This window comes from Aeromonas sp. s4 (genome assembly GCF_040907855.1).
GTDB classification, from domain to species: domain Bacteria; phylum Pseudomonadota; class Gammaproteobacteria; order Enterobacterales; family Aeromonadaceae; genus Aeromonas; species Aeromonas caviae.
The window spans coordinates 1-48385 of the sequence record NZ_JBFOCP010000043.1 but is presented as its reverse complement, the minus strand read 5'-3'; the positions used below and the strand labels follow the sequence as shown (position 1 = coordinate 48385).

Annotated in this window: 47 protein-coding genes; 12 read left to right on the top strand and 35 right to left on the bottom strand. The window is 61.5% G+C overall.

What is annotated here, in order from left to right:
• Both AB5Y89_RS14260 and AB5Y89_RS14255 read left to right on the top strand, forming a co-directional pair.
• Window positions 1-537 (top strand): methyl-accepting chemotaxis protein (locus AB5Y89_RS14260; RefSeq protein WP_368224012.1); only part of this gene is annotated, 537 nt, incomplete at its 5' end.
• Between the two features lie 143 nt (window positions 538-680).
• Window positions 681-863 (top strand): hypothetical protein, encoded by a 183-nt coding sequence (locus tag AB5Y89_RS14255; RefSeq protein ID WP_042015109.1) that lies wholly within the window; start codon window positions 681-683, stop codon window positions 861-863.
• A 73-nt stretch (window positions 864-936) separates the two neighbouring features.
• Here AB5Y89_RS14255 and lpdA read toward each other — a convergent pair whose 3' ends face one another.
• The 5 genes from lpdA to ampD form a co-directional block, all read right to left on the bottom strand.
• Window positions 937-2364, bottom strand: a complete 1428-nt coding sequence (lpdA, locus tag AB5Y89_RS14250) for a dihydrolipoyl dehydrogenase (protein ID WP_010675812.1) — start codon at window positions 2362-2364, stop codon at window positions 937-939.
• A 148-nt stretch (window positions 2365-2512) separates the two neighbouring features.
• Window positions 2513-4408, bottom strand: a complete 1896-nt coding sequence (aceF, locus tag AB5Y89_RS14245) for a pyruvate dehydrogenase complex dihydrolipoyllysine-residue acetyltransferase (protein WP_214005209.1) — start codon at window positions 4406-4408, stop codon at window positions 2513-2515.
• Between the two features lie 120 nt (window positions 4409-4528).
• Window positions 4529-7189, bottom strand: a complete 2661-nt coding sequence (gene aceE, locus AB5Y89_RS14240) for a pyruvate dehydrogenase (acetyl-transferring), homodimeric type (protein ID WP_039040509.1) — start codon at window positions 7187-7189, stop codon at window positions 4529-4531.
• An 83-nt stretch (window positions 7190-7272) separates the two neighbouring features.
• Window positions 7273-8037 carry a pyruvate dehydrogenase complex transcriptional repressor PdhR gene (pdhR, locus tag AB5Y89_RS14235; RefSeq protein WP_010675815.1) on the bottom strand — a complete coding sequence of 255 codons (765 nt, stop codon included), beginning with the start codon at window positions 8035-8037 and terminating at the stop codon, window positions 7273-7275.
• A gap of 276 nt (window positions 8038-8313) precedes the next feature.
• Window positions 8314-8886, bottom strand: coding sequence for a 1,6-anhydro-N-acetylmuramyl-L-alanine amidase AmpD (gene ampD, locus AB5Y89_RS14230; protein WP_202044642.1), 573 nt, complete (start codon window positions 8884-8886; stop codon window positions 8314-8316).
• A gap of 128 nt (window positions 8887-9014) precedes the next feature.
• Here ampD and AB5Y89_RS14225 point away from each other — a divergent pair, with 128 nt between their 5' ends.
• From AB5Y89_RS14225 to yacG, 9 genes are all read left to right on the top strand, one after another.
• A complete protein-coding gene (locus AB5Y89_RS14225; protein ID WP_010675818.1) occupies window positions 9015-9485 on the top strand; it encodes a TIGR02281 family clan AA aspartic protease in 471 nt (156 codons plus the stop codon).
• Window positions 9486-9488: 3 nt separating this feature from the next.
• Window positions 9489-10352, top strand: a complete 864-nt coding sequence (gene nadC, locus AB5Y89_RS14220; RefSeq protein ID WP_042864860.1) for a carboxylating nicotinate-nucleotide diphosphorylase — start codon at window positions 9489-9491, stop codon at window positions 10350-10352.
• A 310-nt stretch (window positions 10353-10662) separates the two neighbouring features.
• Window positions 10663-11097: a prepilin-type N-terminal cleavage/methylation domain-containing protein gene (locus tag AB5Y89_RS14215; protein ID WP_082180802.1), complete on the top strand. Its 435-nt coding sequence runs from the start codon at window positions 10663-10665 to the stop codon at window positions 11095-11097.
• Between the two features lie 3 nt (window positions 11098-11100).
• On the top strand, window positions 11101-12807 hold the full coding sequence (tapB, locus tag AB5Y89_RS14210) for a PilB family type IVa pilus assembly ATPase TapB (RefSeq protein ID WP_041213997.1): 1707 nt from the start codon (window positions 11101-11103) through the stop codon (window positions 12805-12807).
• 127 nt (window positions 12808-12934) lie between these two features.
• Complete coding sequence (locus tag AB5Y89_RS14205; protein ID WP_010675822.1) at window positions 12935-14176, top strand: type II secretion system F family protein; 1242 nt, start codon at window positions 12935-12937, stop codon at window positions 14174-14176.
• 77 nt (window positions 14177-14253) lie between these two features.
• Window positions 14254-15129 carry an A24 family peptidase gene (locus AB5Y89_RS14200; protein ID WP_043154107.1) on the top strand — a complete coding sequence of 292 codons (876 nt, stop codon included), beginning with the start codon at window positions 14254-14256 and terminating at the stop codon, window positions 15127-15129.
• A gap of 18 nt (window positions 15130-15147) precedes the next feature.
• Window positions 15148-15762, top strand: a complete 615-nt coding sequence (gene coaE / locus AB5Y89_RS14195; protein WP_180911330.1) for a dephospho-CoA kinase — start codon at window positions 15148-15150, stop codon at window positions 15760-15762.
• Between the two features lie 37 nt (window positions 15763-15799).
• Window positions 15800-16522, top strand: coding sequence for a cell division protein ZapD (gene zapD, locus AB5Y89_RS14190; protein ID WP_010675825.1), 723 nt, complete (start codon window positions 15800-15802; stop codon window positions 16520-16522).
• A gap of 10 nt (window positions 16523-16532) precedes the next feature.
• Window positions 16533-16727: a DNA gyrase inhibitor YacG gene (gene yacG, locus AB5Y89_RS14185; protein WP_039040499.1), complete on the top strand. Its 195-nt coding sequence runs from the start codon at window positions 16533-16535 to the stop codon at window positions 16725-16727.
• 57 nt (window positions 16728-16784) lie between these two features.
• On the opposite strand, the gene mutT is transcribed toward yacG, so the two are convergent.
• From mutT to AB5Y89_RS14085, 20 genes are all read right to left on the bottom strand, one after another.
• The gene (gene mutT / locus AB5Y89_RS14180) at window positions 16785-17189 is read right to left on the bottom strand and encodes an 8-oxo-dGTP diphosphatase MutT (protein WP_171864957.1); all 405 of its coding nucleotides are present in this window, start codon (window positions 17187-17189) and stop codon (window positions 16785-16787) included.
• An 8-nt stretch (window positions 17190-17197) separates the two neighbouring features.
• On the bottom strand, window positions 17198-18382 hold the full coding sequence (locus tag AB5Y89_RS14175; RefSeq protein ID WP_368224010.1) for a tetratricopeptide repeat protein: 1185 nt from the start codon (window positions 18380-18382) through the stop codon (window positions 17198-17200).
• Window positions 18383-18447: 65 nt separating this feature from the next.
• A complete protein-coding gene (gene secA / locus AB5Y89_RS14170) occupies window positions 18448-21168 on the bottom strand; it encodes a preprotein translocase subunit SecA (protein WP_201985188.1) in 2721 nt (906 codons plus the stop codon).
• 57 nt (window positions 21169-21225) lie between these two features.
• A complete protein-coding gene (locus AB5Y89_RS14165; RefSeq protein WP_039040495.1) occupies window positions 21226-22131 on the bottom strand; it encodes a M23 family metallopeptidase in 906 nt (301 codons plus the stop codon).
• Window positions 22132-22271: 140 nt separating this feature from the next.
• Window positions 22272-23195, bottom strand: coding sequence for a UDP-3-O-acyl-N-acetylglucosamine deacetylase (lpxC, locus tag AB5Y89_RS14160; protein ID WP_010675831.1), 924 nt, complete (start codon window positions 23193-23195; stop codon window positions 22272-22274).
• Window positions 23196-23297: 102 nt separating this feature from the next.
• Complete coding sequence (gene ftsZ / locus AB5Y89_RS14155) at window positions 23298-24449, bottom strand: cell division protein FtsZ (RefSeq protein WP_005305686.1); 1152 nt, start codon at window positions 24447-24449, stop codon at window positions 23298-23300.
• A 39-nt stretch (window positions 24450-24488) separates the two neighbouring features.
• Window positions 24489-25748 carry a cell division protein FtsA gene (gene ftsA, locus AB5Y89_RS14150; protein ID WP_010675832.1) on the bottom strand — a complete coding sequence of 420 codons (1260 nt, stop codon included), beginning with the start codon at window positions 25746-25748 and terminating at the stop codon, window positions 24489-24491.
• Window positions 25729-26481: a cell division protein FtsQ/DivIB gene (locus AB5Y89_RS14145; protein WP_029314839.1), complete on the bottom strand. Its 753-nt coding sequence runs from the start codon at window positions 26479-26481 to the stop codon at window positions 25729-25731. The genes ftsA and AB5Y89_RS14145 overlap by 20 nt, the downstream gene beginning before the upstream one ends.
• A 97-nt stretch (window positions 26482-26578) precedes the next feature.
• Window positions 26579-28033 (bottom strand): UDP-N-acetylmuramate--L-alanine ligase, encoded by a 1455-nt coding sequence (gene murC, locus AB5Y89_RS14140; RefSeq protein WP_045522161.1) that lies wholly within the window; start codon window positions 28031-28033, stop codon window positions 26579-26581.
• Between the two features lie 110 nt (window positions 28034-28143).
• Window positions 28144-29211, bottom strand: a complete 1068-nt coding sequence (gene murG, locus AB5Y89_RS14135) for an undecaprenyldiphospho-muramoylpentapeptide beta-N-acetylglucosaminyltransferase (protein ID WP_109111847.1) — start codon at window positions 29209-29211, stop codon at window positions 28144-28146.
• Complete coding sequence (ftsW, locus tag AB5Y89_RS14130; protein ID WP_043154095.1) at window positions 29208-30392, bottom strand: cell division protein FtsW; 1185 nt, start codon at window positions 30390-30392, stop codon at window positions 29208-29210. Before ftsW ends, murG begins: the two co-directional genes overlap by 4 nt.
• Window positions 30389-31672, bottom strand: a complete 1284-nt coding sequence (murD, locus tag AB5Y89_RS14125; RefSeq protein WP_043154094.1) for a UDP-N-acetylmuramoyl-L-alanine--D-glutamate ligase — start codon at window positions 31670-31672, stop codon at window positions 30389-30391. The genes ftsW and murD overlap by 4 nt, the downstream gene beginning before the upstream one ends.
• A 3-nt stretch (window positions 31673-31675) precedes the next feature.
• Window positions 31676-32758 (bottom strand): phospho-N-acetylmuramoyl-pentapeptide-transferase, encoded by a 1083-nt coding sequence (gene mraY / locus AB5Y89_RS14120; protein ID WP_041214002.1) that lies wholly within the window; start codon window positions 32756-32758, stop codon window positions 31676-31678.
• Window positions 32752-34107 carry a UDP-N-acetylmuramoyl-tripeptide--D-alanyl-D-alanine ligase gene (murF, locus tag AB5Y89_RS14115; RefSeq protein ID WP_041214003.1) on the bottom strand — a complete coding sequence of 452 codons (1356 nt, stop codon included), beginning with the start codon at window positions 34105-34107 and terminating at the stop codon, window positions 32752-32754. The genes mraY and murF overlap by 7 nt, the downstream gene beginning before the upstream one ends.
• Window positions 34104-35588, bottom strand: coding sequence for a UDP-N-acetylmuramoyl-L-alanyl-D-glutamate--2,6-diaminopimelate ligase (gene murE, locus AB5Y89_RS14110; protein ID WP_052814459.1), 1485 nt, complete (start codon window positions 35586-35588; stop codon window positions 34104-34106). Before murE ends, murF begins: the two co-directional genes overlap by 4 nt.
• A 95-nt stretch (window positions 35589-35683) precedes the next feature.
• The gene (locus AB5Y89_RS14105; protein ID WP_010675841.1) at window positions 35684-37450 is read right to left on the bottom strand and encodes a peptidoglycan glycosyltransferase FtsI; all 1767 of its coding nucleotides are present in this window, start codon (window positions 37448-37450) and stop codon (window positions 35684-35686) included.
• Window positions 37447-37761 (bottom strand): cell division protein FtsL, encoded by a 315-nt coding sequence (gene ftsL / locus AB5Y89_RS14100; RefSeq protein ID WP_010675842.1) that lies wholly within the window; start codon window positions 37759-37761, stop codon window positions 37447-37449. Before ftsL ends, AB5Y89_RS14105 begins: the two co-directional genes overlap by 4 nt.
• Window positions 37762-37764: 3 nt before the next feature.
• Window positions 37765-38703: a 16S rRNA (cytosine(1402)-N(4))-methyltransferase RsmH gene (gene rsmH / locus AB5Y89_RS14095; RefSeq protein ID WP_042015088.1), complete on the bottom strand. Its 939-nt coding sequence runs from the start codon at window positions 38701-38703 to the stop codon at window positions 37765-37767.
• A complete protein-coding gene (gene mraZ / locus AB5Y89_RS14090) occupies window positions 38704-39162 on the bottom strand; it encodes a division/cell wall cluster transcriptional repressor MraZ (protein ID WP_039040489.1) in 459 nt (152 codons plus the stop codon).
• A 238-nt stretch (window positions 39163-39400) separates the two neighbouring features.
• Window positions 39401-39697, bottom strand: a complete 297-nt coding sequence (locus AB5Y89_RS14085) for a hypothetical protein (protein WP_202044635.1) — start codon at window positions 39695-39697, stop codon at window positions 39401-39403.
• A gap of 255 nt (window positions 39698-39952) precedes the next feature.
• Between AB5Y89_RS14085 and AB5Y89_RS14080 the strand changes: the two genes are divergently transcribed.
• Window positions 39953-40810 carry a lytic transglycosylase domain-containing protein gene (locus AB5Y89_RS14080; protein ID WP_045522257.1) on the top strand — a complete coding sequence of 286 codons (858 nt, stop codon included), beginning with the start codon at window positions 39953-39955 and terminating at the stop codon, window positions 40808-40810.
• Here AB5Y89_RS14080 and AB5Y89_RS14075 read toward each other — a convergent pair.
• From AB5Y89_RS14075 to lafA, 10 genes are all read right to left on the bottom strand, one after another.
• On the bottom strand, window positions 40746-41204 hold the full coding sequence (locus tag AB5Y89_RS14075; RefSeq protein ID WP_042015087.1) for a PilZ domain-containing protein: 459 nt from the start codon (window positions 41202-41204) through the stop codon (window positions 40746-40748). The two genes, AB5Y89_RS14080 and AB5Y89_RS14075, sit on opposite strands and share 65 nt — an antisense overlap.
• Window positions 41191-42138 carry a lateral flagellar motor protein LafU gene (gene lafU / locus AB5Y89_RS14070; RefSeq protein WP_045522169.1) on the bottom strand — a complete coding sequence of 316 codons (948 nt, stop codon included), beginning with the start codon at window positions 42136-42138 and terminating at the stop codon, window positions 41191-41193. Before lafU ends, AB5Y89_RS14075 begins: the two co-directional genes overlap by 14 nt.
• Entirely contained in the window at window positions 42138-42995 is an 858-nt protein-coding gene (gene lafT / locus AB5Y89_RS14065; protein ID WP_041211799.1) for a lateral flagellar motor stator protein LafT, read from the bottom strand. Before lafT ends, lafU begins: the two co-directional genes overlap by 1 nt.
• 50 nt (window positions 42996-43045) lie before the next feature.
• Complete coding sequence (lafS, locus tag AB5Y89_RS14060; protein WP_368224008.1) at window positions 43046-43756, bottom strand: lateral flagellar system RNA polymerase sigma factor LafS; 711 nt, start codon at window positions 43754-43756, stop codon at window positions 43046-43048.
• Window positions 43757-43761: 5 nt separating this feature from the next.
• Complete coding sequence (gene lafF / locus AB5Y89_RS14055; RefSeq protein ID WP_041211801.1) at window positions 43762-44220, bottom strand: lateral flagellar basal body-associated protein LafF; 459 nt, start codon at window positions 44218-44220, stop codon at window positions 43762-43764.
• Between the two features lie 39 nt (window positions 44221-44259).
• Entirely contained in the window at window positions 44260-45309 is a 1050-nt protein-coding gene (locus AB5Y89_RS14050) for a flagellar hook-length control protein FliK (protein ID WP_368224007.1), read from the bottom strand.
• A complete protein-coding gene (locus tag AB5Y89_RS14045; RefSeq protein ID WP_239054142.1) occupies window positions 45300-45638 on the bottom strand; it encodes a LafX in 339 nt (112 codons plus the stop codon). Before AB5Y89_RS14045 ends, AB5Y89_RS14050 begins: the two co-directional genes overlap by 10 nt.
• A gap of 120 nt (window positions 45639-45758) precedes the next feature.
• Complete coding sequence (lafC, locus tag AB5Y89_RS14040; RefSeq protein WP_041211804.1) at window positions 45759-46151, bottom strand: lateral flagellar export chaperone LafC; 393 nt, start codon at window positions 46149-46151, stop codon at window positions 45759-45761.
• A 39-nt stretch (window positions 46152-46190) separates the two neighbouring features.
• Complete coding sequence (gene lafB / locus AB5Y89_RS14035; protein WP_368224005.1) at window positions 46191-47474, bottom strand: lateral flagellar capping protein LafB; 1284 nt, start codon at window positions 47472-47474, stop codon at window positions 46191-46193.
• A gap of 113 nt (window positions 47475-47587) precedes the next feature.
• Window positions 47588-48385 (bottom strand): lateral flagellin LafA (lafA, locus tag AB5Y89_RS14030; RefSeq protein ID WP_368224004.1); only part of this gene is annotated, 798 nt, incomplete at its 5' end.

Below are 48385 nucleotides of genomic sequence, written 5' to 3'. Positions count from 1 at the left end.
CTGGCGAGCCAGACCGACTCCATCGGCAGCATCCTCGACACCATCCGCAGCATCTCGGAGCAGACCAACCTGCTGGCCCTCAACGCCGCCATCGAGGCCGCCCGCGCCGGCGAGCAAGGCCGTGGCTTCGCCGTGGTGGCCGACGAGGTGCGCAACCTCGCCAGCCGCTCCGCCGCCTCCACCGCCGAGATCCAGGGCATGATCAACAGCCTCCAGGAGCAGAGCGCCCGCGCCGTCAGCGCCATGGCCCAGGGCCGCAACCAGAGCCTGCGGGTGGTGACCCAGGCCGACGAGGCCAACGGCGCCCTCGACCAGATCACCGGACACATCACCCAGATCAGCGACATGAACATCCAGGTCGCCACCGCCACCGAAGAGCAGTCGAGCGTGGTGGGGGAGCTCAACCGCAACGTGGAGGACATCAACCAGCTCACCATGGAGACCGCCGATATCGCCCATCACCTGACCGAGTCAAGCCGCAACCTGCAGCACCTCTCCGGTGAGCTCGACAAGCTGGTCGGCAACTTCCGCCTCTGAGCGTCCGGCACCTCTTCCTGACCCGCACCAGGGCGCTTCGGCGCCCTTCTTCATGACCACGGCAAGCCGTGACGCACGGGGGATACGTCGTCTCCCACCGCCCTGCCACATGCCTCATAATCAGGAAAACGCGAGGAGGTATGATGGGCAAGCTGGTCGTGATGATAGTGCTGGGGGGGCTGCTCAGTGCCTGCAGCAGCGGGCCCGTGCGGGTGCACGGGGCCGATGTGAGCGTGGACGATACCCGGATCCGGGTCAGTGATGGGGATCGCGGAGGCGACGGTACCTTCTGCCCACCGGGACAGGCCAAGAAGGGGCGCTGCTGACCGCAGGGTGCCGAAAGACAGACAACAAAAAGCCGCTCCATGGAGCGGCTTTTCTTATGAAACGGGCAGAAGATTATTTTTTCTTCTTGGCCTTGGCGTTCGGCAGGTCGGTGATGGAGCCTTCGAACACTTCGGCAGCCAGACCCACGGACTCGTGCAGAGTCGGGTGAGCATGGATGGTCAACGCGATGTCTTCGGCGTCGGCACCCATCTCGATGGCCAGACCGATTTCACCCAGCAGTTCACCGCCGTTGGTGCCCACGATGGCACCACCGATGACGCGGCCGCTCTCCTTGTCGAAGATCAGCTTGGTCATGCCGTCGGAGCAGTCGGACGCGATGGCGCGACCGGAAGCAGCCCACGGGAAGGTGGCGACTTCGAAGTTCAGACCCTGTTGCTTGGCTTCCTTCTCGGTCAGACCCACCCAGGCCATCTCAGGCTCGGTATAGGCGATGGACGGGATCACTTTCGGGTCGAAGTAGTGCTTCTTGCCGGCGATGACTTCGGCCGCCACGTGGCCTTCGTGTACACCCTTGTGGGCCAGCATGGGCTGACCGACGATGTCGCCGATGGCGTGGATGTGGGCCACGTTGGTACGCAGCTGCTTGTCCACCTCGATGAAACCGCGCTCGTTGACGGCAACACCGGCCTTCTCGGCATCCAGCATCTTGCCGTTCGGCACACGGCCTACGGCAACCAGCACGTTGTCATAACGAACCGGCTCGGCCGGGGCGTGCTTGCCTTCGTAGGAGACGTACAGGCCGTCTTCCCGGGCTTCAACGGCGGTGACCTTGGTCTCCAGCATGATGTTGAATTTCTTGGCCACGCGCTTGGTGTAGATCTTGACGATGTCTTTGTCGGCAGCCGGTACCAGCTGGTCGGCAAATTCCACCACGTCGATCTCGGAACCCAGGGAGGAGTACACGGTACCCATCTCCAGACCGATGATGCCGCCACCGATGACCAGCAACTTGCCAGGAACGGTCGTCAGCTCCAGCGCATCGGTAGAGTCCCATACGCGGGGGTCGTCATGGGGGATGAACGGCAGCTTCACCGGACGGGAACCGGCGGCGATGATGGCGTTGTCGAAGGTGACGGTGGTCTTGCCGTCGGCGCCTTCCACTTCCAGCGTGTTCGGACCGGTGAACTTGCCGAAGCCGTTCACGACCTGGACTTTACGCATCTTGGCCATGCCAGCCAGACCGCCGGTCAGCTGGTTGATGACCTTCTCTTTCCACAGACGCACCTTGTCGATGTCGGTCTGCGGGGCACCGAAGACGATGCCGTGCTCGGCCAGCGCCTTGGCTTCTTCAATGACTTTGGCGACGTGCAGCAGTGCCTTGGACGGGATGCAACCCACGTTCAGGCAGACGCCACCCAGGGTGGAGTAACGCTCGACGATAATGGTATCCAGACCCAAGTCAGCCGCACGGAAGGCAGCGGAATAACCGGCAGGGCCAGCACCCAGTACTACGACCTGGGTTTTGATTTCTTTACTCATCATGACCTCTTTGTCGTTCTTATATCCCCGGACAGCACAGTCTTATGCCAAACAAGGCCGCTGCAGCCGTGAAAAAAACGGGGCAAGTTTACAATCCTGTTAACGAAATGAGAAGCAAAAAGGGCGGGCTCTGGGCCCGCCCTCTCACTTACAGGACCAGTCGACGAATGTCGGACAACACACCACTCAGGGTGGTGATGAAGCGGGCACCGTCGGCGCCATCGATGACGCGGTGGTCATAGCTCAGAGCCAGCGGCAGCATCAGGCGCGGCACGAACTCTTTACCGTTCCACTTCGGCTTCATCTCGGACTTGGAGACGCCCAGGATGGCCACTTCCGGCGCGTTGACGATCGGGGTAAAGCTGGTACCGCCGATGCCACCCAGGCTGGAGATGGTGAAGCAACCGCCCTGCATGTCGGCAGCGGTCAGCTTGCCGGCACGGGCCTTCTTGGAGATCTCGGCCAGATCGCGGGACAGCTCGTGGATGCCCTTCTTGTTGACGTCGCGAACCACCGGAACCACCAGACCGTTGGGAGTATCCACCGCCACACCGATGTGGATGTACTTCTTCATGATCAGCTTGCTGCCGTCTTCGGACAGGGCGCTGCAGAAGCGCGGATGGGCTTCCAGGGCCTTGGCGGCCGCCTTCAGGATGAACACCAGCGGGGTGATCTTCACGTCCAGCTTCTGCTTCTCGGCCAGGATGTTCTGCTCTTTGCGGAACGCTTCCAGATCCGTGGTATCGGCTTCGTCGAACTGGGTGACGTGGGGGATCATGGCCCAGTTGCGGTGCAGGGCAGGACCGGAGATCTTCTGGATACGGGTCAGTTCCAGCTCTTCGACAGGGCCGAACTTGCTGAAATCAACCTTCGGCCAGGCCACGACGCTCATGCCGTTGCCAGTACCGGTGCCGGCAGCCGGAGCGGACTCGGCGCGCTTGACCGCATCCTTCACGTAAGCCTGCACGTCTTCTTTGACGATGCGACCCTTGCGACCGGAGGCTTTCACCTTGGCCAGGTTGACACCGAACTCGCGCGCCAGACGGCGTACAGCCGGGGAGGCGTGGACATAGGCGTCGTTGGCGACGAAATCGGAGGCGGCAGCAGCCTGGGCAACCGGCGCAGGAGCGGCGGCAGCCGGAGCGGCAGCAACAGGTGCTGCGGCAGGAGCCGGAGCAGCCACGGCAGCCGGAGCGGCACCCGCCACTTCGAATACCATGATCAGGGAACCGGTGGAGACCTTGTCACCCGCCTTCACCTTGATCTCCTTGACCACACCGGCGAACGGCGCAGGCACTTCCATGGAGGCCTTGTCGCCTTCCACGGTGATCAGGGACTGGTCGGCTTCAACCTTGTCACCCACGGCGACCATGATTTCGGTCACTTCCACTTCGTCACCGCCGATGTCCGGCACGTTGACGTCCTTGGCACCGGCGGCAACCGGAGCAGCGGCAGCCACGGGGGCAGCAGCAGGAGCCGGCGCGGCAACAGCGGCCGGGGCAGCGCCCGCCACTTCAAAGACCATCACCAGGGAGCCGGTAGAAACCTTGGCGCCGGCGGCAACCTTGATCTCGACCACGCGACCGGCGAACGGTGCCGGCACTTCCATGGAGGCCTTGTCACCTTCCACGGCGATGATGGACTGGTCGGCTTCAACCATGTCGCCCACGGCAACCATGATCTCAGTCACTTCGACTTCGTCACCACCGATGTCCGGCACGTTGACGTCCTGGCGAGCGGCAGCAACAGGAGCGGCGGCCGGCGCGGCAGCAACCGGGGCAGCAGCCTGGACCGGAGCCGGTGCGGCAGCACCCTCGGCTTCGAAGACCATGATCTGGGAACCGGTGGCAACCTTGTCGCCCACCTTGATCAGGATCTCTTTGACGATACCGGCGGCGGGGGCCGGGACTTCCATGGAGGCCTTGTCACCTTCCACGGCGATCAGGGACTGGTCCAGCTCGACCTTGTCACCCACGGCCACCATGATCTCGGTGACTTCAACTTCATCGGCACCGATATCCGGCACCATAATCTGTTTGGACATTGCGCTTTATCCTCTTGCGTGCATCCGCGTGGCAGCCTGAGCATCACCACGCGCATCCCGCGTTATCCGTTTAAACCCAGGCAAGGTCGCGCCGGATACCCGGCGCGACACTCAATCCTCTTACGCGTACAGCGGGTTGACCTTGTCGGCATCGATGCCGTACTTGGCGATGGCTTCGGCCACAACCTGCTTGTCTACCTCGCCGCGCTTGGCCAGTTCGGTCAGGGCAGCAACCACTACGTAGAACTCGTTCACTTCGAAGTGACGACGCAGGTTGGCACGGCTGTCGGAGCGGCCGTAACCGTCGGTACCCAGTACACGGTAGTTCTCGGTCGGAACGAAGGCACGCACCTGATCGGCGAAGGACTTCATGTAGTCGGTCGCGGCGATGGTGGCTTCGGAACCCAGTACCTGAGCGATGTAGGGCACACGCGCTTCGGCGGTCGGGTGCAGCATGTTCCAGCGATCCGCGTCCTGACCGTCACGAGCCAGTTCGTTGAAGGAGGTGACGCTGAACACGTCGGAACCCACGCCGTACTCGCTGGCCAGGATCTGGGCGGCAGTGCGCACGTGACCCAGGATGGAACCACAACCCAGCAGCTGTACCTTGGCCTTGGTGCCGGCCACGGTTTCCAGCTTGTAGATACCCTTGCGAATGCCTTCCTCGGCGCCTTCCGGCATGGCCGGCATGGCATAGTTCTCGTTCAGGGTAGTGATGTAGTAGAACACGTTTTCCGGGTTCTCACCGTACATGCGGCGCAGGCCGTCCTGTACGATCACTGCCACTTCATAGGCGTAAGACGGATCGTAGGAGATGCAGTTCGGGATGGTGTTGGCCAGGATGTGGCTGTGACCATCTTCGTGCTGCAAGCCCTCTCCGTTAAGAGTGGTACGACCGGAGGTCGCGCCCAGCAGGAAGCCACGGGCTTGCTGGTCACCGGCTGCCCACGCCATGTCGCCGATCCGCTGGAAGCCGAACATGGAGTAGTAGATGTAGAACGGGATCATCGGGCAGTCGTTGGTGCTGTAAGAGGTGGCAGCAGCCAGCCAGGAGGACATGGCGCCCAGCTCGTTGATACCGTCTTGCAGAACCTGACCCTGCTTGTCTTCCTTGTAGTAGGAGACGATGTCGCGGTCTTGCGGGGTGTACTGCTGACCGTGCGGGCTGTAGATACCGATCTGGCGGAACAGGCCTTCCATACCGAAGGTGCGGGCTTCGTCAGCCAGGATCGGGACGATGCGCTTGCCGATGGACTTGTCTTTCAGCATCACGTTCAGGGAACGCACGAACGCCATGGTGGTGGAGATTTCGCGCGCCTGTTCACCCAGCAGCGGACCGAAGGCATCCAGCGCCGGGATTTCCAGCTTGGTGGTGCTCTCGCGCAGACGGGTCGGTACATAGCCCTTCAGTGCGGCACGGCGGGCGTGCAGGTACTTGTGCTCTTCGGTACCCTCTTCGATCTTCAGGTACGGCAGGTTTTCCAGCTGCTCGTCGGTGACCGGCAGGTTGAAACGATCGCGCAGGTGACGCACGGAGCCCAGATCCATCTTCTTGACCTGGTGAGCGATGTTCTTGCCTTCGGCCGCTTCGCCCATGCCATAGCCCTTGATGGTCTTGGCCAGGATCACGGTCGGCTTGCCCTTGGTCTGTGCAGCCTTGGAGAAGGCAGCGAACAGTTTGCGGGGGTCGTGACCACCGCGGTTCAGGGCGAAGATCTCCTCGTCGGTCATGTCTTTGACCAGCGCGGCGGTTTCCGGGTAACGGTTGAAGAAGTGCTCGCGCACGTAGGCACCGTCACGGGACTTCATGGTCTGGTAGTCACCATCCACGGTCTCGTTCATCAGCTGGATCAGCTTGCCGGAAGTGTCTTTCTTCAGCAGCTCATCCCACTTGCGACCCCAGATGACCTTGGTCACGTCCCAGCCAGCGCCGGCGAACAGACCTTCCAGCTCGTTGATGACCTTGCCGTTGCCGACAACCGGACCATCCAGACGCTGCAGGTTGCAGTTGACCACGAACACCAGGTTGTCGAGCTTTTCACGCACGGCAACAGTCAGGGCACCCTTGGCTTCCGGCTCGTCCATCTCGCCGTCACCCAGGAAGGCGTAAACGGTCTGCTCGGAGCAATCCTTGATGCCACGGTCGGTCAGGTACTTCAGGAAACGCGCCTGATAGATGGCGGCGATGGGGCCCAGACCCATGGAAACGGTCGGGAACTGCCAGAATTCCGGCATCAGTTTCGGGTGCGGGTAGGAAGGGATACCCTTGCCATCCACTTCCTGACGGAAGTTGTCCAGCTGCTCTTCGGTCAGGCGACCTTCGGCGAATGCGCGGGCGTAGATGCCCGGGGAGATGTGACCCTGGAAGTAGACCAGATCGCCACCGTCCTTCTCGTTGCGGGCACGGAAGAAGTGGTTGTAGCAGACTTCGTAGATGGTCGCGGAAGAAGCGAAGGAAGACATGTGACCACCCAGGTCCAGGTCTTTCTTGGAGGCGCGCAGCACGATCATCATGGCATTCCAGCGGATGATGGCGCGAATGCGGCGTTCCATTTCCAGGTCGCCCGGGTAAGCCGGCTCGTCGCTGGACGGGATGGTGTTGATGTAGTCGCGGTTTGCCTTGGCAGCCACGTCCACACCGCTTGCGCGGGCTTTCTCGGCCAACTGTTCAAGGATGAACTGAGCGCGTTGCGGACCCTCTTCACGCAGCAGGGATTCCAGAGAGGCAAGCCACTCCAGCGTTTCTATCGGGTCCACATCGTTCTTCAGGATATCAGACATGGCTGGTTCCTATGTTGTTGTGATTGCACGGCATTGCACGGCGAAGGGCGCAAGCATTCGACAATTAAGAAAGCCTTGTGGGATTAGTTTTCCTGCTGACGGATCCGACGCATGGATCGCTGGATCCGGCTGTCTTCCCTCTGCATATCCAACAAGGTGTCCTCGATAAAGGCCAGGTGCTCATGACAAGCAGCTCTGGCCCGCTCCGGAGCCCCCGACAGGATAGCCTCGATCAGGCTCGCACGATGGCGACGGATCTTGGCGACCACTCCCGGACGGCGATTCAAAATTTCGTTATTGCGTAAAATGTTCTGCTCGAGCATGGGGCCCATGGCCCGCAACAGGTGCAGCAGCACCACGTTGTGGGAGGCCTCGGCCACGGCCAGATAGAACTGGGTCACGGCGGCCGATTCGACCACCAGCGACCCTTGCTGACCGGCTTCTTCGATGGCGGCTTGCGCCAGGCGAATCCGTTCGAAATCAGCCTCGGTGCCCCGCAGCGCCGCATAGTAGGCACAGATGCCTTCCAGCGCGTGACGAAACTCCAGCAGGTCGTACTGGGCTTCCGGGTGAGTGCTGAGCAGTTCGAACAGGGGGTCGGCGATCCCCTTGCTCAGGGCATTTTGTACGTAAGTGCCACCGCCCTGACGACGATACAAGAGTCCTCTCGCTTCCAGGCGCTGGATGGCTTCGCGCAAGGAAGGGCGCGACACCTGAAACTGGATGGCGAGTTCCCGCTCGGGCGGCAACTTCTGGCCCGGCTGCAGGCTGCCTTCCAGAATCATGCTTTCCAGCTCGGCGACAATGGCGTCGGCCAGCTTGGGCTGAGTTATCTTGATATAGGGCATGAGGCTACTTTGTTAAATTGGTATTACCAATTTTATGGTTGGGGCGAAAATTAGCAGAGGGCTTGAAAAAAGTCCACCCAAAAGATGATCTGAATCAAGAAGCTAGGCTGCCACTTTGGGGGTAAAAACGCGGAATCATGATATAGCTCATAGAAAATGGTCTGACCAATATTTGTGAGCTTGCTCACCGATAACATTTGTTCAACAGCATGAAAAATGGCTTGCCAGACAAGGCAAGCCATTGATTCTAAAAACACAAAATAATTTTTAGATTTTTCACTCAAAGTGAAGATTTTCCCGATAGCGAGGCCATTCGAAACTGTCACCCGGATCCGTCTTGCGGCCCGGCGCGATGTCGCAGTGGCCGACAATACGGTCCGCCGTGATGGCGGGATAACGGTGAACAATCGCCCGGCTGAGGTCCGACAGCACCTCGTATTGCTTGTCGCTGTAGGGAAGCTCGTCGGTCCCTTCCAGTTCGATCCCGATGGAAAAATCGTTGCACGCCTCCCTCCCCTCCCAGCTCGAGACTCCCGCATGCCAGGCTCGCGCAGTGAACGGCACGTATTGCACCAGTTCGCCATCGCGGCGGATCAGGCAGTGGGCCGAGACCCTCAGTTGATGAATACCGGCGAAATAGGGGTGAGCACCAGGATCGAGGCGCCCCAGAAACAGATCGTCGATAAAGGGGCCACCAAACTGCCCGGGGGGCAGACTGATGCCGTGTATCACCAACAAGGAGACATCCTCCGGGCTGAGCCTCTCATTGTGATGGGGGGAAGGCACCTTGCGGGCCTGCTCGCACCATCCTTCTCGATCGATGGAAAACAGGGTTGTGGGTTGTGTCATCGTCTGCTCGACTCACAAATGGAAGCGATGTGCCTCTGGCGGGATGGGAAAACTGGGAACAAGTCTCTGAATTCATGGATAACGCTATGTTAGGCTGAGCCATTCACTCGCGCGATATGGGACACACTATGCACCCGATGGCACGCCGTCTCTGGCTGCTCGCCTGGCTCTCGCTGCTGGGTCTGCTGACCCTCTACTTTCATGGTCGTGAACAACCGTCGGTGACCGCTAGCGGCGATCTGCTGCTCAGGGCCGATGCCAGCGGCCATTATCGTCTGGAGGGTGCCATCAACGACCAGCCGGTGCAACTGCTGCTGGACACAGGAGCAACCCGGGTGACCATACCGAGCCAGGTGGCCGCCCGGCTCGGCCTCGTCGCCACGGGCCGCAGCCGGGTCAACACGGCAGCCGGAGAGATCCAGGTCGAAACCAGCCGGATCGAAAGTCTGGCGATGGGTCCGCTGACCCTGTACGATTTGTCCGTCTTTATCAATCCGGCTGCCGACGGGGAGGAGATCCTGGTGGGCATGAATGCTCTGGGCAGGCTGGAATTGCGCCAGAAAGACAGGCAATTGCTTCTCAGACCCTTGCAGGAATAAGGCATGTTACAACAGGACATCCGCCGCGCCGTGCGCGCCGCACTTCTCGAAGACTTGGGCGATGCCCTCACCGCGCTGGATCAACCGGATGCCAGCGCCGACATCACGGCCCAGCTGATCCCGGCCGATCGCATCTCGACCGCGCGAGTCATCACCCGCGAGGCGGGCGTCTTCTGCGGCCAGCCCTGGGTCGACGAGGTGTTTGCCCAGCTCGGTGGCGAAGTGAAGGTCGAGTGGAAAGTGCAAGATGGTGAACGCCTTGCCCCCAATCAGGAGCTGTTCCGCCTCCATGGCCCCGCCCGCGTGCTGCTGACCGGCGAGCGCAATGCGCTGAACTTCGTGCAGACCCTTTCCGGGGTCGCCACCCTGACCGCCCGTTATGTGGCCGAGCTGGAAGGTACTGACTGCCGCCTGCTCGATACCCGCAAGACCCTGCCCGGCCTGCGTAGCGCCCAGAAGTATGCGGTCACCTGCGGCGGCGGCAAAAACCACCGCATCGGTCTGTTTGATGCCTACCTCATCAAGGAGAACCACATTCTCGCCTGCGGCGGCATCGCTGAAGCAATCAGCGAAGCGCGCCGTCTCAATCCGGACAAACCGGTGGAAGTCGAGGTCGAATCCCTGGCCGAGCTGGAGCAGGCCCTGGCCGCACGGGCCGACATCGTGATGCTGGACAACTTCGACATCCCCATGATGCAGGAAGCCGTTCGCCTCAATCAGGGCAGAGCCAAGCTGGAAGTCTCCGGCAACGTCACCCTCGATACCCTTGCCGGATACGCCGCGACCGGGATCGACTTCATCTCGGTGGGAGCGCTGACCAAGCATGTGCGGGCACTGGATCTCTCCATGCGCTTTGTCGAGGCTTGAGCAAGCCCCATCCGTTGCTCGTGCCCAAAAATATTACAGGGCTCGAAACTTGCAAAAGGCGCCATCGGCGCCTTTTCTTTATGCAGGATCCCACGACATAAGGAGTGTGAAGATGGGCCCTCCCGCCTCATGACAAGTGCCAATGGAAGCCATTTAATCATTGATTTTTCTACACATTTCACTAAATGACATAAAAGTGGCTAACAAGGTCTCCGCCTCTGTTGCCAACCCGAAGCGCTCGGATAAGATACCAGCGTGGATAGCATTCCACCGGTGCTTATCAGGAAACATGGAAAAAAGGATATTTCACATGAAAAGACAGTCAGGGTTTACGCTAATCGAATTGATGATCGTCGTTGCGATCGTCGCCATCCTCGCCGCCATCGCCTTGCCGGCGTATCAGAGTTATACCAAACGCGCCAAATTCTCCGAGGTGATTGCCGCTGTAGGTCCGGCCAAAACCGCCGTAGAAGTCTGCGTTCAAGGGTGGGCTGGCGCTTCTGCAGCGGTTGGTGATAGTTGTGCAACAGCAGGTCAGAATGCCCTCTCGGGCGCTAGTGCTGTCACACAGAATTTTGCCAGCGCTGCAGTTACTAATGCTGCCGGAGTTATCACTGTTACAGGTACTGCCGCCGCAGCCTTGGATGGCTCGACTTATTCACTCGTCACTTCTGGAGCAGTCCAAGCCGGACGGCAAGTTTTGTGGAAAATTTCTGGCTCTTGCGTCACCGACGGCAAATGCTAACGCATGACCTCTAGCCTCAATAGCGGCCTGGCCACCAGCCTGGCCGCTTCTTCCCTCCTCAGTGAGCCGGACTCACAGCGCTATCTGAGCCAGGCCAAGGCGCAGCGCAAGCCCTTTGTCACCTTCCTGATTGAAAACGACATCCTCGACAGCAAAGCCCTCGCCGATTTCTGCGAGCTGGAATATGGGGTACCTCTGCTGGATCTGGCGGCCTTCGATCTCGCAGAGATCCCGCAGAAATACCTCAATCAAAAGCTGATTGAAAAGCACCATGTCCTGCCCATCTACACCCAGGGGCATACCCTCTATATCGCCATGTCCGATCCGACCAATGTGTCGGCTCTGGAGGATTTTGGCTTCAGTTTTGGCCTGCACACGGAAGCCCTGCTGGTCGAAGAGAGCAAGCTGACCGCCGCCATCGGCAAGCTGATGGAGAGCGAGCAGGATACCCTGGGCATGGATCATATCGACGAGGCCGAGATCTCCGAACTCGAGGTCTCCGACGAGAGTTCCCGCCTAGACGAGAGCGTCAACACCGCGGACGATGACGCCCCCATCGTCAAATACATCCACAAGATCATGATGGATGCCATCAAGCGCGGGGCCTCCGACCTGCATTTCGAACCCTACGAGACCAAGTACCGGATCCGCTTTCGGGTAGACGGCATACTGCACGAAGTCGCCACGCCGCCGGTCAACCTGGCCAACCGCTTCGCGGCTCGCCTCAAGGTGATGGCGCGGCTCGACATTGCCGAACGGCGCCTGCCCCAGGATGGCCGCATCAAGCTCAAGATCTCACGCAACAGATCCATGGACATGCGGGTCAACACCCTGCCCACCATGTGGGGCGAAAAGATCGTGATCCGGTTGCTGGACTCCTCGGCCGCCCGGCTCAATATCGATCAACTCGGCTTTGATGACCGCCAGAAGACGCAATACCTGCACGCCCTCTCCAAACCTCAGGGCATGATCCTGGTGACCGGCCCTACGGGGTCAGGCAAGACGGTCTCACTCTATACCGGCCTCAACATCCTCAACACCAGCGAGGTCAATATCTCCACCGCCGAAGATCCGGTCGAGATAAACCTGCCCGGCGTCAACCAGGTGCAGATCAATCCCAAGGCGGGGCTCACCTTCGCCAGCGCCCTGCGCTCCTTCCTGCGCCAGGATCCCGACATCGTCATGGTGGGGGAGATACGGGATTTGGAAACCGCCGAGATTGCTATCAAGGCCGCCCAGACCGGTCACCTGGTGCTCTCCACCCTGCACACCAACTCGGCGGCAGAAACGCTTACCCGGATGATGAACATGGGGGTGCCGGCCTTCAACATCGCCTCTTCGGTCACCCTCATCATGGCCCAGCGCCTTGCCCGCAAACTCTGCGATCACTGCAAGGCGCCGGAAGTGGTGCCGGAAGCCGAGTTGCTGGAGCTGGGCTTCACCCAGCAGCAACTGGCCGCCGGGTTGCGGCTGTTCAAACCCGTGGGGTGCAAGGAGTGCTCGGGAGGCTACAGAGGGCGGGTCGGCATCTATGAGATCATGCTGATGTCCGACAACATCGCCAAACTCATCATGCAGGGAGCCAACTCGCTGCAGATTGCCGCGATAGCCCAAAAAGAAGGGATGCGCACCCTGCGTACATCCGGCCTCGAGAAAGCGCGTCTTGGCGTCACCAGTCTGGCCGAAATCAACAGGATCACCACCAACTGAGTTCGCAGTGCCCGAGTCATCTCGCCGGGTGAAGCCGCTGCCATCACCCCGATGACCTTCTTCAAGCCAAGATGAGCCGGACAGGCAGCAGCATCCGGCCACCGTCGCCCAATTGCAGGATGCAGTGATGGCCACATTAGCTCAAAAACGCAACGCACCGAAAAAAGTCTTCTCCTACCGCTGGCACGGTGTCAACCGCAAGGGACAGAAGGTCTCCGGCGAGCTGCAAGCCGACAGCATCACCACCGTCAAGGCCGAGCTGCGCAAGCAGGGCGTCAACGTCACCAGGGTCAGCAAGCAGAGCCAGGGGCTCTTCTCCAAGGGCGGCGCCAAGATCAAGCCGATGGACATCGCCGTCATCTCCCGCCAGATCACTACCATGCTCTCCGCCGGCGTGCCTCTGGTGCAGAGTCTTCAGATCATTGCTCGCGGCCACGAGAAAGCGGCTGTGCGCGAGCTCATCGGCCAGATCGCCGCCGATGTGGAAACAGGCACCCCGCTCTCGGAGGCGTTGCGCCGCCATCCTCGCCACTTCGACGACCTCTATTGCGACCTGGTCGAGGCCGGGGAGCAATCCGGTGCCCTGGAGACCATCTACGACCGTATCGCCATCTACCGCGAGAAGAACGAAGCCCTCAAATCCAAGATCAAGAAGGCCATGTTCTATCCGTCCATGGTCATTCTGGTGGCCATCGTCGTCACCTCCATCCTGCTGCTCTTCGTCATTCCCCAGTTCGAGGATATCTTCAAGAGCTTCGGTGCCGAGCTGCCCGCCTTTACCCGGTTCGTCATCGCCATCTCCCGCTTTATGCAGGAGTGGTGGTACGCCATCTTTGGCGGCGCTGCTCTCGCCGTCTTCCTCTATGTGCGGGCCTGGCGAAAATCCCAGAAGGTCAGGGACAACACGGACAAGTTCATCCTCACCATTCCCGTGGTGGGCAACATACTGCACAAGGCTGCCATGGCCCGTTTTGCCCGCACCCTCTCCACCACCTTCTCCGCCGGTATCCCACTGGTGGATGCCCTGGTCTCGGCGGCCGGAGCATCGGGCAACTATGTCTATCGCACTGCGACCATGGCCATTCGCAACGAGGTGGTGGCCGGCATGCAGATCAACGTCGCCATGCGCACCGTGGATCTTTTCCCCGACATGGTGACCCAGATGGTGATGATCGGTGAGGAATCCGGCGCCATCGACGACATGCTCTCCAAGGTCGCCGCCATTTTCGAACAGGAAGTGGACGACATGGTCGACGGCCTCACCAGCCTGCTCGAACCCATCATCATGGTGGTGCTCGGGGTGCTGGTCGGCGGCATGGTCGTGGCCATGTACCTTCCCATTTTCAAGCTGGGCTCTGTGATACACTGACCCCCTCGACAGAGGGCCGGGCGGTGCATTTCCCCCGGCCATCTGTCATCCCCGTTCCCGACACAAGCGATTGATCTATGGTGCCTTTGATCGAACTGGCCCAGGGCTTGCCCTGGCTCTATCTCTCCTTGATTTTCCTTTTCTCCCTGATGGTGGGCAGCTTCCTGAACGTGGTGATCCATCGCCTGCCCATCATGATGGAGCGGGCCTGGCATGCCGAATACAGCGACTATTTCGGTGACGGTGAAGAGACTCCTCCTGCAACCGGACGATACAACCTCATGGTGCCTCGCTCCCGCTGCCCCCACTGCGACCACCCCATAGGGGCGTTGGAGAACATTCCCCTGCTGAGCTGGCTATGGCTCAGGGGGCGCTGCCGCAACTGCCACGCCCCCATTTCGGCTCGCTATCCCCTGGTTGAGCTGCTCACCGCCCTACTGTCGGTCTCGGTAGCAGCCGCGCTTGCCCCCGGCTGGGGCACCCTTGCCGCTCTGTTGCTCACCTGGACATTGGTCGCACTGACCTTCATCGACCTGGACAAGATGCTCTTGCCGGATCAGCTCACCCTGCCCCTGCTCTGGGGTGGCCTGCTGTTCAATCTGGCGGGCGGTTTCGTGCCCCTGGCCGATGGGGTGGTCGGCGCCATGGCTGGTTATCTGGTGCTCTGGAGCCTCTACTGGGCCTTCAAGCTGCTGACCGGCAAGGAAGGGATGGGCTATGGCGACTTCAAACTGCTGGCGGCACTGGGCGCCTGGCTCGGCTGGCAAGCCTTGCCCATCGTGCTGCTGCTCTCTTCGCTGGCGGGCGCCATCATCGGCATCGGTCTCATCCTGCTGCGCAACCACCACCAGGGCAAACCCATTCCCTTTGGCCCCTATCTCGCCATCGCGGGCTGGATAACGCTGCTGTGGGGCGATAGCATCACCCGCTGGTATCTTGATGTCGTGCTCTAGCAAAAGGATCTCTGACCCATGTATGTAGTCGCAATCACTGGGGGAATCGGCAGCGGCAAGACCACGGTTGCCAACCGCTTTGCCGAGCTGGGCATCGAGGTGGTGGATGCGGACATCATCGCCCGTGAGGTGGTGGAGCCCGGCACCCCTGCTCTGACTGCCATCGCCGCCCATTTTGGCCCGGATGTCGTTGCCCCCGATGGCCAGCTCGATCGCCGCCGGCTGCGAGAGCGGATCTTCACCGACTCGCAGGCCAAGGAGTGGCTCAATGCCCTGCTCCATCCCCTCATCCGCAGCGAGATGCTGCGCCAGTGTGCGGCAACCCGCTCCCCCTACTGCCTGCTGGTCGTCCCCTTGCTGGTGGAAAACAGGCTCACTTCCCTCGCCGATAGGGTACTGGTGATCGATGTGGACGAAGCGACGCAAATCGAGCGAACCTGCCGCCGCGATGGCGTCAGTCGGGAACAGGCCCAGGCGATACTGGCGTCCCAGGCGAGCCGCAGCGAGCGCCTGGCGATGGCCGACGACGTCCTGGACAACCAGAGTGGTACGAGTGAGACCATCGGGCAGCGAATTTTTGCCCTGCACCAGACATATCTGGCATTTGCCTCTCAACAAGCCCACCAACTGTGAGTACACTAGGCCGGTTTATGGCTGGCCAGGATTAGGCATGATTTACGATTTTCCCCTCAATGAAAAAAGCCGGACCTATCTTCGTCTGGAGTCCCTGTTTTCCCAGATCCGCGACAATCTGGAGAGTGACCAGTCCTGGGCACATATCGCCTTCTTCAAGGGGTTGTTCGATTTGCAGGAGTTGCTGGAGCGTGGTGACCTGCGTGCCGATCTCATCAAGGATCTGGAGCGCCTCGGCCAACGCCTGAGCCACTGGGCCAGTCTGCCTGACGTCGATCTCGAGCAGATCCAGCGGATGCAGCAGGAGAGTACCCAGCTCTCCCGCAACCTGCTGAACTCCCCGCGCCCCGGCGCCCGTCTGAAAGAGGATCGCCTGCTCGGCTCCATTCGTCAGCGCTTCTCCATTCCGGGTGGTCTGTGCGCCTTCGATGTGCCGCAACTGCACCACTGGCTGGCGACCCCGGCCGTCACCCGCCACCAGCAGATGCAGCAATGGCTGAGTGACATCACCCTGCTGATGAACGCCATCTCCCTGTTGCTGCGCCTGTGGCGCGAGTCGGGCAACTTCAGCGACCAGGTGGCCACCAACGGCTTCTTCCAGGATACCGCCGAAGGGGCTGAACTGATCCGCATCCGTCTGGCGGGCACCCAGCCCTGCTATCCGACCCTGAGCGGCCACAAGAACCGCTTCGCCCTGCGCTTCCTGCCGACGACGGAACAGCAGATAGGCGACGTTTCCTTCCAGCTCGCCTGTTGTTGAGGAGCGCCCCATGGTGACCAAGGTAAAGTGCCCGACCTGTCAGAGCGAGATCGAATGGGGCCCGCAGAGCCCGTTTCGCCCCTTCTGCAGCAAGCGCTGCCAGCTGATCGACCTCGGCGAGTGGGCGGATGAACAGAAGCGCATCCCGGGCGAGATCAACCCGGATCTGCTACCCGACCCGGAACAGGGCGATCCCTGGCAATAAACACTTCACGATCAAAAAAGGGCCCTCAGGCCCTTTTTCGTTGGTATCGATTCCCTTTCAGGCTAGCGAGGCCTGCAACCGCGCGACGATGGGGCCGTTGGCATCCGGGAAGCGGTATTCGTGCAGCGAGGCCAGTGGCACCCAGCGGCACTCCTGTCCCTCCTTGCCAAAGGGCTCGCCGTGGAAGCGGGTCACCTTCCAGATATCCAGCAAGACCTGCTTGTCGGGGTAATCGTGGTGCAGCTCCATGAAGGGGGCACAATCCTGCACCCGGATCCCAATCTCTTCCCACAATTCCCTGTCCAGCGCGGTGAGCAGATCCTCCCCCGACTCCACCTTGCCACCGGGAAACTCCCAGCGATCCCCCTGATGGCGATCGGCTGAGCGTTTGGCGATGAAGATATCGCCCCGTTCGTTCTCGATGACGCCCACCGCCACCCAGATCCGTTTCTTCTGTTCCATCATTGTCCTCAGCGTAAACACGGCAAACGGGCGATCCAGGGGGCAAGCCGAATGGCCTGCTGATCCCCCCGGGCCCTGAAGAGATCCTGCCCGACATGCTCATTACCCGGCGGCGCAACCTGCGGCCAGGGCACCGCACCGGGCGGAGTGAAACACCGATCGTGTACCCGCGCGCTCTGGCGCAGATAGCGCCATAAACAGTCTCGCAAGAACCACTGGTCGATGTTCGGTGTTTCCATGGTACTGGGCTGATAGCTCGCCATCAGCGGCGCAAGGGGAGGCAGCACACCGGCCACACCGCCCCACATGCCGGCCAGCACCAGATCGGTGTGGCTCCACCAGTCACGCATGATATGGAACCAGCGCCCCGATGCAAGCCAGTCATCGACCGCAAGCCGCTCCCGCAGATTCAGCACGGAGTCCGCATCGCGCACAAGAAAGCGCCCCACTCCGGGATCATTGGCGACCTGGAAGCGCCAGCAGAGGCGCTGACGCTGGGATTGGCCATCGGGCTGCACCTTTATCTCGGCGCCATGTTCTTGCAGGCAGGCCAGAAACCCCTGAGGGACACTGCCATCCACATAAAAGCGCACCCGCCAGCCCGGATAGAGGTAGGCTGCGGCCAGCACATTGTCGAGCGCTCCCCGCAAATAGCGGGGCTGTACTCCCCACAAGGAGAAGGCGATGACTGCCTGCTTCTCCCCCTGCTCCGCGAGCCAGTCATCCGGCCCCTCTGCCGGCAGCACCCACCCCGCGACAGGCTGCGAGACGGCCTCATCCTTGAGAGTCAGGGCACAGGTTCCCGCTTGTGCCGCTTCTTCATGGCGTCCTAGCTTGGCAAGGGAAGTGCAAAGCCCGTCATGGACCAGATAATCATCCGGCTCGCGCCGCACCAGTTCGACTAGGTGCATCACGGCCCGCTCATGTTGTTCGGAGCGCGAGAGGCAGACACAGAGATTGCGCAGCACCTCAGTGTTATCGGGTGCGGACCGGTACGCCAGCGTCAGCACTTGTGCCGCCGAGGCGGGATCGCCGGACAAAAAGAGGTAATAGGCAAACTGCAGTTGCAGGGGAACAGATTTGTTCGTCTCTGCGTTCAGCCTGCTCAGCACACAACGGATCGCCTCTTGGCGTCTCTCCTGCAGCCAGTGCCCATGTGCCTCCCCATCCCATCCCGCCGGCGATCTGCTCATCGTCCCCTCCTTGGTCCGAAAATGAATACACCGCCCGGAGGCGGTGTATTCATCATGGCAGGGTGTCAGGTCAGCTGACCGTGACAGTGCTTGTATTTTTTACCCGAACCACAGGGGCAGGGATCGTTGCGCCCGATCTTCTGCTCGTCGCGCACGAAGGTGGTATGGCCCTCGGCCCCACCCGTATCCTCGTCAGCCAGCTGGTTGTCGGCCGTGGCATGGGTGTAGGTACGGGGAGCGGCTTCGGCCTGCTGGCGCTGCTGCTCTTCCATCGCCTCCACATCCCGCTCCTGCACTTGTACCCGGCTCAGGATGCTGACCACGTCGCGCTTGAGGGTCTCCAGCATCTGGGTGAACAGATCGAAGGATTCGCGCTTGTACTCCTGCTTGGGGTTCTTCTGGGCGTAGCCGCGCAGATGGATGCCCTGGCGCAGGTGATCCATGGCCGCCAGGTGCTCCTTCCACAGACCATCCAGCGTTTGCAGCATCACCGCCTTCTCGAAGTTGCGCAGCACCTCCTTGCCGACCAGCTCTTCCTTGTGGGCATAGAGCTTGGTGGCTTCATCCAGGATGCGTTCGCGCAGCTTCTCTTCATACAGCTTGTCGTCTTCCGCCAGCCACTGCTGCAGCGGCAGATCCAGGGCGAAATCGGACTTCAGACGCGCTTCCAGACCCGGCACGTCCCACATCTCTTCCAGGGACTGGGGCGGGATGTACTCGTCGATGATGGCGCCGTAGACGTCGTCACGGATGACGTGAATGGTCTCGGAGATGTCGTTGGTGTCCAGCAGTTCGTTGCGCTGCTCGTAGACCACCTTGCGCTGATCGTTGGCCACGTCGTCGAACTCGAGCAGGTTTTTACGGATGTCGAAGTTGCGACCTTCCACCTTGCGCTGGGCATTCTCGATGGCCTTGGTTACCCAGGGATGCTCGATGGCCTCGCCCTCTTCCATACCCAGCTTCTTCATCATGCCGGTCACGCGGTCGGAGGCGAAGATCCGCATCAGGGTGTCTTCCATGGAGAGGTAGAAGCGGGAGGAACCCGGATCACCCTGACGACCGGAACGGCCGCGCAGCTGGTTGTCGATACGACGGGATTCGTGACGCTCGGTACCGATGATGTGCAGGCCACCGGCCGCCAGCACTTCGTCATGACGCACCTGCCAGGCCGCTTTCAGCTCGGCAATCTGCTCGCTTGACGGGTTTTCCAGCTGGGCGATCTCCGCCTGCCAGTTGCCGCCCAGCACGATGTCGGTACCACGACCGGCCATGTTGGTGGCGATGGTGACGGCGCCGGTCTGGCCGGCCTGGGCGACGATCTCCGCTTCCATGGCATGGAACTTGGCGTTCAGTACCTTGTGCGGGATATTTTCCTTGGTCAGGATGCCGGAGAGCAGCTCGGAGTTCTCGATGGAGACGGTACCGACCAGCACGGGCTGGCCGCGCTTCACGCACTCGCGGATGTCCTGCACGATGGCCGCGTATTTCTCCTGGGCGGTCAGGTAGACGAGATCACCCATGTCCTTGCGCACCATCGGCTTGTTGGTCGGGATGACCACGGTATCCAGGCCATAGATCTGCTGGAATTCAAAGGCTTCGGTATCCGCAGTACCGGTCATGCCCGCCAGCTTGTCGTACAGACGGAAGTAGTTCTGGAAGGTGATGGAGGCCAGGGTCTGGTTCTCGTTCTGGATCTTGACCCCTTCCTTCGCCTCGACCGCCTGGTGCAGACCGTCTGACCAGCGACGACCCGGCATGGTGCGACCGGTGTGCTCGTCGACGATGACGATCTCGTCCTTCTGGACGATATAGTCGACGTTGCGCTCGAACAGGGTGTGCGCACGCAGGCCGGCATTGACGTGATGCAGCAGGCTGATGTTGGTGGCGGAGAACAGGGAGTCATCCTCGGCCAGCAGTCCCTCTTTCTTGAGCAGCTCTTCCACGAAGATCTGGCCGTTTTCGGTCAGCAGCGCCTGGCGGTTCTTCTCGTCCACTGTGTAGTGGCCGTCGCCGGTGTACTCCTCGGAGTCTTCCTTGTCCTGCTTGACCAGCAGGGGGATCAACTTGTTGATCTGGGTGTACATGGCGGAGCTGTCTTCCGCCGGACCGGAGATGATGAGCGGAGTACGAGCTTCATCGATGAGCACCGAGTCCACCTCATCCACCAGCGCGTAGTTGAGCGGACGCTGTACGCGCTGCTCCGGCGAGAATGCCATGTTGTCGCGCAGGTAGTCGAAACCGAATTCGTTGTTGGTACCGTAGGTAATGTCGGCAGCGTAGGCATCGCGCTTCTGGGACGCATCCATACCGGGCACGTTGCAGTCCACCGTCATGCCGAGGAAGGCGAACAGCGGGCGGTTGGCTTCCGCATCACGCTTGGCCAGATAGTCGTTCACCGTCACGACGTGCACACCGCGGCCGGTCAGGGCGTTCAGGTAGGCCGGCAGGGTGGCCGTCAGGGTTTTACCTTCACCTGTCTTCATTTCGGCAATGCGGTTGGAGTTCAGCACCATGCCGCCGATCAGCTGGACGTCGAAGTGACGCATGCCGAACACACGGCGGGAGGCTTCACGGACGGTGGCGAACGCTTCCGGCAGCAACTGCTCCAGTGTTTCGCCCTGCTCCAGACGCTGACGGTACTCGGCGGTCTTCGCCTGCAGTTCCTGATCGGACAGTGCCTCGAATTGAGGCTCCATCGCATTGATTTGTTTTACAATTTTGCGCAAAGCCTTGAGCGTTCTGTCGTTCCGGCTGCCGATAATCTTGGTGAGCAGTGTGCTAATCATGGGTACCAACTGTTTTGGTTATATAAGCGTTCCGTCACTGGAACCTGAAGAAAAAACCTAACCCCGTCTGGCATTCAGAAAGCGCGCGGGGTTGACCTGACGACCATCTTTCAACACTTCGTAATGCAAATGAACTCCGGTTGCACGACCGGTTCGCCCCATCAGGGCAATCTTCTGGCCCTCATCGACCAGGGTGCCCACATCCACCAGCAACTTGGAATTGTGGGCATAGCGGGTGACCAGACCATTGCCATGGTCAATCTCCACCATGTTGCCAAACTCCGGATGGCGCCCCGCCCAGCTGACAATCCCCTTGCCTGTCGCCAGGATGGGGGTGCCGGGCCTGCCGCGGAAATCCACCCCTTTGTGCATTTTGGCGCGACCGTTGAACGGATCGACCCGCCCACCGAAACCGGAGGAGATCCAGACACGCTCCTGCTTGACCGGTGAGCCGGGGATGAAACCCGCATCGGTGATATGGTGGTTCATGATGAAGGATTCAAGTACCGACAGCTGTTCTTCGCGGCTGCTGAGCTGACGGCTGAGGTGTTCCATGGAATCTTGCAGTTCACCCAGGCTGACTTCCAGGTCTGCATCGTAGGAAGGGCCGCCCATCGGGGGTAGCTCCTTGAAGTTGAACTCCTCGGGATCGAGGTCCGCCTTCTCGGTCAGGCGCTCGCCGAGGGCGTTGAGGCGACCAAGTTGTCCCTGCATGGTGCCCACCTGGGCGGCCAGCATGGCAAGCTGTTCGCGGGCTTCATCGGCCCCTTGCGTGGATTTTTGCTGCTGCGCCAGGGTCAGCGCCACTTCCAGCGCCTCCATTTTCTGCTGCCAGCTCTGCCAGAGCCAGCCGCCCCCCAAGGCCAATACAGTGAAGAGAATACCGCCGACCCAGGCCAGACGTTGTTTGGGTAAGTGCAACCTGCGGCGCTGCTTACCGTGGAGGATCAGGGTAATGCTCATAGAAATCTGTCTTCTCGGTCAGGTGAGGCCAAGGGCCTGCACGGGCAATAAAACCGGGAGATAATCGGTATTAAAGGATGGAATAAACAAATGACAGGACGTCGGTGCGGAGAGATGACCGACGTCCTGTTGCACAGCTATCAGGCCAGAACCAGACCGTTGTCGTAGTAAGCGATAGGCGCTTTGTCGCCCTCACCCTCGAAGGTCACCAGTTCCCAGGCCTCCTGCTGGGCCAGCAGGGCACGCAGCAGCTTGTTGTTCAGGGCATGGCCCGTCTTGTAGGCACGGAATTCACCGATGATACTGCGATTGCACATGTACAGATCGCCGATGGCATCCAGCATCTTGTGCTTCACGAACTCGTCTTCGTAGCGCAGACCATCTTCGTTCAGCACCCGGTAGTCATCCAGCACCACGGCGTTTTCCAGGCTGCCGCCCAGTGCCAGGTTCTGGGAACGCAGGTACTCGATGTCACGCATGAAGCCGAAGGTACGGGCACGGCTGATCTCTTTCACGAAGGAGCTGCCGGAGAAGTCCAGCACGCAACGCTGGTTGCGGCCTTCAAACACCGGATGCTGGAAATCGATCTCGAGATCCATCTTGAAGCCGTTGCGGTAGGGGTGGAATTCCGCCCACTTGTCGCCGTCTTCAACCCGGATGCTCTGCTTGATCCGCACGAACTGCTTAGGTGCGTTCTGTTCACGAATACCCACTTCCTGCAGCAGATAGATGAACGGATGCGCACTGCCGTCCATTACCGGGATCTCGGGGGCATCAACCTCGACATAGAGGTTGTCGATGCCCATCCCGGCCAGAGCGGCAGACAGGTGTTCGATGGTCGACACGCGAACACCGGCTTCGTTCACCAGAGCGGTACAAAGCACGGTATCACGCACCTGATCGGCGTTGGCTGGCAGCGCGACCACAGGATTCAGATCGGTACGCAAGTAAACGATCCCTGTGTTAACAGGCGCCGGACGGAACGTCATAGTGACTTTCCGGCCCGAATGCAGGCCCACACCGGTGGCCTGGACACTCGTTTTCAAGGTTCTTTGTCTAATCATGGGCGTATCCGCTTTAACAGCTCAAATTCCTGACCAGATGGTCGTTGCCGGGCCATCTTAGCACAATCCTTAAGCAACAAACAAACCAGAGCCATCAGAGGCTTAGTCTGCCTGCTTGCGCAGGAACGCAGGAATATCGAGATAATCCGGTTCGCGACGAGCTTGCGGCTCGGCGTTCACCACCTTGGCCGGGGCCTCTTCCATCACGCGAGACTGCAGGGCTTCGCTGATCAGGGGCTGACGGGCCGGACGCTCTTGAACCATGTTGTTCTTGACCAGGGTGATGTCGGGCTTGCGCTCGGCACCGATACCGGTCGCTACTACGGTAACGCGCAGTTCGTCGTGCATTTCCGGATCGATTACGGTACCCACCACCACGGTGGCGTTCTCGGACGCGAAGGCCTTGACCGCGTTACCCACGGTCTCGAACTCTTCGATGGTCATGTCCATGCCGGCCGTGATGTTGACCAGGATGCCACGGGCACCGGCCAGATCCACGTCTTCCAGCAGCGGGCTGGAGATGGCCTTCTCGGCCGCTTCTTCGGCACGGTCGTCACCGGAGGCTGAGCCGGTACCCATCATGGCGGTACCCATCTCGCGCATCACGGTACGTACGTCCGCGAAGTCGACGTTGATGAGGCCCGGGCGGGTGATCAGCTCGGCGATGCCCTGTACTGCACCCAGCAGCACGTCGTTGGCCGCCTTGAAGGCGTCCAGCAGGGAGATGCCGCGACCCAGCACCTTCAGCAACTTATCGTTGGGGATGGTGATCAGGGAGTCGACGTTCTTGGAGAGCTCTTCGATGCCGTGAGCGGCGAAGCCCATCCGCTTCTTCCCTTCGAAGGAGAACGGCTTGGTCACGACGGCAACGGTCAGGATACCCATCTCGCGGGCCACTTCGGCCACGATCGGTGCAGCACCTGTACCAGTACCACCACCCATGCCGGCAGCGATGAACACCATGTCGGAACCGGTCAGCAGCTCGCGCAGCGCTTCCCTGTCTTCCATGGCGGCGTCACGACCCACTTCCGGGTTGGCCCCGGCACCCAGCCCCTTGGTGATGCCACCGCCGATCTGCAAGGTGGTATTGGCACTGGAGTTGCGCAGTGCCTGGGCGTCGGTGTTCACGGTGATGAATTCGACACCTTCGATGTTTTGACGAACCATGTGCTCGACTGCGTTGCCGCCGCCGCCACCCACACCTATCACCTTGATGACGGCTTCGTCAGTGTGGCTATCCATAAATTCAAACATGTTGTCTCTCCGCTTTATTTGCCTGACTCAGCAAAATCTTTAGAACTCGCCACGCAACCAGTTGCTGACCCGTTTGACCAGCCCACCTACGCTTGCCTTGGCGGCATATTCCTTGTTACTGCCGGTGGATTGGTTGGTGCGGCCGTACTGCAACAACCCGACCGCAGTCGAGTACACCGGTGCCTGTACGTAGTCACTCAATCCCCGGATATTCATGGGCTCGCCCACCCGGACCTGGCTCTGGAAGATCTGCTCTGCGCACTCCACAATGCCTTCGATCTGGGCCGCGCCACCGGTCAAGACCACACCGGCGGCCAGCTGATGCTTGACCCCCTGTGCCTTCAATTCGCTCTGCACCCGCACCAGCTCGTCATTCACCATGGAGAGCAACTCGGTGTAACGGGGTTCAATCACTTCCGCCAGTGTCTGCCGCTGCAGGCTGCGCGCCGGGCGACCGCCGACACTGGGCACTTCGATATTGTCTTCCTTGCTGACCAGGCGGCCGAGGGCACAGCCATAGCGCACCTTGATCGCTTCCGCATCCAGCGGCGGCGTGCCGAAGGCATAGGCGATGTCGCTGGTCACCGTGCTGCCCGCATAGGGAATCACCTTGGTGTGACGCAGGGCACCGCCGGTAAAGAGCGACATGTCCATGGTGCCGCCACCGATGTCCACCACGCAGACACCCAGCTCCTTCTCGTCTTCGGTCAGCACGGCGTAGCTGGAGGCCAGGGCGGAGAAGATCAGCTGATCCACCCGCAGACCCACCTTCTCCACACACTTCTCGATGTTGCGCGCCATGTCGTTGTGGCAGGTGATGAGATGCACCTTGGCTGCCATCCGCACGCCGGAGAGGCCGACCGGGTTCTTGATCCCTTCCTGATAGTCGATGGCGAACTCCTGGGGCAGCACGTGCAGCACCCGCAGCTCGTCCGACAACCGCACCGACTTGGCGGTGTGGATGACGTTGTCCACATCCTCCTGGGTCACCTCTTCGTCGGAGATGGGCACCATGCCGGTCTCGTTGCGGCAATCGATGTGCTTGCCGGACAGCCCCAGATAGACGGAACTGATCTGGCAGTCTGCCATCATCTCGGCCTCTTCCACCGCGCGGCGCAGGGACTTGACCACGGAGTCGAGGTCATTGACCCCGCCCTTCTCCATACCGCGAGAAGCGTGGCTGCCCATGCCGATGACATTGAGTTCGCCATCAGGCAATACTTCGCCAACCAGTACCGCCACCTTGGTCGTGCCGATATCCAGTCCGACAATCAAATTTCTATCTGCGGTGTTGGTCATTCACTTTCTCTTCGCTTTTCTTCCAGCCAACTGCCATCCCGGTGTCGTATCGAAGATCCACGTAAGCAACCCGCTCACGGGGCTCGATGACCGGAAAGGCATCGATAAACCGCTGCAGACGAAGCGCGATATCCGAGCGCCCCACAAACAGCTGAATGTTGCCATCCAGGGTCAGTTCCCAGGCATGGCGGGGGGTCAGATTCACCCCCAGCAACTTGTATCCCTTGGCCGCCAGCAGCGTTTCGTACTGATGGCTGGCTTCCAGCACCTTGGCGGCCTGATCATCGGGCCCGGACAACTGCATCAGGGGCTTCTTCACCCTGTCCGGGGCACTGAATACCTCACCCTTGGTGTTGACGAAGCGGTTGCCGTTCCAGCGAGCCGCCACATCCTGTTCCGTGAGATAGACCTTGATCTTGTTCGGCCACTTCTTTCGTACCGAGACCTGGGCCACCCAGGGCAGAGCGTTCAGACGCGCCTGCAATTCGTTCACATCCAGCTCGAAGAAGTTGCGAAGTTCGGCACCATCCAGCACGGCAGCACGCAACTCATCGGCCTTCAAATATTCGTGTTGCCCCTGCAGCAACAGCTCGCTCATGGGCAACCGACTGGCATCCGTCAGCCAGTCTTTAACATCCAGCGCAGTCTGGTAGAGCCCCCACATGACCAGGATGAAAAATGCCACCCCGGCGATGAAGCCCCCCTTGGTGCGCCCTTGTGCCCTTGCCTCCACCCGATCGATCCCCGTAAAACGCGCCATGCCGGTCACTTGCAGACCGGTTCGCCATTATATAGGCCTCGGCTTGGCGGTCAAAATACTCATTGGGCCCTCAGGCACCGGATTTCATGCTATCCACGCTCAATTTCATCTCGCCGAGACGACGGGCCAGCGCACCGACGTTACCCGCCCCCTGGGTCAATACCAGATCCCCCTCGCCAATCAGGTCGGCCAGCACCGCGGGCACATCGTCCGGCGTTGCGACAAAGATGGGCTCCAGGGTGCCGCGGGAGCGGATGGAACGGCACAAGGCACGGCCATCGGCACCGGGAATGGGCTCCTCACCGGCGGCATAGACCTCCAGCATCACCAGCACGTCCACCTTGGAAAGCACATCCGCGAAATCTTCGTAGAGATCCCGGGTCCGGCTGTAGCGGTGCGGCTGGAACACCATCACCAGCCGCTTCTCGGGCCAGCCGGCGCGAGCGGCGTTGATGGTCACCTTCACTTCGCTCGGGTGATGACCGTAATCGTCCACCAGCATGGCCTTGCCACGGCCGGTTTCAAACTCGCCATATTGCTGGAAGCGGCGCCCCACCCCTTCAAACTTGGAAAGTGCCTGGATGATGGCCTCGTCGCCGATGCCGTCTTCGGTTGCCACCGCAATGGCGGCGGCGGCGTTGAGGGCGTTGTGGATGCCCGGCAGATTCAGGGTCACCTCCAGCTCACCCGCCCCTGCACGGCGCACCCGGAAACGGCTGCGATTGCTGGTCTGCACGAAGTCCAGCACCTGCACATCGGCATCATCGCTCAGACCGTAGGTGAGGGTGGGACGGGCGATCTCCGGCAGCATGGCGCGGATCACGGGGTCATCCACGCACACCACGGCCAGGCCGTAGAACGGCAGGTTGTGCAGGAAATCGATGAAGGTGGCCTTCAACCTGGAGAAATCGCCACCATAGGTGTCCATGTGATCAGCTTCGATATTGGTCACGATGGAGACCATGGGTTGCAGATGCAGGAAGGAGGCGTCGCTCTCGTCCGCCTCGGCAATCAGATAACGGCTGCTGCCCAGGCGGGCATTGGTGCCGGCGCTGTTGAGCAGACCACCGATGACGAAGGTGGGGTCGCGATCCGCCTCGGCATAGATGCTCGCCACCAGACTGGTGGTGGTAGTCTTGCCGTGGGTCCCGGCAATGGCGATGCCGTGACGGAAGCGCATCAGCTCAGCCAGCATTTCGGCGCGGCGCACCACGGGAATACGCAGCTCGCGGGCAGCCAGCAGCTCGGGGTTGTCCTGCTTGATGGCGGTGGAAACCACCACCACGCTGGCACCGTCCACATGCTCGGCACTGTGACCGACAAAAATGTGTGCGCCCAAAGAGGCCAGGCGTTCGGTCACCCCGTTGCGGGCCAGATCCGAGCCGGTCACCTGATACCCTTCATTGGCAAGCACTTCCGCAATACCGCCCATACCGGCGCCACCGATGCCGATGAAGTGGATGCGACGCACGCGGCGCATTTCGGGGATAACGGTACGCAGTTTTGCCAGTTCAACCTTGGTCATAGTTCTTTCTCAATTCGCGGCCACAGGCCATTTTCATTCGGCGACATTCATCAGTTCGAAGACAGAAGCGGGGCCTTGGCGGCACATCTTGGCCTTCCATCTCGTTTGGCTCAGCCGGTGGCGAGCCGTTTGCACTCATCGGCAACCCGTTCGGCAGCATCGATGATGGCGACCCGGCGCGCGGCCTGGGCCATGTTCAACAGGGTTTCCCTGCGCCCGGCGAGCCAGGATAGACGCGACGCCAGCGCCGCCGGTGTCAGCTCGGACTGGGGCAGGAACTCGGCCGCTCCACCGTCGACCAGGGTCAGGGCGTTGCGGGTCTGGTGATCGTCCACCGCATGGGGCAGGGGCACGAAGATGGCGGCCACACCGGCAGCGGCCACTTCGGAGACGGTCAATGCGCCGGCGCGGCACACCACCAGGTCAGCCCAGGCATAGGCATCCGCCATGTCCTTGATAAATTCACTCACCTCGGCCTCGACCCCCAGCCCGGCATAGGAGGCAGCCACGACCTCCCCATTGCCCTTGCCGCACTGGTGACGCACCTCGATGGGCACACCGGCAGCTGCAACCGCAGGAGGCACCTGCTCGTTGAGGACCCGGGCCCCCAGGCTGCCACCGACCACAAGCAGGCGCAGAGGATCGCTGCTGCTGCGCAGTTGGGGATCCGGCAGCGCTACCACCTCGGGGCGCACCGGGTTGCCCACCACGGCGGTACGGGCATTGGGGGCGAAGGCACCGGGGAAGGCCATCAGTACCCGCCTGGCGATACGGGCCAGCAGCTTGTTGGTCAGGCCGGCGGCGGCATTCTGCTCGTGCAGCAGCAGCGGAATGCCGGACAGCCAGGCGGCCACGCCACCCGGGCCGGAGGCGAAGCCCCCCATGCCCAGCACCACATCGGGCTGGATGGTCTTGAGCACCTGGCGGGCCTGCAGCACGGATTTGATGACACGGTAGGGCGCCGCGAGCAGCCGCTTGATGCCGTTGCCACGCACCCCCTGGATGTCGATGAAGGAGATGGGATAACCATGGGCAGGCACCAGCTCCGCCTCCATCCGGTCGGCAGTGCCGAGCCAGTGGATGGTCCAGCCCTGGGCCTTGAGGCGATCGGCGACGGCCAGGCCGGGGAACACATGGCCCCCGGTACCACCCGCCATCACCAGTAACGTCTTGCTCACGCAACCTCCCGCACGCGCGCCTGGGCACTCGCCTGGCGCAACTCGAAATCGATACGAATCAACATGCTCACCGCCACCATCATGATGATGAGACTGGAGCCGCCATAACTGACCAGCGGCAGGGTCAGCCCCTTGGTCGGCATCATGCCGCTGGCGGCACCGACGTTGACGAAAGTCTGGAAACTGAACCAGATGCCGATGCCGATGGCCAGATAACCTTCATAGAGCCGCTCGGCCACCAGCGCCTGGTGACCCAGCTTGAGCGCCTTCACCGCCAGCGCAAAAATCAGGAAGAGTGCGCCAAGCACCCCCACGTAGCCCAGCTCTTCGCCCAGAATGGCGAACACGAAGTCGGTGTGGGCCTCCGGCAGGTACTCCATCTTCTGGATGGAGTTGCCGAGCCCCTCACCAAACCAGCTCCCCCGACCAAAGGCCATCAGGGACTGGGTCAGCTGATAGCCGCTGCCAAAGGGATCGGCCCAGGGGTCGAGGAAGGAGGTCACCCGCCGCATCCGGTAGGGCTCCGCGATGATCAGGGTCACCACGGCGCTCACCCCCACCAGGATGAGACCGATGAACTGCACCAGCCGGGCACCGGCCAGGAACAGCATCCCGAGGGAGGTGACGAACATCACCACCACTGACCCGAGATCCGGCTGAGCCAGCAGCAGGATGGCCACCACGAACAGCACCGCCATGGGTTTCATGAAACCGATGAAGCGTTCGCGCACCTCGCTCTGGCGGCGCACCAGATAGCCCGCCAGATAGACGAACAGCGCCAGCTTGCCGAACTCGGCCGGCTGCAGGTTGAAGGGGCCCAGCGGCAGCCAGCGTACCGAACCGTTGACGCTGCGACCCACCAGCAACACCATCACCAGCAGCACGATGGCCAGCAACAACATGGGGCCGTTGTAGTGCTGCCAGCGTGCCATGGGTACCTGCAACACGAACCAGGAGATACCCAGCGCCATCACCAGGAACATGCCGTGGCGCTTCACGAACATGAAGGGATCGTTGTTGATGGCGATCCCCTCAGGAATGGAAGCGGACGCCACTATCACCAGCCCGACGCCCATCAGGGCGAGAGCCAGTACCACCAGCTGCCGATCGTAGAGACCGGCGGGGCGCGCCGGTAGCAACCAGCGCTGCAAGAATCCTGCGACGGCGCGAAGGGCGTTCATAGTGCCAGCACCAGTTCGGTGAAGCGATCGCCGCGCGCTTCAAAGGATTTGAACTGGTCCAGGCTCGCGCAGGCCGGTGCCAGCAGCACCCAGTCACCGGGCCTGGCATCGGTCGCCGCCTTGGCGACAGCAGCGTCAAGATCGGCAACCCGCTCGGTCTGTTCGCCCAGGGCCAGCAGCACCTCGGCATCCTGACCAAAGCAGTACATGTGATCGATCTGGCTGCCGAGCAGCGCCTGCACCGGGCCGAAGTCCTGCCCCTTGCCCTGGCCACCGGCCAGCAGCAGCAGGCGGCCTTTGACCGCTTCACGCACCCCGGCCACGGCGGCCAGGGTCGCCCCCACGTTGGTGGCCTTGGAGTCGTTGATCCAGCGCACCCCATTTACCTCCCGCACGAAGCGGGCACGGTGAGGCAGGCCTTCAAAGCGGCGCAGCACGGCAAGTTGTGCCTCGCGGGGAATGCCCACCGCATCGCACAGGGCCATGGCCGCCAGGGCATTGGCCTGGTTGTGGGCACCCACTATCTTCATCTCGTCCACCGCCAGGAGCGGCTCGCCGTGCAAAGTCAGCCAGTGACGGCCCTCCAGCTCGCAGCGACCGTAGCCGTTGCAGTCGAGGCCGAAACTCTGCCAAACCTGACCCACATCGGGCAGGGTCTGGGGATCGTCGCGATTGATCAGGATGTGCTGGGAGTGCTGATGGATCTCCATCTTGGCGGCGCGGTAATCCGCCATGCCGGCATAGCGATCCATATGATCTTCACTGAGGTTCAAGACCACGGAGGCGGCGGCCCGCAGGCTGTAGGTGGTCTCGAGCTGGAAGCTGGAGAGCTCCAGCACGCAGAGATCCATGGGCTGCTTGAGGAGTGACAGCGCCGGGGTGCCAATATTGCCCCCCACACCGACCTTGAGTCCCGCCTCGGCGATCATCTCACCCACCAGAGTGGTGACCGTGCTCTTGCCGTTGGAGCCGGTGATGGCGATGACGGGCGTCTGGGTTTCACGCACGAACAGTTCGATGTCACCGACGATGCGCACCCCGAACTCGGCGGCGGCCTTCAACTCCGGAGTCGCCAGGGCGATGCCCGGGCTGGCCACTATCATGTGCGCCTGCTTGAGCCGCTCCGCGTCCAGCCCGTGGATGAGCTCCACCTCGGGGGGAAGCTCGTCCTTGCCCGGCGGGTTGGCACGGGTGTCCATCACCAGCGGCGTGACGCCGCGGTCGAGGAAGTAATCGACGCAGGAGAGTCCGGTTTTGCCGAGTCCGATGATGATGACCATGGCTTACCTCACCTTCAGGGTGGCGAGGCCAAGCAGCACCAGCATGAGGGTGATGATCCAGAAGCGCACGATGACGCGCGGCTCCGGCCAGCCCTTCTTCTCATAGTGGTGATGGATGGGGGCCATGCGGAAGATCCGCACGCCGCGCAGTTTGTAGGATCCGACCTGCAGGATCACCGAGACGGTCTCCATCACGAAGACGCCCCCCATGATCACCAGCAGGAACTCCTGGCGCACCAGCACCGCGATGGTACCGAGCGCGCCGCCCAGGGCCAGGGAACCCACGTCCCCCATGAAGACCTGGGCCGGGTAGGTGTTGAACCAGAGGAAGCCCAGGCCCGCGCCCACGATGGCGGTACAGACGATCACCAGTTCGGAGGTGTAGGGCACGTAGGGAATGTGCAGGTAGTTCGCGAAGTTGACGTTGCCGGTCGCCCAGGCGATCAGGGCGAAGCCCCCCGCCACCATCACGGTGGGCATGATGGCGAGGCCATCCAGGCCATCGGTCAGGTTGACCGCGTTGGAGGTACCGACGATGACGAAGTAGGTCAGCAGGATGAACATCAGGCCGAGCTGGGGCATCACATCCTTGAGGAAGGGGACCACCAGCTGGGTCTGGCCATCGTGGGTGGCCGTGGCGTAGAGGAAGACCGCCACACCCAGCGCGACCGCGGACTGCCAGAAGTACTTCCAGCGGGCGATGAGGCCGTCGGTGTTCTTGCGCACCACCTTGAGATAGTCATCGGCAAAACCGATGGTGCCATAGGCCCCCAGCACGAACAGCACCAGCCAGACATAGGGGTTGTCGAGGCGGCACCAGAGCAGCACAGAAGTGAAAATGGCTGCAATGATCATCAGGCCGCCCATGGTCGGGGTGCCCTTCTTGCTGAGGTGGGATTCGGGACCGTCGTTGCGGATCACCTGGCCGAACTTCATGATCTGCAGGCGACGGATGAGGCGCGGCCCCATCCAGAGCGCCACCACCAGACCGGTGATGATCGACAGGATGGCGCGAAACGTCAGGTAGGAGAAGACGTTGAAGAAGGTGAAGTGCGGGGTGAGCAGTTCCGCCAGCCAGACTAGCATGTGGCTGACTCCTGATGGCCCTTGACCATCTCGACGATATCTTCCATGCGGGAGCCACGGGCGCCCTTGACCAGAATCGAAATTTCCTGATGTGTCTTTATCATTTGCGCAAGCACTTCAAACAACGACGCCTTGTTATCGAAATGTCGGCCAGCCGCGGCATCTGCGGTGTGGCGACTCTGTTCCCCTACGGTCAGCACGGCATCGAGGCCCTGCTCACGGGCGTGGTGTCCGACCCGGGCATGCTGCGCGGCGGACTCCTCACCCAACTCCTTCATGTCACCGAATACCAGCACCTTGTAGCCGTTCATGGCGGTCAGGGCATCGATACCCGCCAGCACGGACTCCACGCTGGCGTTGTAGGTGTCGTCCACCAAGGTGAGGCCACCCCAGCGTTGCACGCAGAAACGGCCCTTGACCGGCGCCATCTGCTCCAGCCCCGCCTTGACGGACGCAAGCGATGCGCCCAGCGCCAGGGTCCCGGCGGCAGCAGCCAGGGCGTTGGCCACGTTGTGGCGACCCGGAATGGCCAGGGTCAGGTTCACCTCTCCCTGGGGCGTCACCATCACGAACCCGGCACAACCCTGCTCGTTGAGCACGATGTCGCGGGCGTGGAACGGCTGACGCCGATCCTCGAGGGAGAAGGCGCAGTGGATGCCCTTTTCACGCCACTTCGGCCAGAACTCGTTGTCGGCATTGACGATGGCGGTGCCGCCCTCGCCTAACCCTTCGAAGATTTCGCTCTTGGCATGGAACACCCCTTCCAGGGAGCCAAAGCCTTCCAGGTGCGCGGCAGCGACGTTGTTGATGATGGCGGCGTCGGGTCTGGCGAGCGACGTGGTCCAGGCGATCTCGCCCGGGTGGTTGGCTCCCAGCTCCATCACCGCGAACTGGTGTTGCGGCTCGAGGCGCAGCAAGGTCAGCGGCACCCCCACCTCGTTGTTGAAGTTGCCGGCGGTGGCCAGCACCTCCCCTTCACAACGCAGGATGGCCGTCGCCATCTCCTTCACCGTGGTTTTGCCACAGCTGCCGGTGATGGCGAGCACTTTCGGATTGATGCGCTCGCGCACCAGCCTGCCCAGACGCCCAAGCCCCTTGAGGGTGTCGCCCACCACCAGTTGTGGAATGGACAGCGGCAATTCGCGCTCCACCAGCAGGGCACTGGCGCCGGCGGCAACCGCCTGGTCGCAGAAATCGTGTGCGTCGAAACGCTCGCCGCGCAGGGCCACGAACAGCGCCCCCGCGCCCAGGGTCCGGGTGTCGGTGCTGACCGCCGTGATCTCATGGTCGCCCCCGATCAGACGGGCATCGAGCACCTGCGCCAGGTCGGCAAGCCTGAGGGTCATCATTTGAATGACTCCATTAATGTGTGCAAGGCGGCTGCGACGGTTTCCCGATCGCTGTAGTGCCGCTTGTCGGTTCCAATGATCTGATAATCCTCGTGGCCTTTGCCGGCCACCAGGATGATGTCCTCTTTGCTCGCTTGGCTCAGTGCCAACTGGATTGCCTTGGTCCTGTCATGCTCAATCTGCACGGCGCCGGGATCGCGAAGACCCGCCACCATGTCGGCCATGATCCGGGCCGGCTCCTCGGTACGGGGATTGTCGTCGGTCAGGATCACGCAGTCAGCATGCTGCTCCGCCATGGCAGCCATCATGGGACGCTTGCCGCGATCCCTGTCGCCACCACAACCCACCAGGCACCAGAGCCGGCCGTGACAGTGCACCCGCAGGGCCTGCAATGCCTTCTCCAGCGCATCCGGGGTGTGGGCGTAATCGACCACGGCGAGCGGCGCATCGCCACCGCCGAAGCACTCCATGCGACCGGTCACCGGTTGCAGTCTGGGGGCCGTCGCCAGCAGGTCATCGAAGTCGTAGCCGAGCACCAGCATGGCGCCCATGGCGCCCAGCACGTTGCTGACGTTGAAGCGGCCGAGCAAGGGGGCGGATAATACACCATTCCCCCAGCTGGAGTTAATGCGCGTATCAAAACCTTGTTGGTGGAAATAGGGATCCTGCGCCGTCAGTTGTCGTCCAGCATGGTTTTCAATCGGACCATGAACCCCGAAGGCCACCGCACCGGGATAGGTCGCCAGCCATTGCCGTCCCAGATGATCATCGGCGTTGATGACGGCGCAAGGCTCATCCACCAGCTTCAGCAGCTCCTCCTTGGCGGCGGCATAGGCCTCCATGGTGCCGTGATAGTCCAGATGATCCCGGCTCAGGTTGGTGAAGACTGCCGCGGCAAACGGCAGGGCCGCCACGCGATGCTGCACCAGACCGTGGCTGGAGACCTCCATCGCCACCAGATCGGCCCCCTGCTGCTGCAAGGCGGCCAGATTGGCCTGCACCTGGACCGCGCTGCCCGTGGTGTTCTCTGCTTCGATGAGCTCGCCAAACAGACCGTTGCCTATGGTGCCCATGACCCCGGCCTTGCCCCCCAGCAGGGTGCGCCAGTTGGCCACCAGCAGGGCCGTGGTGCTTTTGCCGTTGGTGCCCGTGATGCCCACCAGTTGCAGCTTTTGCGCAGGGTGACCGTAGAAATGACCGGCCAGCTCGGAGAGACGAGCGGGAAGATCCCTCATGCCGATGCAGGGGATCTGGGTCGCCGGAGGGACGAATTCTCCGTCCTCCTCAAACAGCACGGCGGTCGCTCCCTGAGCCACCGCCTGTTCGATGAAGCGCCTGCCATCCACCTGATGGCCACGAATCGCCACGAAGAGCGAGCCGGGACCGACCCGCCGGCTGTCGAGCTGGAGATCGGTGAGGGAAAGCGCCGGGGCATCGATGCCGAAGCAGCTCATCAGTTGATCAAGTGTGCGGGGCGGCATGGGAAGCCTCCGAAAATGCGGGAATGCGGGCGCTCGTACACGCCATGGAAAACGCCCCGACAGCAGCGGGGCCGATGGAAAAAACCGGATGCCCGTCAAGTACGCGGTGCGCCATTGTTGGCCTCCGTGCGGGCAAGCTTGGCGGGTACCTCGGGCGGGATCGCATCGGGACGGATGTTGAAGAGCTGCAACACGCCTCCCATGGCCTCCGCAAAGGGCGGGGTCGCCACGGCACCGCCGTAGTAGGCATCCCCCTTGGGTTCGTTGATCACCACCACCATGACGAAACGGGGATTGCTGGCCGGTGCGAAACCGGCAAACCAGGCCATGTAGTCCTTGCCATAGCCCCCAGCCACGGCCACCTTGGCGGTACCACTCTTGCCACCGACCCGATAACCGGGGATCTGGGCCTTGGGAATGGCATTGCTGACCACGTACTCCAGCGCCTGCAACATAGCAGCGGCGTTGTTGTGATCGATGACCTGCTCACCCTTGGGCGGCTTGGTCACCTTGATGATGGAGAGCGGTACCCGCTTGCCCTTGTTGGCCAGGGTGGCGTAGGCGGAGGCCAGCTGCAGCGGGGTCACTCGCAGACCATAACCAAACGACAGGGTAGCTCGCTCGATGTCGGACCAGCGGCGACGCTGGGGCAGCATGCCGCTGCTCTCCCCCATCAGGCCGCTGCCGGTGTCCATGCCGAATCCCACCATGCTCAGGGTATTGATCATCTCCTGGGCCGGCATCCGCAGCGCGATGCGCGACATGCCGATGTTGGAGGAGTAGCGCAGGATGTCGTACAGGTTGGTCGCCTTGTGGATACTCACGTCACGGATCTGCTTGGCCCCGATGAAGAGGGGGCCGCCCGGGATGAAGTCCTTCCAGCTGGTGACACCGGCTTGCAAGGCACTAAGCAAAATCAATGGCTTGACCGTGGAACCCGGCTCATAGGTATCGGTCACCACCCGGTTTCGCACCCGGAAACTCTGGTATTGGCCACGGTTGTTCGGGTTGTAGGAGGGGGTGTTGACCATGGCGAGCACCTCGCCGGTCTTCACATCCAGCATCACCATGGAGCCGGAGGTGGCCTTGTTCTCGTCGGTAGCCCGTTTGAGGGCGCGATAGGCCAGCGCCTGCACCCGCTGATCGATGCTCAGTTGCAGATCGTTGGCGTGCTTGCCCTCTTTCACCAGGCCCAGGCGCTCGATGACGCGGCCCTGCCTGTCCTTGCGCACCCGCATCTCGCCAGGGGTTGCGGTCAGCCACTCGTTGTAGCTGCGCTCAATCCCCTCGATGCCGCTGCCATCGATGTTGGTCACCCCCACCAGGTGGGAGCTTATCTCGCCGGTCGGGTAGAAACGGCGCGCCTCGGGGCGCAGATAGATGCCCCCCAGCTTCAACCCCTTGATGTACTCGGCCACCGCAGGCGTCACCTGCCGCTGCAGATAGACGAAGCGCTTGCTCGGGTTGGCGATGCGATGCTTGAGGGTGTTGATGTCGAGCTTGAGCACGGCGGAGAGTGCCAGCCAGGCACGCTCGTTGTGGATGGCACCGGACTCGTGCACCGTCTTGGGATCAGCCCAGACCGCTTCGACCGGCACGGATACCGCCAACTGTTCGCCATTGCGGTCCGTGATCATGCCGCGCACCGCCTGGGTGGAGGTGGTGCGCAGGGAGCGCATGTCCCCCTCCTGGCGCAGTCTGTCCGGATCGATCACCTGGATCCAGGCCAGCCGCAGGATCAGCCCCGCAAACGCGATGCCGATGAAGAAAACCAGGGTACGAAAGCGCCACGGGTAGAGTGAGGGTGCTTTCGCCTTGGCTTTGTCCTTTGCCGGAGCCTTGGTGGCGGCCTTGCGTGTCATGGTTGTGTAATTACCTTTTCAGTGGTCACCAGGGGACGAGCCATCTGCAACTTGTCCATGGCCAGACTCGCCACCCGGGAGTGCTCAGCCAGTGTGCCCTGTTCCAGCAAGAGGTGGCGCCACTCGATGTTGAGCCTGTCCTCCTCCGCCATCAGATCGTTCTGCTTGGCCGTCAGACCCCGGGTCATGTTGGTCACCAGGATCACCGCAAAGGCGGTGACCAGCACGGCGACGGTCAACAGGACCTGCAACTTGTGGCGCCAGAGATCCGCAACGATCTCCCTGGCGAGGTGAACGCGCACGTCGCTCATCGTTTACTCCGCAAGACGCTCTGCGACCCGCAGCACCGAGCTGCGGGACCGGGTGTTTTCATTGACCTCGTGGTCGGAAGGCTTGAGCGCCTTGCCGATCGATTTCAGCTTGCGACCACCGGCAAGCTGGGCTTCAGTCAGGGGAATGCCGTGGGGTACTTCAGGACCTTTCTCGTGCTTGCGAATGAAATGTTTCACCAGCCGATCTTCCAGAGAGTGGAAGCTGATGACGGAGAGACGGCCGTGAGGAGCCAGCACGTCCAGCGCGCCGTTGAGGGCGGTTTCGATCTCGTCCAGCTCGCTGTTGATATAGATGCGGATGGCCTGGAAGCTGCGGGTCGCCGCGTGCTTGCCCTTCTCCTTGCTCGGGTTGACCCGGGCAATCATCTCCGCCAGTTGGCGGGTGCGCACATAGGGCTCGGTCACCCGATCGTGTACGATGGCGCGAGCAATCTTCTTGGCGAAGCGCTCCTCACCGAAGGTTTTCAGCACCCAGGCGATGTCGTCCACATCGGCACGGGCCAGCCACTCGGCGGCGCTCTGACCGGAGGTGGGATCCATCCTCATGTCGAGCGGGCCGTCCTTCATGAAGCTGAAGCCACGTTCGGCATCGTCAAGCTGGGGGGAGGAGACACCGAGATCCAGCAGGAAGCCATCGACCTTGCCCAGCAGGCCGCGCTCGGTCAGATAACGGGTGATGCCGGAGAAGGGACCGTGCACGATCTCGAAACGGGGATCCTGGATCTTGGCCGCCTCGGCAATGGCCTGGGGATCCCGGTCGATGGCGATCAGACGGCCGTTCGGGCCCAGATGCTGGAGAATGAGACGAGAGTGACCACCCCGGCCAAAGGTACCGTCGACGTAGATACCGTCCGGCTTGATGGCCAGCCCTTCGACGGCTTCGTGCAACAGCACTGTGATGTGTTCAGCGGCTTGGGTCATTTATAAAGAAAAATCCTGTAGTCGTGGTGAACTTGCCCAGTCGTCCTCGGGCAGGCCCAGGATGTCGTCGTTGATCTGTTGTTGCCAGCGGGCTTCATCCCACAGCTCGAATTTGTTGAGCTGGCCCACCAGCATGACTTTCTTGTCCAGCCCGGCATGGCTGCGCAGCGGCTGGCTGAGCAGCAGACGGCCATTGCCATCCAGTTCGCATTCGGCCGCGTGGCCGAGCAGCAGACGCTGCAGGCGGCGTTCCGCCGGGTTGGTGCTGGAAAGGGTCTTCAGCTTGCGCTCCACCTCTTCCCATTCATTCAGGGGATAAAGCAGCAGACAGGGATGGGCGATGTCGATGGTGCAGACCAGCTGGCCGTCGCATTCGTCGCGCAGCCAATCACGAAATTTGGTCGGAATCGCCAACCGCCCCTTGCTGTCCAGGCTGATGGCGTGAGCGCCACGCAACAAATTGCAGTCCCCGAAGGTGAGTTATGGGGGCTAGATGCCCAATAAAACCACTTTGATCCACTTTTCTCCACCATGAAGTTTAAGGACGAGCAGGGGGCTTTTCAAGCAAGGATCTCGGGCATGGGGAACATATTGACGCAGCGTGATGGGACTACCGATTAAATGAATTGATTTTCCACAAGTTATTCATGGGAGAATTAAATCATCCCGGCGAAGTGAGCCTCGTAATTAATCGATTTCACGGGGAAATGATGAAACGGAACAGCACGACGGCGCACAGCATAATGCTGACGCCCACCACGGGATAGATGATATAGCCATCCCCTACCCGACGGGCTCTCAGCACCACCAGCTGGCAGAGCAGCAGGTTATAGACGATGAGAAGAAAAGTCAGCAGTAGATTGGCGCCCAATGTCAGCTCGTCGGCATACATGATATAGAGCCACATCAAACCAAAATTAACGAGGATCAGATAAAGCAGAAATTTCTGAATCGCCCTGCCCGCCTTTGGGGTCTTTTTTACTCGTGTTATCATGCTTATCACGTCCTGGATACCACATGAACAGTCGACAGATATTGTCAAAAACTGTTGAGATACATCGTGTTTTTATCATTTTCCCGCCAGGCTCTGTCCGCTGTTGCCAAAATATCCCTGCGCCTTCTCCCCGGGCTCTCTCTACTGAGCAGTGCCGTTTGTTACTCCTATGATCATTATCACTGGCAGGCGGGTTTTCCTACCCCCGTTGTCGGCCCGGGTGCCGAGCTGGTCAACGAGCAGACCCGCTTTCTGCTGCGTCAGCGCAGCCACCTGCAGACGAGGCTCGCCGAGTCCCAGCCCATGATCCGCTGGGTCACGGAGCAGGTTCAGACGCGAAAACTCCCACCCATGCTGGCTCTGCTGCCCCTGATCGAGAGCAGCTACCGGCTTGACGTGATCTCCTCGGCGGGCGCCGCCGGGCCCTGGCAGCTGATGCCGGATACCGCAGCCCGCTTCTCCGTCCCCATGACAAACGGCTTCGATGGCCGCTACTCCCTGCCGTTGGCGACGGAGGCGGCGCTCTCCTACCTCGGGTGGCTGCATCAATTCTTCGGGCAGGACTGGTTGCTGGCACTGGCGGCCTACAACGCGGGAGAGGGAAGAGTACTGAAGGCGGTGCTCAACGGCGGGACACGCAATGTGTGGGAGTTGCAATTGCCTACCGAAACGCGCCTCTATGTGGCGCGCTTCCTCGCGCTCTCCCAATTGCTGGACAGAGCGGCGCAGCACGGGTTTGTCCTGCCGCCCTGGCAGGCGGGAGAAAATATCCGGGTATGGCGGCAGCCGGGGGGCTGCTCATTGCTGGAGTGGGCCATGGAACGGGGGGTTGCCATGAACGAGGCAAGCCGGTGGAATCCCGCCTGGCGATTGCCCGATCCCCGGGAGGTGAGTGACTGCCCCATCGTTTATGGCGGAGGCAAGGCCCCTCCTGCCCCGCGCCATCAAGAGACACGCCCGCAGCTGGTGCGGGCCGTGTCCCTGGAAAGCCTGCACGATCCCCTGCTGTTGCTGCCTGCACGGGGACTGGACATGGGGCGGGGAGGCCTCACTCTTGAGCGGTTGCCGGATCCACTGGGATTGGAGCAGGCTCGCCCTCTGCTGGCGCCATGAAACAGTGGCGCCAGTGGCTCAGAACAGGCGCGAGATCCACCGAGTCAGGATCGACCCATCGCGCGCCGTAGAAGCTGAGGTACTGGCCTATGGCTCTGCGATGGGTGATATGACAGGCCAGCACGATCCGCGGTGACAACGACAGGCTGACGTTATCGGGCAAGGTAAAACGGGCGGGGGCGAGGAAACCGACCCCACCCGGTCCGATATCCTTGATCACCGCCCGTCCGATGCGCTTGTCGAACAGCAGGCCGGAGACCATGAGCCGGGCCGCGATGCCGCAACTCTGGGATTCCAGGGGCGTGGTCCCGTCATGGAGATACCAGCGCGGCAGTTTGCGCCTGGGATCCTTGAACGGTGTCACGGGGGGCAGATCGGCGTCAGGGGTTTCCATGGGCAACGGCATCCTTGGCTGTCCGGGTGGCGGCTTGGGTTTGGGCACTGAACAGCTGCTCCAGGCTCTTTTCCGCCTGGGTCGTCATCACCAGCAACTCGATGCGGCGGTTCTGGCTGCCTTTGGGATCGGCGGTGTTGTCCAGCATGGTATCCGACATGGCGACCACCTGACCCACCCGCTCGGGGGGCATGCCGCCAGCAAGCAGGACACGCCTCGCCATCATGGCGCGATCGGAGGAGAGCTCCCAGTTGCTGTAGTTGTCACCGGCAAAGGGGGTGCTGTCGGTGTGGCCCGAGATCATGACCCGGTTCTCCACTCGCTGAAAGACAGGAGCCAGTGCCATCAGCAGATGGCGGAAATAGGGGCTGATGCGGGCGCTGCCACGGCTGTACATCTCGCGCTCGTCATCGTCGCGGATCAGGATCCGCAGACCCTGGGGCACCAATTGCAGCTCCAGGTTGTTTCTGGCCTGCATCTGATCCGCCATGGACCCGATGAAACCGGCCAACTGCGCCATCTGCTTCTCTCCCTCAATCTTGCCCGCCAGCAGGCTCTCATAGCCTCCCTTGGCGCCATCGGTAAAGATGCTGCGGTCACGCTCCATGTGTCTGGGCATACGCTGCCCCTCCTCCACGAACTGGGGACTCAACTCCTCCAGTACCGAGGGGTTGCCGCCAAGATCCACCGGATAGGGACTGTTGCGGATATCGAAGGGATTGGCCTCGCTGTCCATGATGCTGTAGTCGCGTAGACGGCTGGCCACCACATCACGCTCCTCCTGGCTGGAGACGGCCAGGATCCAGAGCACCATGAAGAAGGCCATCATGGCCAGGGTGAAGTCGGCGAAGGCCACCTTCCATGCACCACCCCCCTTGGGAGCGCTGCTGCGCCGCTGCTGGCGCTTGATGACGATCTGCTCGTGGTTGCGCATCACATGGCCCTGTTGGTCACCCAGTCTTCCAGTTCGAGGAAGCTGGGTTTCACGTCAGGCTCCAGCATCTTGCGGCCGGAATCGACGGAGAGCAGCGGCGTCTTGCCCCGCAGCTGGGCGATCAGGATCGACTTGATGCACATCAGCATGCCGATGCGGCGCTTGACCATCTCCTCCATGGCATTGCTGATGGGCTCCAGCAGGCAATAACAGAGGAAGATGCCGATGAAGGTGCCCACCAGGGCGGCCGCCACGTGTACGCCTATGTTGCTGAGGGGGCCGTCGAGCTGCTGCATGGTGATGATGATCCCCATCACCGCCGCCAGGATCCCGAAGCCGGGGCAGGCCTCCCCGGTCTTGTGCAGCGCATGGGCGGGCTTGAGCATGTCCTCCTCGATGGCCATGATCTCCTGCTCCAGTATGGTGTCGAGCTCATGGGGCGTGATCTTGCCCATGCCTAGCAGACGCAGGTTGTCGATGATGAAGCCCAGCAGTTGCGGATCTTCCGATACCTGGGGATACATGAGGAAGACGGAGCTCTGCTGCGGATTCTCCACGTGTTCGTCCAACGCCTTCATCCCCTTGTTGCGGGTCTCTTCCAGCAGTTGGTGCATCAGGGTCAGCAGTTCGCGATAGATCTCCTTCTCGTCCTTGTTGGACTTGAAGCAAAGCTTCATCTGGCGCCACATTTCATGCATCACCTCCTTGGAATTGCCAAGGAACATGGAGCCGACCGCCGCCCCTATGATGATGATGAGTTCGGCAGGCTGCCACAGGGCGATGGGGCGCCCCCCGGCCATCATGAAGCCGCCGATCACACATACGAAAATGACACCAAGACCAATCTGTTTTTGCATGGATGCTCCCGCAGAAATCAACAAGACTCCCCCCGCGGGGAGAGGCATAACTATATGGAGTCGACCAATCGCTGCTTGAGCTGAAGGACGCACTGCTTGTGGAGCTGGCACACCCGCGACTCGGTCAACCCGAGCACCAGTGCAATCTCCTTCATGTTCAATTCCTGCTGGTAATAAAGGGAAAGCAGCAGCTGTTCACGCTTATCCAGGGTGCCGAGCACCTTGCCAAGGGTCATGGCCAGATCCTGATCGTCAGACTCGGATGCGGGCGCCCTGCCCCCGTTCTCCAGCCACTCCTCCAGACTCTGCAACGCCTCGGCCTGGCTCGCATAGGCGAGCTGGCGCACCTCCTCGACGGTGCAGGAAAGCGCCTGTGCCAGCTCCTGCTCGGTCGGGTTGCGCCCCAGACGGTTGAACAGCTCCCGCTGTACCTGATTGTGACCGTGCACCTGCTGGCGCAGCTGACGGGGGCGCCAGTCGAGGCGCCGCAGCTCATCCAGCATGGCTCCCCGCACCCGCTTGAAGGCATAGCTCTCGAACTGGGCATCCGGTTCACCCCCATAGCGACGCCAGGCTTCCAGCAGTCCCATCATGCCGACCTGCTCCATGTCCTCCTGATCGAAGCTGGCGCTCACCTGACTGCGCAAGTGAGTTGCTGCCCGCTTCACCAGAGGCAGATAACGGCTCAGGATCACCTGCTCACTGGTGCGGGGAGCGGAGGCGGTCAGTTCGCAGGGAGTATCCCAACCAGCGTCCATCATGTTCGCTACTGCACCAGGACCTTGGTGACCAGCACTTCATCCAGATAGGGCTTGTAGCCATACCCCTCCAGGGTTCCCACCAGTTTGCCGAGCAGAGAGGTCTGAAGGGCCGAGATGTTCTGCAGCTCCTGCTTCACCGCCTCATGGGAGCGATGGCTGAAATATTGCACCATGGCATTGCGGATCAGGGGGGTCAGCTCGTTGAGCGTTTCCAGTTGCTGGGGATTGTGGGTGACCAGCGCCAGCTCCAGCACCAGATAGTGGGGCTCTCTGTCCCCCTCCAGGCTGATGACGAAACGCTCCATCGGTTTGAACAGCGGCGTCTTGCTCAGCTCGGGCTTGGCCTCTGCCAGGCCCAGCCAGACGGCAACCGTATCCCGCTTGAGATAAGCGCCATAGGCCAGCGCCGCCAGCAGGCACAGCGCCATCATTATCACCATCAACCACTTCATGACACGCCGCATAATTTGAAATCACTCTCGCTATTGCCAGATCTTGAAATGTCACACCAGGGTGTTGAGCCAATCCTGGCCAGCACTGCCCGATGCGTCCTGTTCTTCCTGCCACTGTCGTCGACCTGCCAGGATCTTTTCCTGCTGCCAGCGATCCCCCCGCTCCTGCTCTCCCCCCTGGCCCACGTTCACCTCGACACCACCGGCATGATGGGGAGCCAAACTCATGCGAAGCCGCTCCATCGACTGGATCAGGGCTTCACGCACCGCCGGGTTGGTCACGTTCAGCTGCACGTTGAGCCGATCCCCTTCCATTCTCACGGTCAGTTCGAGGCGACCCAGCTCGGGGGGATCGAGGCGGATATGGGCCTGCTTGATGCTATGGTTCACCTGCAGCTCGACCCTGTCTTTGAGCACATCGACCAGCTGCTGGCCCCACTGGGCCTCGCTTGCGGCAAGACGCGCCGGTGCCCACTGGTATTCCGCAGGCCTGGTGGCAGAGAGCGCGGGCGACAACCCCGCCATTGCCTTGAATTCGGTGACGCTGACCTCCCGCTCCGGGGCGGGCTCCCCGGGAAGAGACGCCACCACTGCCGCACTCCGGGTCGCAGGCTGCTCGCCCTGGGTGGTCGGCTGGAGCATTCGCATGGCCAGCTCCCCGGCGGGTTGAGGGAGGCTCTCCTTGCCAACGGAAACCGGCGACACCGGCATCCGCTCCCCTTCCATTCGCTCGAACCCGCTGAGGGTGCGCAGCACAGGCGAGGAGGCGGGTTGCACCTCCCCGACGGGGGCAAGGCCGGCACTCGATGACAAACGGACAGGAGGAATGCGTCCCTCCTCCTGTCGGACAAAAGGTGGTGGCATCTGGTTGAAGGCGGCGAGTTGCTCGGCAACATCCGCAGCCACGTCGACGCTCTCCTCCTGCTCCGTCTCGTCGACGGGGGCGGAAGGGGCGGTGGACGGAGGAAGCATCGCCTCCTGCGGAAGATCCAGAGGCTGGTACTCTTCCCCCTGCCCGTCAGGCTGGCGGGAGAGGCGGGTAAAACCACCGGATGGGGAAGCGGGCAGTGTCTCTGCCACGGGGAGAGGGATCATGCCCATGTCTGCGCCTCGTCGTAGGCCTGCAGTCCTTCCCGCTTGCGGGAGAGGCTGTCCCACTCCTGCTTGCGCAGCACCGTTTCCTGCTCACAGAGCGCGAAGGCTTCCCGATGCCAGTGGCGCACCTGATCCCGGGCCGGCATCAGGGATTGCCACAATGCAGGCTGGCTGTTCAGATGCGCCACCAGCTGGGCCAGACGCTGATCCGCCAGCCGCACCGCATCCCACTGTCCGGCGCGGGCCTGCTGCAAGATAAGACGCCCGAGCCCCAGAAGCTGGCGCTGACGTGTCTCGCGTTCCGCACCGGGGGGCACGGCTCCTGTCATGGACATGATGATGGCCTCAAAATAGGACGACCTTGCGGGCAAGCAAGGAGCAGGCCAAATATATAAACATTATATTTCAATACGTTAGCTCCAACCTTTGCCCCATGAGGAAGGTGGATTTCCGCATCAACGGGGATGGCGGGCCATCGCTTCCCAACCCTCTTTCAGCTCCAGCAGGATGCGACGCACCTCTGCAAAGCCCGCGACATCGTTGGCCACACTGATCTCGAACAGCCGCTGGCCGCAGTAGTCGTAGAGACGGTGCAGGTTGCTGGCCAGCTCCCCGCCCTTGTCCATATCGAGGGCACTGTCGAGCCCTCCCAGGATCTGCAGACACTTGTTGATGGACTGCCCCTTGCGCTCGTACTGCCTGGCCAGAATGTGGCCCTCGGCCCTGGCTATTTCGTCGAGCAGGCCATCCATCAACATCAGCACCAGCTGGTGCGGATCGGCGCTCGCTGCCTTGGCCTGGGTGGCGGCGAACTGGTAGGCGTCATAGCCTTCTTGGGGTTCAAACATGAAAAACTCGCTTATTCAAAGTGTTACGGGCTAGCCGTCTCACAGGGCGCCCATGGTCTGCAACATCTGGTTCATGGTGGTGAACTGATTGAGGTAGCGCTTATACGCGGAATCCATGCGCCGATCCAGCGCCTCCATCCGCTCGTTCACCCGCTTCTCGTTCGCTTCAAGACCTGTCTTGCGTCCCTTGAGTGCACCGTCCCGCTTGGTATAGGGGTCAAGGGCATTGCTCATCCGCTTGAGCAGACCGTCGTCGCCCATGAGTGCCTTGCCGAGCAGCTCGGGATCCTTCTCCAGCGCCTTGTTGAAGTCGGTCTCGTTGAAGGAGAGCTTGCCCGCCTTGTCGGTCTTGATCCCCAGGCTCCCCAGGGTCAGATCATCGGGCAGCTCCCGCACGCTGCGGGCAATCACGCTCTTGAGGCTGCGTACCCCGCTGTCGGAGGAGAGGGCTCCCGGCGCCTTGGGATCGCTCGAGGTCATCTTGGCCAGCTCGTCCACCAGCTCGTTGTAACTGTCGACAAACTTCTTGAGGGAGCCGGTAACCGCCTCCTTGTCCTGATCCACCGTGACCAGCAGCGGAGCGTCATCCGCCTTTTGCGCCTTGGCCAGCTGGAACGTCAGGCCATCCACCACGTTCTCTATCTTGTTGCTGGCAGAGGTGATGGTGAGAGGGTTGTCCCCCCCCATGCGCAGCTTGGCGTCCTGCGCCTGGGTGATGTCCGTCTTGCCGGCCATCGCCACCCCGAGGGCATTGGCGCCATCCCCGCTGTACCCCAGGGTGATGGCGTTCTCCACGCCGCTCTCCTTGCTGGTCAGTACCATGCTGACCTTGCCGTCGGTACGTACCAGGGTCGCCTTCACACCCGGGTTGTCCTTGGCATTGTTGATCTGGGAGACCAGATCCTTGACGGTGGCGCCAGCCGGGAGAGAGGCCAGGTCGATGTCCAAGGTCTTGCCCTTGACGGTCAGGGAGAAGACGCCGTCTGCCGGCAGCGGTGCCGTGTCACTGTCAAGCTGCAAGCCGACCTGATGGGACTGGGCAAGCTGCTCCACAAAGAAGCTGTACTGACCCGAGCTGGCCTTGCCATTGCTCGTCACCGTCATGAGCCCTTCCTGGGACAGGGTGGCCTTCTGAGCCTGCAGGCTGCTCGCCTTGTTCAGATCCTTGAGCAGGGTCTGGAAACTCGACAGCTTGGTGGTGAGGCTGCTGATGGCGCTCTGCTGCGCCTTGACGCTGTCCAGCTGCTTCTTCAGCAGCTTGTCCATGTTCTGGCGCTCGACGGCCACCAGTTGCATCGCCGTGCTGGCCGGATCTATTTGCATCTTTATCCCCTTATTCGGTGGCATGCCCGTTGGAAAAGACCGGCTCGGCCCTTTCCAACCGGCAAGCGGTTGTCAAACAAGAGCCGCCCCTCTCGGGGCGGCCCGGCAAACCATCAACGCAGCAGGGAAGTCACCATGCCGGTCATCTGGTTGGAGTTGGACAGCACGGACATGCCAGCCTGCATCAGCATCTGGTTCTTGGTCATGTTGGTGCTCTCCTGGGCGAAGTCGGCATCCATGATGCGGCCGTTCGCCATGTCGGTGTTCTCTTTCATGTTGGAGAGGTTGTTGACGGTGTGCTCCAGACGGTTGATGTTGGCACCGAACTGGGAACGGGCGGTACCGATGGCATCCAGGGCGTCTTCCATCTTGGTGATCTGCGCGTTGAAGGCAGTGGAGGCCAGGGCGGTGGCCGCCACATCGGCGGTGGCAAAATCGGTTTGCGCGGTATCAATGGCTGCGTTGACGGCCTGAACATTGCCGCTGGCATCCACATCCAGCTTCTCGGCGGCTGAACCACCGATCTGGAAGGTCACTGCCGCGGCACCGAACTTGCCCGCATCGCTGATCAGAGCCTGACCACCAAACTTGGTGTTGTCGCTGATGTTCTTCAGCTCGGCAGACAGCTCTTTCATTTCGGTGCCCATGGCCAGACGGTCTTCCGCGCTCGCGGTGCCGTTGGCGCCCTGGGTGGCCAGGTCTTTCATGCGCTGAACGATGTTGGTCATCTCGTCCATAGCACCTTCGGCGGTCTGCATCATGGAGACGGCGTCCTGGGCGTTGCGCATGCCGACCTTCTGGCCGTTGGACTGGGCTTGCAGACGGGTGGCCATCTGCAGACCGGCGGCGTCATCGGCGGCGGAGTTGATGCGCAGACCGGTACCCAGGCGCTGCATGGCGGTGCCCAGCAT

Bases quoted from the DNA above. Each gene is read 5' to 3' on its own strand.
- AB5Y89_RS14255 (WP_042015109.1), top strand. From the start codon at position 681: ATGGGCAAGCTGGTCGTGATGATAGTGCTGGGGGGGCTGCTCAGTGCC.
- lpdA (WP_010675812.1), bottom strand. From the start codon at position 2,364: ATGAGTAAAGAAATCAAAACCCAGGTCGTAGTACTGGGTGCTGGCCCT.
- aceF (WP_214005209.1), bottom strand. From the start codon at position 4,408: ATGTCCAAACAGATTATGGTGCCGGATATCGGTGCCGATGAAGTTGAA.
- aceE (WP_039040509.1), bottom strand. From the start codon at position 7,189: ATGTCTGATATCCTGAAGAACGATGTGGACCCGATAGAAACGCTGGAG.
- pdhR (WP_010675815.1), bottom strand. From the start codon at position 8,037: ATGCCCTATATCAAGATAACTCAGCCCAAGCTGGCCGACGCCATTGTC.
- ampD (WP_202044642.1), bottom strand. From the start codon at position 8,886: ATGACACAACCCACAACCCTGTTTTCCATCGATCGAGAAGGATGGTGC.
- AB5Y89_RS14225 (WP_010675818.1), top strand. From the start codon at position 9,015: ATGCACCCGATGGCACGCCGTCTCTGGCTGCTCGCCTGGCTCTCGCTG.
- nadC (WP_042864860.1), top strand. From the start codon at position 9,489: ATGTTACAACAGGACATCCGCCGCGCCGTGCGCGCCGCACTTCTCGAA.
- AB5Y89_RS14215 (WP_082180802.1), top strand. From the start codon at position 10,663: ATGAAAAGACAGTCAGGGTTTACGCTAATCGAATTGATGATCGTCGTT.
- tapB (WP_041213997.1), top strand. From the start codon at position 11,101: ATGACCTCTAGCCTCAATAGCGGCCTGGCCACCAGCCTGGCCGCTTCT.
- AB5Y89_RS14205 (WP_010675822.1), top strand. From the start codon at position 12,935: ATGGCCACATTAGCTCAAAAACGCAACGCACCGAAAAAAGTCTTCTCC.
- AB5Y89_RS14200 (WP_043154107.1), top strand. From the start codon at position 14,254: ATGGTGCCTTTGATCGAACTGGCCCAGGGCTTGCCCTGGCTCTATCTC.
- coaE (WP_180911330.1), top strand. From the start codon at position 15,148: ATGTATGTAGTCGCAATCACTGGGGGAATCGGCAGCGGCAAGACCACG.
- zapD (WP_010675825.1), top strand. From the start codon at position 15,800: ATGATTTACGATTTTCCCCTCAATGAAAAAAGCCGGACCTATCTTCGT.
- yacG (WP_039040499.1), top strand. From the start codon at position 16,533: ATGGTGACCAAGGTAAAGTGCCCGACCTGTCAGAGCGAGATCGAATGG.
- mutT (WP_171864957.1), bottom strand. From the start codon at position 17,189: ATGGAACAGAAGAAACGGATCTGGGTGGCGGTGGGCGTCATCGAGAAC.
- AB5Y89_RS14175 (WP_368224010.1), bottom strand. From the start codon at position 18,382: ATGAGCAGATCGCCGGCGGGATGGGATGGGGAGGCACATGGGCACTGG.
- secA (WP_201985188.1), bottom strand. From the start codon at position 21,168: ATGATTAGCACACTGCTCACCAAGATTATCGGCAGCCGGAACGACAGA.
- AB5Y89_RS14165 (WP_039040495.1), bottom strand. From the start codon at position 22,131: ATGAGCATTACCCTGATCCTCCACGGTAAGCAGCGCCGCAGGTTGCAC.
- lpxC (WP_010675831.1), bottom strand. From the start codon at position 23,195: ATGATTAGACAAAGAACCTTGAAAACGAGTGTCCAGGCCACCGGTGTG.
- ftsZ (WP_005305686.1), bottom strand. From the start codon at position 24,449: ATGTTTGAATTTATGGATAGCCACACTGACGAAGCCGTCATCAAGGTG.
- ftsA (WP_010675832.1), bottom strand. From the start codon at position 25,748: ATGACCAACACCGCAGATAGAAATTTGATTGTCGGACTGGATATCGGC.
- murC (WP_045522161.1), bottom strand. From the start codon at position 28,033: ATGACCAAGGTTGAACTGGCAAAACTGCGTACCGTTATCCCCGAAATG.
- ftsW (WP_043154095.1), bottom strand. From the start codon at position 30,392: ATGAACGCCCTTCGCGCCGTCGCAGGATTCTTGCAGCGCTGGTTGCTA.
- murD (WP_043154094.1), bottom strand. From the start codon at position 31,672: ATGGTCATCATCATCGGACTCGGCAAAACCGGACTCTCCTGCGTCGAT.
- mraY (WP_041214002.1), bottom strand. From the start codon at position 32,758: ATGCTAGTCTGGCTGGCGGAACTGCTCACCCCGCACTTCACCTTCTTC.
- murF (WP_041214003.1), bottom strand. From the start codon at position 34,107: ATGATGACCCTCAGGCTTGCCGACCTGGCGCAGGTGCTCGATGCCCGT.
- murE (WP_052814459.1), bottom strand. From the start codon at position 35,588: ATGCCGCCCCGCACACTTGATCAACTGATGAGCTGCTTCGGCATCGAT.
- AB5Y89_RS14105 (WP_010675841.1), bottom strand. From the start codon at position 37,450: ATGACACGCAAGGCCGCCACCAAGGCTCCGGCAAAGGACAAAGCCAAG.
- ftsL (WP_010675842.1), bottom strand. From the start codon at position 37,761: ATGAGCGACGTGCGCGTTCACCTCGCCAGGGAGATCGTTGCGGATCTC.
- rsmH (WP_042015088.1), bottom strand. From the start codon at position 38,703: ATGACCCAAGCCGCTGAACACATCACAGTGCTGTTGCACGAAGCCGTC.
- AB5Y89_RS14085 (WP_202044635.1), bottom strand. From the start codon at position 39,697: ATGATAACACGAGTAAAAAAGACCCCAAAGGCGGGCAGGGCGATTCAG.
- AB5Y89_RS14075 (WP_042015087.1), bottom strand. From the start codon at position 41,204: ATGGAAACCCCTGACGCCGATCTGCCCCCCGTGACACCGTTCAAGGAT.
- lafU (WP_045522169.1), bottom strand. From the start codon at position 42,138: ATGCGCAACCACGAGCAGATCGTCATCAAGCGCCAGCAGCGGCGCAGC.
- lafT (WP_041211799.1), bottom strand. From the start codon at position 42,995: ATGCAAAAACAGATTGGTCTTGGTGTCATTTTCGTATGTGTGATCGGC.
- lafS (WP_368224008.1), bottom strand. From the start codon at position 43,756: ATGATGGACGCTGGTTGGGATACTCCCTGCGAACTGACCGCCTCCGCT.
- lafF (WP_041211801.1), bottom strand. From the start codon at position 44,220: ATGCGGCGTGTCATGAAGTGGTTGATGGTGATAATGATGGCGCTGTGC.
- AB5Y89_RS14050 (WP_368224007.1), bottom strand. From the start codon at position 45,309: ATGGGCATGATCCCTCTCCCCGTGGCAGAGACACTGCCCGCTTCCCCA.
- AB5Y89_RS14045 (WP_239054142.1), bottom strand. From the start codon at position 45,638: ATGTCCATGACAGGAGCCGTGCCCCCCGGTGCGGAACGCGAGACACGT.
- lafC (WP_041211804.1), bottom strand. From the start codon at position 46,151: ATGTTTGAACCCCAAGAAGGCTATGACGCCTACCAGTTCGCCGCCACC.
- lafB (WP_368224005.1), bottom strand. From the start codon at position 47,474: ATGCAAATAGATCCGGCCAGCACGGCGATGCAACTGGTGGCCGTCGAG.